Genomic DNA, 57,224 nt, shown 5'->3' with positions numbered 1-57,224 from the left:
TGATGAAGTCCATGCGGTTTTCCGCCGACCATGGCAGGGCGACGAGGACCTGGGTGACCTTCTCCTCGCGGATCAGCCGTTCCAGGTCATCGGAGTTGCCCAGCAACGGCAGGTTGACCATGGTTTTCGGCAAGCGGGCGATACGGTCATCGATGAAACCGATCACGCCGGAGCGGATGTCCTGGTGCTGGGACAGGTAGTCGGCCAGGCGTTGGCCGTTTTCGGTGGCGCCAAGAATCACCGCGTTCTGCAGGAAGATCCCACGCTGCATCAGCTGCTGGAACAGCGCCAGCAGGATCAGCCGTTCGACGCCGAACAGCGTCAGGCTGGCGATGAACCAGACCAGCAGCTGGGTGTTGTCCAGGTAGCTGAAAAGTTGCAGCCCATGGTGCATGAACAGCAGCAGGCAGAAGGCCGAGGACCAGGCGAAGAGGGTGATCTGGAAACGCAGCAGGTTGCTGAAGATCGCCTCGGCGTAGACGCCCAGCGCCTGGAAAATCAGCACGCAGATGACGCCGAAGAATACCAGGATGGTCAGGTAGCTCTCGGTGATATCCGGGGTTTGCTCGCGCAGGTAAACCAGCAACAGCAGACCAGGCAGGATGGCGGTCAGTCCGTGGACCAGGCGGATGCCGAACAGAAAGTACTCGACCATGCTCGGCCGGGTGAGAAACAGACTGTCGACTGGTTGCAAGCGCATTAAGACCCCCTTCCTTTTCTACCACCGCGAAATGGCAACGACGAAGCACTTCGGTAGGTAATTCCTTTGGCAACGCTTCAGGGTTTCCAGTGCTGCCCCTATCCCTGGTAGCTGACTTTCCTGTTGGATACGACTTCTGCCTGGCTGTCGTTTCTGCAAGGACAAGTCTTACTCTTCTAGTGGTTTTCAACGACGCGTTTGTACATTTTTTCCTCCTGTGTACAGGGCATAGGCTTGAGTAAAGCTCATGAAACCGTTCGTCGCTAATGGAATGACGCCATGTAGTCAAAAAAAATCGCCGAGGTCTTCGATTTATTGCGCAAGCCCGGTATAGAGCCTGCGCAGGCTCGGTAGCGAAATAAATTCGTGGAGTGGCAAGTCATTTTCAATGGGTTGCTGTCCACATTTTTCAGGCCGTCGACACAGGAGAAAACGCCGATGAGCGAGCGCAAGGCATTGCTGATTCTGCATGGCAAGCAGGCTCTCAACGAGGAAGTCAGGGCAGCGGTCGAGGACAGGCGCCGCGAAGGCTGGGAGCTGGCCGTGCGGCTGACCTGGGAGGCCGGTGATGCCCAGCGCCTGGTGGAGGAGGCGTTGCAGATGGGCTACCGGCAACTGATCGCCGGCGGTGGGGACGGCACCCTGCGTGATATCGCCGAGGCGCTGGCCGGGGCTGGAGGCCAGGCCAGCCTGGTGCTGATGCCGCTGGGGACCGCCAATGATTTTGCCCGTGCCGCTGGCGTACCGCTGGAGCCCGCCGGGGCCTTGCAACTGCTGGACGTACCGGCTCGGCCGATAGACCTCGGCGCAGTCGGCGGGCAGGTGTTCCTGAACATGGCAACCGGCGGTTTCGGCAGCCAGGTGACGGCCAATACGTCCGAGGATCTGAAGAAAGTGCTGGGTGGCGCGGCGTACCTGTTCACCGGGCTTTCACGCTTCGGCGAATTGCATGCGGCCTATGGCGAGTTGCAGGGGCCTGGCTTTCATTGGCAGGGCGACTTGCTGGCATTGGGCATCGGCAACGGTCGCCAGGCTGGCGGCGGGCACTTGCTGTGTCCGCAGGCGCTGGTCGATGACGGACTGCTCGACATCAGTATCCTGCCGGCTCCCCAGGAGGTGGTCGGCACCTTGCGGCAACTGATGAGCGACGGTTGGGGGCTGGACAACCTGTTTGTCCGGGCGCGTCTGCCTTGGGTCGAGATCAAGGTCGCCGAGGGCCTGTACCTGAATCTCGACGGCGAGCCCCTGCAGAGCGACAGTCTGCGTTTCGAAGCCCGCCCCGGTGCGCTACGCGTGCACTTGCCGGAGGATTCGCCGCTGCTCAGTCGTCCAGACTGATGATGCGCTCGCGCACGGCGAACAGCACCAGTCCGGCCACGTCGAAAATCTGCAGGCGCTTCATGATCTGGGCGCGGTGAGTCTCCACGGTCTTGATGCTCAAACCCAGGCCAGTGGCAATTTCCCGGGTGGATTTGCCGCGTACGATCAACCTGAGGATCTCCAGTTGGCGTCCGGTCAGGTTGTGGGTCTGGGCTTGCGTCGGCGACTGACGCTGGGCCTGGGTCAGCGCCTGGTTGATCACCGTATGGGCGATCGCCGGGCTGAGGTAGCGCTCGTTGTTGCGCAGGGCCTCCAGCGCCTGGGCGAGTTCGGTGGCGGTGGTGTCCTTGAGCAGGTAGCCATGCGCGCCGATTTCCAGGGCCTGCATGATCAGTTGCGGGTCGGTGTGCATCGACAGGATCAACACCTTGCTCTGAGGGCGCACCACCTGCAGTTGGCGCAGGGCATCCAGCCCGCCGGTATCGCGCATCGACAGGTCGAGCAGGATGATATCCGGATTCAGGCGCTCGACGGCTTCGAGCAGCTGTGCGCCATCGCTGGCTTCGCCAATCACGGCGTAGCCTGGAATCTCCAGCACCAGGGCGCGAACACCGGCCCGGATCAGTGAGTGGTCATCCACAAGAAGTAAGTTGCAGGTCATAGAACCTTATTCGTGCTGGCTCGTTCGAGGGCGCGGGGGGCCCAGGGAAGAAGGGCTTCGATTTGCGTACCTTTGCCGGGGCCGCTGGTGACTGTCAATCTGCCACCCAACTGCTCGGCGCGCTCGGCCATGCCGGCCATGCCGCGTTGACCCTGTTCTGCAGGATTGGCTGCCGGTGAAAACCCCTGGCCGTCATCGGCGATATGCAACGACAGGCCTTCCGGCAGGCGCTTGAGGCGTACCAGCAGGTTGCTGGCCCTGGCATGGCGCAGCACATTGGTGACCGCTTCCTGGGTCAGGCGAAAGGCGGTCACGGCCATTTCCTCGGACAATCCGGCCAATTGCTGATGGCACTCCAGGCTCCAGTGCAGTGGGGTGTTGCCAAGGGTCTTGAGCAGGTGCGCGCGCAAGCTGGCTTCCAGCCCTAGGCTGGTCAACTGGCGCGGATTGAGAATGGCCGAGACATCGCGGACCTTGGCCAGCGTTTCGTCCAGGGTATTGTTGAGTTCTGCGCAATGGTTGCGCAGGTCCTGTGGCAGGCGCCCCTGCAGCCACTGGGTCTGCAGCTTGGCCGCCGTCAGCAGTTGACCGATGTCGTCATGCAGTTCGCGGCTCAGGCGATGACGTTCGTTTTCCTGTACTTGCAACAGGCGATCGGCCAATTCCTGGGGTTGGAAATTGATCGAGGTCCTGGCGTCGCGGTACTGCAGCCAGATGCCCGCCAGCGCGGCCAGGTTCAGCAACAGCAATCCAAGCGACAGATTCGAACCCTTCAGGTAGAGCGACAGGCTGATGATGGCCGAAGCGATGCATAGCAGGACGGTCAGCCGGCGGGCTTTCTTTCGCGAGGGGAGCCAAGGCTTTATTGACTTGAGGCTGGCGTACATAGCGTGTGGAGCCAATGAGTGTCCGGTACGGAAGAGTCCGACCGTAACCGCTGACAGGACTCTGTTTGAAAAACGGTTACGGTGCAATGTTCTTATACAGCTTGATATAGCGTGTATGGCTAAGTGCTAGTATCTTTTGGGTCATTCCATGAATGACATGGAAATCATTTTGCCATCAAGTACATAAGCAGACGGCCAGCATAGTAGCACTTCGTTTAAGGTTGGTCGTCCCTATTGATATATGTCCGAATGGTCAGTTTTTTGCATGCGGGTTCCAGAAGTTGTTCTTTGCGCACTAAGGAGGCAAACAGCGAAAGTTGCTCGTTAGTTGTCTTGTCGGGGTTGACGGAGAGGGGCGCTGCGCATTTAACGAAGGCGGATGGCAAATGCCGATGCCCGGGCACCGCCGTTCAAGCGGAATGTCCGGGGAAACTGATCAGTCTGAAGCCTTTGGGTTCGGCAGGCAGGGTCGTCGAGCGGTCGGTCTGTGCCGCCAGGGCGGCAACCAGTTCGGCCTGCTCGCTGTCGTCGAGACTTAGCTGGCCGGTGTGGGGGTCGATCAATTCCAGCTGCCAGGCCAGTAGCGTCAGGCAGTCCTGCAGTGCTTGCAGGGCCGTGTCATGCAAGTTGAGCTGCTCGGGTGAATGGCTCAGGACATCATGAATGTGCCGGGAAAAATCAGCCATGCAACGCAGGCCGAGCACATCGGCGCGCGAGCCGTGCTTGTGCAGGGCGGCAATCAGGCAGTCGATGGCATCCCTGTCGTTGCGAATCAGCGCCAGGTGTTGGCAGCACTCGCGCATCTTCGCTTGCAGGGTCTCTGCTTCCACCAGGAATTCCGGCAGGTTGATCTGCCGCTCTTTACCGTTCAGCATGCTTTATCTCCATGAAACATCGGCAGGCGATAGAAGGTCGCGCTTGGCGAACGGCGGTAAATTAATGTCGGCTGACAGCGAGTGTCTGTAGTCTGTTTCCGATTGTTTCGATCTGCGCTGATCACACAGGAAAGCCAGGCAGCCGCCAGCGACGTTTGAAAACGCAACTCGCGACGATTGCAGAAATCGCTCAAAATGGCTGGTCCAGAGCGCTTTGTTCAGAGCTGCGAAGCGCCTTTCCTGGATTTTTGGCCACTGTCCCGCGATTGAAAGCAAAAGCCTGACTCCATTCATGTAATGAGAATGGCGTCACATTAATGGCTATTGGATATTGCGAATATCAGGTTGGGCCTGATTGTTACTAGGGGATTCCCCTATGCCGGGGAACAAAAGACAGATCCGATGGTCGCCTCGCGCGAGGTGCGTCGAGCCAGGACAGTGCGCTCAGTAAAGCATGATGTTAATGTGATATCAACTGTTTGACGTGGCATTTCCCATGGGGGTCAAGGTCTGGCGAGTCCTGCCGATAGCTCTCTCAATGAAGTTCTTTGTATCAACGCCCCAGGAGTGATTGATGGCCAGCATTCTCGACACGGTAGACCAACGCACGCAATTGGTGGGAGAGAATCGTCTGGAGATTCTCATGTTCCGCCTGGCGGGTCGCCAGCTGTTCGCAATCAACGTGTTCAAGGTGCAGGAAGTCCTGCAACTGCCCAAGCTGACGCTGATGCCCCAGCGCCATCCGTTTGTCTGCGGGGTGGTCAATCTGCGCGGCCAGACCTTGCCGGTGATCGACCTGTCCCAGGCGATCGGCATGCGCCCCCTGGTGCCCGGTCCTGACAGCACGATCATCGTTACCGAGTACAACCGCTCGGTGCAGGCGTTCCTGGTGGGTGGTGTGGACCGCATCGTCAACATGAACTGGGAAGCAATCATGCCGCCGCCGAGCAGTGCCGGGCGCCAGCATTATCTGACCGCCATCAGCAAGGTCGACGACCAGTTGGTGGAAATCATCGACGTGGAGAAGGTCCTCGCCGAAATCGTCCCGTACAACGCCAAGGTTTCCCGGGAAAAACTCGACGACCCGATCATGGAGCATGCCCGCGGACGCGAAGTGCTGCTGGTCGACGACTCCAAGGTGGCCCTGTCGCAGTTGCGCGACACCCTCGGCCAGTTGGGGGTGAAACTGCACATCGCCAGCGATGGCCTGCGGGCGCTGAACATGCTCAAGACCTGGGCCGACTCCGGCGCGGTGATGACCGAGAAGTTGCTGATGGTGTTCACCGATGCGGAGATGCCGGAGATGGACGGTTACCGCCTGACGACCGAGATCCGCAACGATCCGCGTCTGCGTGGCCTCTATGTAGTGTTGCACACCTCGTTGTCCGGCAGCTTCAACGAAGCGATGGTGAAGAAGGTCGGTTGCGACAACTTCCTCTCCAAGTTCCAGCCGGACAAGCTGGTGGACGTGGTTCGCCAGCGCCTGCTGCTGGATCAGCCGGGCGCCTGACCTGGCGTCGCGGGGGCAGGTGCAACGCCTGCCCTCGGTTGTAGCGGTCATTGCGTTGTCTTTGACTGCATCGGCGGCTCGTATATCGTGGCGTTTTCTCCCCGGAGCCGGTTCCCATGTTGCGTCTGAGCGCGCTGTATCGTTATCCACTCAAGTCGGCAAGAGGCGAAGGCCTGTCGCACGTTGTGCTCGACCAACTGGGCCTGGCGGGTGATCGACGCTGGATGGTGGTGGACGAAACCAGCGGACGTTTCCTGACCCAGCGTGCCGTGGCCGGCATGAGCCAGTTATCGGCCTTGTGGAATGACGCTGGTGGTCTGACCTTGAGCGGCCCAGGGCGTTCGCCGCTGGAGGTGGCTGTGCCTGGCGCCGACGAGTCGTTGCGTGGCGTAACCATCTGGAGCGATACCCTGCGCGTGCCTGATGCGGGTGATGAGGCCGCTGCCTGGTTGAGCGACTTCATCGGCAAGCCGGTGCGCCTGGTGCACGTGCCGCGCGAGCGGGCGCGGATCACTGAGGCCGGTTATGGCAATGATGATGACCGGGTGGCTTTCGCCGATGGTTTTCCACTGCTGCTGATCGGCCAGGCGTCGCTGGAGGATCTGTCCCGTCGCGTGGGACGTCCTCTGGAGATGCTGCGCTTTCGGCCGAACCTGGTCATTGAGGGCAGTGAGGCGTTTGCCGAGGACCAGTGGAAACGAATTCGAATTGGTGAAATCGAGTTTCGGCTGGTCAAGCCCTGTTCGCGGTGCATTCTCACGACCATCGATCCGCAGACCGGGCAACGGAGTGCCGACCGCGAGCCCTTGACCACGCTCAAGACCTATCGGGAGCAGGATGGCAATGTGCTGTTCGGGCAGAACCTGGTCAATGATGCGGTAGGGCGGTTGGAGGTTGGGATGCCGGTAACCATTCTGGAGTGACGGGCGGCTTTGGGTTTTGCGGATGTCCTGCTGGCCCATTCGCGGGCAAGCCCTGCTCCTGCAGAGTCATGTCGTACGCCGATCTTGTGCACGACACTCCCTTGTAGGAGCAAGGCTTGCCCGCGAATAGGCCTGCAAGTCCCGCTCACAATCCAGGGGTCACTGGTCGTCGAAAAAGCGCTCGTTCCAGTTCACCAGCGGCTGCGGTGCGTTGAGCTTCTGGCCGTAGATCACCGCATACGACAGGACGTTCTGCACGTACTGGCGGGTCTCGTCGAATGGAATGCTCTCCACCCAGACATCGAAACTCAGGTGGTTCGCACCCCTGAGCCATTGCCGTACCCGACCGGGGCCGGCGTTGTAGGCCGCAGTGGCCAGTACGCGGTTGCCATTGAACTGGCCATGCACCTGGCTCAGGTAGGCAGCGCCCAGTTGGACGTTCTTGTCCGGGTCCAGCACCTGCTGCGGCGAGGCCAGCGGGATGCTGAACTTGCGCGCGGTTTCCTTGGCGGTGCCCGGCATCAGCTGCATCAGGCCGGTGGCACCGGCGTTGGAGCGCGCATCATCCATGAACGCGCTTTCCTGGCGGGTAATCGCAAACGCCCAGCTCGGATGGATGCCGCGCAGCTTGGCTTCGCGCACCAGCGTGTCACGGTGAGCCATGGGGAAGCGGATATCCAGGTCATCCCAGTACTGCGCCTGGCTGATGGTGCGGATTGCCGGGAAGTACCACTTCAGGTCGTAGGCCAGCCTGGCCTGGGCGACCATTTCGTCACGGCTGAGGTGGCGGCTGGCGTGGTACCACTCGCGACGGCCATCGACCACCTGGCCACGGTCGTGCAGTTCCAGGGCACGACGTACGCCCGGCGTGTTGCGGACCTTGTTGATCAACTGCTGGCTGAGTACCAGCGGACGGTTGGTGAGCTGGTAGGCGGTCTGGGAGCGATCGGCGGCGAGGAAACCATAGAAGTCGCGCTCGCGGGCAACGGCCTTCAGCAGTACCTGCGCCTGGGGGTTCTGCGGTTGAGCCAGTTCGAGGCTACGGGCCTGCCAGTAGCGCCAGCGGTTGGTGCTGGCCAGGTCTTGGGGCAGACGGCGGGTCAGTTGATAAGCCTCTTCCCAGCGACCGAGACGCAGCAGCAGGCGCAGGCGCCATTCGGTAACGGTGTTGTCGCGCAGCTCCGGATCGTACTGGGTCATGATTTCCAGGGCGCGACCATCGTAGCGGCGGGCCAGGGTCAGGCCGATTTCGCGGGCGATGGAAACCTTCTCGTCACGGGAGAAGTGCATGCTGGTGGCATAACCGTCGAGCAGGGCCATCGCCTTGTCCGGGTCCTGGCGTGCCAGGCGCCGCAGGCCCAGGCCGACCACGTCGGACATGGCCTCGTCCGCCGGTACGAAACGCGCAGGCTGGCCTAGCATGTCGGGTTTCTGCGCCACGTCGATCATCAGTCGACCCTGCGCGCCGAGGGTACTCAGGCCCTTGACCAAGGCACTGGCCAGGCCGTAGTTGCGCGCCTCGGTGGCAAGCTTGACGCGCTGCCAGCGCTTTTGTTCGGTCAACTGGCCTTGCGCGGCCCAGCTGTCGAACAGGGCGTCACAGGCGCTGGGCTGGGTCTTGCCGGTCAGCCAGAGTTTTTCCGCAGTGGCGTAGCCTTCGGCGCGCAGGTTATGGCTGAGCTGGTACTGGCCGTTGAGGCAGTCCAGTTCGGTGAAGTTGAGTTTTGGGTCATAGTACTTGACGAAGGGTGCCCAGTCGCCGCGTTCGGCCAACCAGCGCAACCAGCGCAGCTTCATCCAGTTGGCCTGGGGCAGGTCGCCGTGCTCGGCCAGGAATTGCTCGATCTCGGCGTTGCTGGCGGTCTTCAAGCGGGCGGTCAGCTCGTCGTAGGCCAGGTAGGGTTCCAGCGGGTAACTCTGCAGGGCACTGCGGTTCTGGAAGTAGGGACCCGAATCGCCCTTGGCCAGGGCACGCTTGGCGTCATCGTAGAGTTGACGTTGCTGGGCGAGATCGACGGCCTGTGCAGCTTGAACGGCGCAGGTGGAAAGAAGCAGACACGATAAAAAGTTGAAAAGACGGCTGCGCATGAGACTTCCGGGCAAAAAAACAGACAAGCGCAGGCTACGGGGCCAGCACTGATTGTCGGGTAGCTTAGCCTTTTGCCGGCGGCGGGCGAAAGTTTTGCCGGCCCTGCGTACGCAACTTGATACCAAATGTCATCCGGCAGGCGACGACGCTCTACCGTTGGAGAAAATCGCGGCGGCCTCGCCGCTCAACATCGGGTAGAATGCGCGCCCGGTTTTTGGAGAAGCTCATGACCCTGCTCAAATTCAGCGATGTGTCCCTTGCATTCGGCGCCATGCCGTTGTTGGACAAGGTGTCCTGGCAGATCGCCCGTGGTGAGCGGGTGTGCATCATCGGTCGCAACGGCACAGGCAAGTCCAGCATGTTGAAGCTGGTCAAGGGCGATCAGAAGCCCGACGACGGCTCCGTCTGGCGTGCGCCCGCGCTCAAGATCGGCGAATTGCCGCAGGAACTGCCGGTGGCCGATGGGCGTACGGTGTTCGACGTGGTGGCCCAGGGCCTGGACGGTGTCGGCGAACTGCTCGCGCAATATCATCACCTGAGCCAGAACATCGTTACCGATGCCGACCTGGACAAGCTGATGCGCGTCCAGCATGACCTCGAGGCCCGCGATGGCTGGCGCTTGCAGACCCTGGTGGACAGCACCCTGAGCCGCCTGCAGTTGCCGGCCGACAAGACCCTGGCCGAACTCTCCGGTGGCTGGCGTCGCCGCGTGCTGCTGGCCCAGGCCCTGGTGGCCGAGCCGGACCTGCTGCTGCTCGACGAACCGACCAACCACCTGGATATCGGCGCGATCGCCTGGCTGGAAGAAGCCCTCAAGGACTTCCAGGGCGCGGTATTGTTCATCACCCACGACCGTTCTTTCCTGCAGAACCTGGCCACGCGCATCCTCGAACTGGACCGCGGCGGACTGATCGACTGGAACGGCGACTACGCCAGCTTCCTGGTGCACAAGGAAGCCGCACTGGCTGCCGAGGAAACCGCCAACGCGCTGTTCGACAAGCGCCTGGCCCAGGAAGAGGTGTGGATTCGCCAGGGCATCAAGGCCCGGCGTACCCGTAACGAAGGCCGCGTCCGTGCGCTGAAGGCCCTGCGCGTCGAGCGTAGCGAACGGCGCGAGCGTACCGGCAAGGCGAACATCCAGCTCGATACCGCCGAGAAGTCCGGCAAGCAGGTGATGGTCCTGGAGGATGTCAGCTTCGCTCATCCGGGTGGTCCGTTCCTGGTCAAGGATTTCTCGATGGTCCTGCAGCGCGGTGACCGCATCGGCCTGCTCGGTGCCAACGGTACCGGCAAGACCACCCTGCTGAAACTGATGCTTGGTGGCCTGGTACCGACCAGCGGCAAGGTCGAGGAGGGCACCCGCATCGAGGTCGCCTATTTCGACCAGTTGCGCCATCAGCTCGATCTGGAAAAGACCGTGGTCGACAACGTCGCCGAGGGTCGTGATTTCATCGAGATCGATGGTCAGAGCCGCCACGTGCTCAGCTACCTCGGCGATTTCCTGTTCAGCCCGCAGCGGGCGCGGACGCCGGTGAAGGCGCTGTCCGGTGGCGAGCGCGCGCGGTTGCTGCTGGCCAAGCTGTTCAGCAAGCCGGCAAACCTGCTGGTACTCGACGAACCGACCAACGACCTCGATGTGGAAACCCTCGAGCTGTTGGAAGAAGTCCTGTTGACCTTCCAGGGCACCGTGCTGATGGTCAGTCACGACCGGGCATTCCTCGACAACGTGGTAACCAGCACCCTGGTGTTCGAAGGCGGGGGCAAGGTTCGCGAATACGTTGGTGGTTACCAGGACTGGCTGCGCCAGGGCGGTTCGCCACGATTGCTCGGTGTGACCGAGAGCAAGTCGGGCAAGGCCGAGCTCGAGTCGGCGATTGTCAGCGCGCCACCTGTGCAAGCGGCGCCTGTGGCTGAAGCGCCCGCGGCAAAGAAAAAGCTCAGCTACAAGCTGCAGCGCGAGCTGGAAGCCTTGCCGGGCGAGATCGATGCCAAGGAGCAGCAGATCGCCGCGGTGCAGGCCGAAATGGCCGATTCGGGGTTCTATCAGCGACCGGTGGCTGAGACGACTGCGGTACTGGCCAGTTTGGAAACGCTGCAGGCCGAGCTGGATGCGATGGTCGAGCGCTGGGCCGAGCTGGACGCCTGATTGTTCCTGCGGCAATAAAAAGCCCGGCTTCATTCTGTGAAGCCGGGCTTTTTGCAGGATGGCTGGTGGTCGTAGGAGCAAGGCTTGCCCGCGAAGCTTTTGGCGGCCTTGAGGGCTCATTCGCGAGCACGCCCTGTTCCTGCGCAGGTTCCGTATCTGTCAGCTCTTGCTTTGCAGGCGCACGGCGAGGACGTCGCACGGAGCACCGTGCAGCACGTCGTTGGCCGTGGAGCCGAGCAGCAGGGCCAGGCCGTGGCGCCCGTGGCTGCCGACCACTACCAGGTCACAGCCCTGTTCCTTGGCCAGGTGATGGATTTCCTGGCGAGGCTGGCCGTAGGTCAGGTGGCAGGCGTCTTTCGACAGTTCCGGGTACTTGTTGATCAGTCGTTCCAGGCGCTCCTTGGCCTGGTCGAACTGTTGTTGCTGCAGTTGGGACAGGTCCATCGGCACATCGCCGCCAAAGGCCATGGCCATCGGTTCGACGATGTGTACCAGTGAAAGTCTGGCATTGTTGCTGACCGACAGTTCGCGGGCGCGGTGGATGACCGGGTCGCATTCTTCCGTCAGATCGACGGCAACCAGAACGTGGTTGTAGGGCATGGAGGCACCTCCTGAGGATCGCAATTGTTGTAAGTATGGCTCGTTTCAAGCTGATTGGTTCTGCACGGCTCCAATCGCTCATGAATAATCTTCGGAGAGTAGAGATATGACGGTCTGGATAGTGGTGTCAATCCTGGCGGTGGTTCTCAGTCCCCTGGCATGGCTGCGTCCGTCGCGGCGCCAGGGTGACCGGATGGCCCTGCGCATGGAGGCGCGCCGCATCGGCCTGGGCATGCAACTGGCGCCCCAGGAGTGGCCACACTGGCTGCCACAGGAACCGCCCAGCCCGTGCGCACAATACCATCGCCCGCGACGTGGCAAGGCGCCGCAATGCTGGAGCTATTGGCAGTGCGAGCCAGGGGTATGGGTCAATCAGTGGCGCGAAGTGCTCGCCGACGAGGCATTGCTGGTGCATTTCCGGACGTTGCCGGCCAATGTCTTCAAGGTCGAAGCGGATGCACAGATGATCGCGCTCTACTGGGGCGAGCGTGGCGAGGTCCAGGTGCTCCATGACATCGCTGCGGTGCTCAAGGCCCTGGCTTGAGGGTCATGGGTATTCCATCGGCCCGATCGTTGTTGCACCTTCCCTTCATAAAAAGTATCCCTATTTTCCACTAGGCTGTTTCTTGGAGTCTGGTAGGCCTGTTCCTGATTTTGTGCCTGACGTGGTGGCTTCGCTGATTATTGATTTTGTGAATGAAGCGCCATCAGGCCGGCTGCTGCAGCACCTGCGCGCCTGGAAAGTGACCGGAAAGTCGCATTTTTCGGGGTGTTTTCGGCAATTGACAATTGCCTCGAATTCCGTGAAGGTGTCCACACCCAAATCAAACGGGCGTATGAATTGAGCGTTTGTCTGACAGACGACTCTTACAGAATCCCGATTATCGCGTCGGCGGGTGTGCCTGGCGGCTTGGCGTAGCAGCGACGGTGACGTCAGCCGGGCCGGAAACCAGCGTTCGACGTGTACTGTTCAGCTTCCATATCGTGGAGATCAGTTGATGATTTACGAAGGTAAAGCCATCACGGTTAAGGCTCTTGAAAGTGGCATCGTCGAACTCAAGTTCGACCTCAAGGGTGAGTCCGTCAACAAGTTCAACCGTCTGACCCTGAACGAACTGCGTCAGGCGGTGGATACCATCAAGGCCGATGCCTCGGTCAAGGGTGTGATCGTCAGCAGTGGCAAGGACGTGTTCATCGTCGGCGCCGACATCACCGAATTTGTCGACAACTTCAAGTTGCCGGATGCCGAGCTCGTGGCGGGTAACCTCGAAGCCAACAGGATCTTCAGCGATTTCGAGGACCTGGCCGTTCCGACCGTCGCCGCGATCAACGGTATCGCCCTGGGTGGCGGCCTGGAAATGTGCCTGGCCGCGGATCTGCGGGTCATGTCCGCCAGTGCCAAGATCGGCCTGCCGGAAGTCAAGCTGGGCATCTATCCGGGCTTCGGCGGCACTGTCCGCCTGCCACGCCTGATCGGTGTGGACAACGCCATCGAGTGGATTGCCGCCGGTAAGGAAAATCGTGCCGAAGACGCCCTGAAGGTCGGCGCCGTCGATGCCGTGGTTGCTCCTGAGCAACTGCAGCAGGCCGCCTTGGACCTGGTCAAGCGCGCCATTTCCGGCGAGATCGACTACAAGGCCAAGCGCCAGCCGAAGCTGGACAAGCTCAAGCTCAACGCCATCGAGCAGATGATGGCGTTCGAAACCGCCAAGGGTTTCGTTGCCGGCCAGGCAGGTCCCAACTACCCGGCGCCGGTCGAAGCGATCAAGACCATCCAGAAGGCGGCCAACTTCGGTCGTGACAAGGCCCTGGAAATCGAAGCCGCCGGCTTCGTGAAACTGGCCAAGACCTCGGCTGCCGAAAGCCTGATCGGTCTGTTCCTGAATGACCAGGAACTGAAGAAAAAGGCCAAGGCCTACGACGAGATCGCCAAGGACGTGAAGCAGGCCGCCGTACTCGGCGCCGGCATCATGGGTGGCGGCATCGCCTATCAGTCGGCGTCCAAGGGCACGCCGATCCTGATGAAGGATATCAACGAACACGGTATCGAACAGGGCCTGGCCGAAGCCGCCAAGCTGCTGGTCGGTCGCGTCGACAAGGGCCGCATGACTGCGGCGAAGATGGCCGAAGTGCTCAATGGCATTCGCCCGACCCTGTCCTACGGTGACTTCGGCCACGTCGACCTGGTGGTCGAGGCCGTCGTCGAGAACCCGAAGGTCAAGCAGGCGGTGTTGGCTGAAGTGGAAGGCCAGGTCAAGGAAGATGCCATTCTGGCGTCGAACACCTCGACCATTTCCATCAGCCTGCTGGCCAAGGCCCTCAAGCGTCCGGAAAACTTTGTCGGCATGCACTTTTTCAACCCGGTGCACATGATGCCGCTGGTGGAAGTGATTCGTGGCGAGAAGTCCAGCGAGCAGGCGATTGCCACCACCGTGGCCTACGCCAAGAAGATGGGCAAGAACCCGATCGTGGTCAACGACTGCCCGGGCTTCCTGGTCAACCGCATTCTGTTCCCGTACTTCGGCGGTTTCGCCAAGCTGGTCAGCGCCGGTGTCGACTTCGTGCGCATCGACAAAATCATGGAGCGCTTCGGCTGGCCGATGGGCCCGGCCTACCTGATGGACGTGGTCGGTATCGACACCGGTCACCATGGTCGCGACGTGATGGCCGAAGGCTTCCCGGATCGCATGAAGGATGACCGCCGTTCGGCTGTCGACGCCTTGTACGAGGCCAAGCGCCTGGGCCAGAAGAACGGCAAGGGCTTCTACGCCTACGAGACCGACAAGCGCGGCAAGCAGAAGAAGGTCGCCGACCCATCCGTACTGGAAGTGCTCAAGCCGATCGTCTACGAGCAGCGTGAAGTGACCGACGAGGACATCATCAACTGGATGATGATCCCGCTGTGCCTGGAAACCGTGCGTTGCCTGGACGACGGTATTGTCGACACCGCCGCCGAAGCCGACATGGGCCTGGTCTACGGTATCGGTTTCCCTCCCTTCCGTGGCGGTGCGCTGCGCTACATCGATTCGATCGGTGTGGCCGAGTTCGTTGCCCTGGCTGACCAGTACGCCGATCTGGGCGCGCTGTACCACCCGACCGCGAAGCTGCGTGAAATGGCCAAGAACGGCCAGCGGTTCTTCGATTAAGCGCCCACACTAGAGCGAGAGTGAACTATATGAGCTTGAATCCTAGAGACGTCGTGATTGTCGACTTCGGTCGTACTCCGATGGGCCGCTCCAAGGGCGGCATGCACCGCAACACCCGTGCCGAGGACATGTCCGCGCACCTGATCAGCAAGCTGCTGGAGCGCAACGCCAAGGTCGACCCGAACGAAGTCGAGGACGTGATCTGGGGCTGCGTGAACCAGACCCTGGAGCAGGGCTGGAACATCGCGCGCATGGCCTCGCTGATGACCCAGATCCCGCACACTGCTGCCGGCCAGACCGTCAGCCGCCTGTGTGGTTCGTCGATGAGCGCGCTTCACACCGCAGCCCAGGCGATCATGACCGGCAATGGTGACGTTTTCGTCGTTGGCGGCGTCGAGCATATGGGCCATGTCGGCATGATGCACGGTGTCGACCCGAACCCGCACCTGTCGCTGTACGCGGCGAAAGCCTCGGGCATGATGGGCCTGACTGCCGAGATGCTCGGCAAGATGCACGGCATCACCCGTGAAGCGCAGGATGCCTTTGGCGTGCGTTCCCACCAGCTTGCCCACAAGGCGACTGTGGAAGGCAAGTTCAAGGACGAGATCATCCCGATGCAGGGTTATGACGAGGCTGGCTTCCTGAAGGTTTTCGACTACGACGAGACCATTCGCCCGGAAACCAACCTGGAAAGCCTGGCGGCACTGAAGCCGGCATTCAACCCGAAAGGTGGTACCGTGACCGCGGGTACGTCGTCGCAGATCACCGATGGTGCCTCGTGCATGATCGTGATGTCGGCGCAGCGTGCCCAGGATCTCGGTATCCAGCCGCTGGCGGTGATCCGCTCGATGGCGGTGGCCGGTGTCGATCCGGCGATCATGGGTTATGGTCCGGTACCGGCAACCCAGAAAGCCCTCAAGCGTGCCGGGTTGTCGATTGCCGACATCGACTTCTTCGAGCTCAACGAAGCCTTCGCCGCACAGGCCCTGCCAGTGTTGAAGGACCTGAAAGTGCTCGACAAGATGGACGAGAAGGTTAACCTGCACGGCGGTGCCATCGCCCTGGGCCACCCATTCGGTTGCTCTGGTGCACGGATTTCCGGCACTCTGCTGAACGTGATGAAGCAGAATGGCGGCACCTTCGGGGTTTCCACCATGTGCATCGGCCTCGGCCAGGGCATTGCTACCGTCTTCGAACGCGTCTAAGCGTTTCGGTGACGGAAACCGGGGCCTGGTGCCCCGGTTTTTGTTTTTCTGAAATTTTTTATTTTATTTTGTAAGAGGGCCGATACATGAACTTGCAACCAGGGCTCTATCAGCATTACAAGGGACCGCAGTACCGCGTTTTCAGCGTCGCACGGCATTCCGAGACCGAGGAGGAGGTGGTGTTCTACCAGGCCCTGTATGGCGAATACGGCTTCTGGGTACGCCCCTTGAGCATGTTCCTGGAGTCGGTCGAGGTTGACGGCGAACGTGTCCCACGCTTTGCTTTGGTGCAGGCCGAGCCAAGTATTTTTTCCAAGGCCTGAGGGGCGGTCGCGCAGAACCCTGCGCTTGACCTCATCTTGTTGCCACTATATATAGCGGTGCCGCGCCAGGCGCGGGCTGCGCTCTCACTTCTAGCATTCAGGAATTTTCCGATCCATGGGCAAATCGCTGGTCATTGTGGAATCCCCGGCTAAGGCCAAGACCATCAACAAGTATCTGGGAACCCAGTACGTGGTGAAGTCGAGTATCGGCCATATCCGAGACCTGCCCACCAGCGGTTCGGCCAGTGCCGCCAAGGAACCTGCCGCCAAGCGTGGCAAGGCCGCTGCCGGCGAGGCGCCGGCACTCTCGGCAAAGGAGAAGGCGCGCAAGCAGCTGGTCTCGCGCATGGGTGTCGACCCGGATCACGGCTGGAAGGCCCGCTACGAGATCCTTCCCGGCAAGGAGAAGGTGATCGAGGAGCTGCGCCGGCTCGCCAAGGATGCCGACACCATCTATCTCGCAACCGACTTGGATCGCGAGGGGGAAGCCATTGCCTGGCACCTGCGCGAAGCCATCGGTGGGGATGACAGCCGCTACAAGCGGGTGGTGTTCAACGAAATCACCAAGAAGGCGATCCAGGATGCCTTCTCAGCTCCTGGCGAGCTGGATATCGATCGGGTCAACGCCCAGCAGGCGCGCCGCTTCCTCGACCGCGTGGTCGGCTACATGGTTTCGCCGCTGTTGTGGGCGAAGATCGCCCGTGGCCTGTCCGCGGGTCGTGTGCAGTCGGTGGCGGTGAAGCTGGTGGTCGAGCGTGAGCGCGAGATTCGTGCGTTCAACCCGGAAGAATACTGGGAAGTCCACGCCGACCTCGGCACCGCCAAGGGCGCCAAGGTGCGCTTCGACGTCGCGCGGGAAAACGGCGAGGCCTTCAAACCGCTGAACGAAGCCCAGGCCATGGCGGCACTGGAAAAGCTCAAGGCCTCGACCTACACCATTGCCAAGCGTGAGGACAAGCCGACCAGCAGCAAGCCGTCGGCACCGTTCATCACCTCCACCCTGCAGCAGGCCGCGAGCAACCGCCTGGGCTTCGGTGTGAAGAAGACCATGATGATGGCCCAGCGCTTGTATGAAGCCGGCTACATCACCTACATGCGTACCGACTCCACCAACCTCTCGGCCGACGCCGTGGCGATGGCGCGGACCTACATCGAGGGCGAGTTCGGCGCGAAATACCTGCCGTCCGCACCTAACGTCTACAGCAGCAAGGAAGGCGCCCAGGAGGCGCACGAGGCGATCCGTCCTTCCGACGTCAACACCGACCCGAGCAAGCTGTCGGGCATGGAGCGTGACGCCGAGCGGCTGTACGAGCTTATCTGGCGCCAGTTCGTGGCCTGCCAGATGCTGCCGGCGCAATACCTGTCGACCACCGTCAGCGTTGCCGCTGGCGACTTCGAGTTGCGCGCCAAGGGCCGTATCCTCAAGTTCGACGGTTACACCCGCGTGCTGCCACAACTGAGCAAGCCGGGCGACGATGATGTCCTGCCGGACATGGGTCAGGGCGAAGTGCTTAAGCTGATCCAGCTCGACCCGAGCCAGCACTTCACCAAGCCGCCGGCGCGTTACTCCGAAGCCAGCCTGGTCAAGGAAATGGAAAAACGCGGTATTGGTCGCCCGTCGACCTATGCGGCGATCATTTCCACCATCCAGGACCGTGGCTATGTGGCGTTGCACAACCGCCGCTTCTACTCCGAGAAGATGGGTGACATCGTTACCGAGCGCCTGGCCGAAAGCTTCTCGAACCTGATGGACTATGGCTTCACCGCGGGCATGGAGGAGAACCTCGATGACGTGGCCCAGGGCGAGCGCGACTGGAAGAACGTGCTGGACGAGTTCTACGGCGACTTCAAGAAGAAGCTCGAAGTGGCCGAGGGCGCGGAAAACGGCATGCGTGCCAACCAGCCGGTGATGACCGACATTCCGTGCCAGACCTGTGGCCGGCCGATGCAGATCCGTACCGCCTCGACGGGCGTGTTCCTCGGTTGCTCGGGCTACAGCCTGCCGCCGAAAGAACGTTGCAAGGCCACCGTGAACCTGGTTCCGGGTGACGAGATCGCGGCGGACGACGAGGGTGAATCGGAGTCCCTGGTGCTGCGTGGCAAGCATCGCTGCCCGATCTGCAGCACGGCGATGGATGCCTATCTGCTGGATGAGAAGCGCAAGCTGCACATCTGTGGCAACAACCCGGATTGTGCCGGCTACGAGATCGAAGAAGGCAACTACCGGATCAAGGGTTATGAAGGCCCGAGCCTGGAGTGCGACAAGTGTGGCAGCGAGATGCAGCTCAAGACCGGCCGTTTTGGCAAGTTCTTCGGTTGCACCAATCCGGCCTGCAAGAACACCCGCAAGCTCCTGAAAAGCGGTGATGCGGCACCGCCGAAGATGGACCCGGTGAAGATGCCGGAGCTCAAGTGCGAGAAGGTCGACGACACCTACATTCTGCGCGATGGTGCTTCCGGCCTGTTCCTGGCGGCGAGCCAGTTCCCGAAAAACCGTGAGACCCGTGCGCCGTTGGTGCTCGAAATCGTTCCGCACAAGGACGAAATCGATCCCAAGTATCACTTCCTCTGTGCGGCACCGCAGAAGGACCCGGACGGCCGTCCGGCGGTTATCCGCTACAGCCGCAAGACCAAGGAGCAGTATGTGCAGACCGAGGTTGATGGCAAGCCGACTGGCTGGAAGGCGTTCTACGACAGCGGCAAGTGGAAGGTGGAAGACAAGCGCCAGGGTGCCTGATTCGGTTGCTCCCTTGGGCCATGGCCTTCTCAAGTCCAGGGCCTGATGCAATCCCAGGACTTGGTGCACATCCAGGGCCTGTGTAATCCAGGACTTGATGCAGATGCCTGGCCTGATGCAAATCCCTGTAGGAGCAGGGCTTGCCCGCGAATGGGCCCTCATGGGCGCCAAAAGCTTCGCGAGCAAGCTCTGCTCCTTCAAGGGGAGCGTGTGTGGTCTCTTTTTTGGAGTGCGCCTTCATGGCCAATGAACTCTATACCCGTACCAACCAGAAGATTTTCTACGCTGGCCTCGCTCTGGAAGCCCTTGGCAAGGCTGAGGAAAGCCGGGCGATGAACGCTCTGGCGCTGACCCAGGCTGAGCGTGAGGCTGCGGTTTTTCATCTGTATGGCGCCTTGCTCGGGCTGTGCCATGAGATCGCCGGTTTCTATCGCCTGCCCCAGGCCGGTGCCCCGCGTGCCGAGCTGTTGCTGACCCGTGAGGTGCTGGAGTCCATTGCCATTCCGGAAATGGCCGAATTGGTTGAGCTGGCCCACAGCCCGCAAACCTGGCTGGCGCGGTTGATCGCTGCCCACTCCGCGCTGTACCTGCCACCCCAGGCGCCCAGGAAGCCAAAGGGTGACGTGCTGCAGCCATTGATCGAGGCGGTCAGCCTGGATGAAGAGGTGGCCCCTGAATTGGGTCGTGAGGAGTTGGAGAGCTGGCGGCAGAACCTCAAGGCGCTGGCGATTCGCTTCCGTGACGGGCTCAGTGAGTGCTGAGTTCGTCGGGGCGGGTGTAGGTCCCGTCTGTCAGCTGTTCATCAGGCCGTCACGAAAGCTGTTGAGATCTTGAGCGAGTTGCCATGAATGACTGGTATAATGCCAGCCGCCTTTCGTGGAGAACAGACTGTCATGCCTACGTCCTTTCTAGAAATTGTCGAGCTGCCGGACGGCCGTATCGAGCTGCGCCGCGCCGAGGACGAAGGTTCTCTGGTGACCCTGAATTTCTCCGAGGATGCCAAGGCATTCCTGCAGGGCCAGCATGTCGAGGTGGCCAAGGCCATGTTGAGCGTTGGTGTGCAGATGGCAGGGCGTTTGGTGGAAGGCGAACTCGAAAAGGAAGAAGACGGTCCGCGGGTTCTTCACTGATCCCGATCGTGCCTGATCCAGGCGGCGTCTGTGTGAATAGTTGGTCCTGAGCGGCTTCCCTGTCCTGGAGAAGCCCTGTAGGGCAGGTGCAAGGAACCTGCCTGCGATTGCTGTCTCTCTTTGGTCCGGCTTCAACCCAAGCGAATATTCAGGCTTTGTGCATCGCCCTTGCGCGCGGCGTTGATCAATTGCTGGCGGGCGCTGCTGCCCAGGGGGTTCAGCCAGCTGACCACGGTATGGCTGCGACCCAGGCGCAGGGCTTCGCAGGCCAGTTGTTGGGCGCTTTGCGCGCTGCTGGGTTGCAGCAGCAGGATTCGCTCGCGGTTCAGTCCGGCTTCCCTCAGCCAGGCCTGGGTGACGCTGGCAGGCGGGGCAATCAGGGTCAGCCAGCGGGCGTCCTGGTCCTGGCTCAGTTCGCGCAGGATGGGGGCCAGCAGGCTCATGCAATTCCCGCCACGCAACGACAATTCGCTGAAGGCCTCGGGTTCGGTGCTCCAGGGTGTTTCGACCACCTCCTTCAGGACAGGAGCCAGTGGCTGCATCATGAAGGCTTCGAACAAGGGCAGTTGCGCATGTTGTGGAGTCTGGAATTGCATGACGCCTCCTTCAGCGGCGAATGACGCCGACGCTCAAACCTTCGATGACGAAGTCCTGTTCTTTCAGGTTGACTTCGATGGGGGCGAATTCGGGGTTTTCCGCCAGCAGCCAGACCTTGCTGCCCTCGCGCTTGAAGCGCTTGACGGTGACTTCCTCGCCAATACGGGCCACGACGATCTGGCCGTTACGGGCTTCGCGGCAGGTGTGCACCGCCAGCAGGTCGCCATCGAAAATGCCGACATCCTTCATGCTCATGCCGTGGACGCGCAGCAGATAATCGGCCCGCGGATGGAAGAAGGTGGGGTTGATATTGCAGGACTCCTCGACATGTTGCTCGGCGAGGATAGGGGCGCCGGCAGCGACACGACCGATGATCGGCAGGGTGGACTCGTCGACCTTGGCTTCGAAGCCGGGAATGCGAATGCCGCGGGAAGCTCCAGGCGTCATTTCGATCGCACCCTTGCGGGCCAGGGCCTTGAGGTGTTCTTCGGCCGCGTTCGGCGACTTGAAGCCCAGTTCCTGGGCGATCTCCGCACGGGTGGGCGGATAGCCGTTGTCATCGAGGCAGCGTTTGATAAAAGCCAGAATCTCAGCTTGGCGAGGCGTCAGTTTTAGCATTTCGATTGCTCTGTCTTTTTATACAGTGACTGGAATTATATACAGTGCAGGGCACTTGGCAATCCTCCTTTTCAAGGCGCCCGCCAGACGGTTGTCGAAAAGGGTGTCGATTTCCACCGCGAGGGCCGTGCTACAGGCAGCGGGTTCTATGATTTAATACCTGACTGCCTGGCCGGAACAGGACCGGCAGACTTGACATTCCACGGGCTGAAACGTATGTTTCAAACAAGTGTTTGTCAGGCGGAGTAGTCATGGCCCAGTCGGAAACCGTTGAACGCATTCTCGATGCTGCCGAGCAGTTGTTCGCGGAAAAAGGTTTCGCCGAGACCTCGTTGCGATTGATCACCAGCAAGGCAGGGGTCAACCTCGCGGCGGTGAACTACCATTTCGGCTCGAAAAAGGCCTTGATCCAGGCGGTATTCTCGCGATTCCTCGGGCCGTTCTGCGCCAGCCTCGATCGCGAGCTGGAGCGCCGCCAGGCAAGGCCCGAGGTCAAGCCGAGCCTGGAAGAACTGCTGGAAATCCTCGTCGAGCAGGCCCTGGTGGTCCAGCCGCGCAGCGGCAACGACCTGTCTATCTTCATGCGTCTGCTGGGCTTGGCCTTCAGCCAGAGCCAGGGACACCTGCGGCGTTATCTGGAAGACATGTACGGCAAGGTATTCCGTCGTTACATGCTGCTGGTCAACGAGGCGGCTCCGCGCATTCCTCCGATCGAACTGTTCTGGCGCGTGCACTTCATGCTCGGTGCGGCCGCGTTCAGCATGTCCGGGATCAAGGCCTTGCGGGCGATCGCCGAGACCGACTTCGGCGTCAACACCTCGATCGAAACCGTGATGCGCCTGATGGTGCCATTCCTCGCGGCGGGCATGCGTGCCGACAGTGGCGTGACCGACGAAACCATGGCCGCCGCGCAACTGCGTCCTCGCAACAAATCGGCGGCGCCTGTCGTCAAGGCGTGACGCATTCGGGTGGGCGTGCAGGTCTTGATCCGCTAAGCTTGCCGCCCATGTCCGATTCCCTTGAGTTTCATTCTTTCCCTCTTGCTGTTCGTCTGCCGGATGCGTTCCACGGCAGCGTGTTCGCGCGCCTGGTGGTTTTTCCGACGGCTCTTTTTCACAAGGATTCCCTATGAGTACTGCCCTGCAAGGCTCCCTGATGGTCGATATCGCCGGCACCTGGCTGACGGCCGAGGATCGCCAATTGTTGCGCCAGCCGCAGGTAGGCGGGCTGATCATCTTTGCGCGCAATATCGAGAGTCCGCGCCAGGTCCGTGAGCTGAGTGCGTCGATCCGCGCCATTCGTCCCGACCTGCTGCTTGCGGTCGACCAGGAAGGCGGGCGAGTACAGCGTTTACGCCAGGGCTTCGTACGCCTGCCGGCGATGCGGGCGATTGCCGACAACCCGAATGCCGAGCGCCTGGCCGAGCATTGCGGCTGGCTGATGGCGACCGAGGTGCTGGCGGTTGGGCTCGACCTGAGTTTTGCCCCGGTGCTCGACCTGGACTATCAGCGCAGTGCGGTGGTCGGCAGTCGCTCTTTCGAGGGTGATCCCGAGCGGGCGGCGCTGCTCGCCGGGGCGTTCATCCGTGGTATGAAGACGGCCGGGATGGCGGCCACCGGCAAGCATTTCCCCGGCCATGGCTGGGCCGAGGCAGATTCCCATGTGGCGATTCCGGTCGATGAGCGCAGCCTGGAGACCCTTCGTGCCCATGACCTGGTGCCGTTCGCCCGCCTGAGCCAGCAGTTGGCCGCGGTGATGCCGGCCCATGTGATTTATCCACAGGTCGATGCCCAGCCTGCCGGTTTCTCGCGGCGCTGGTTGCAGGAGATTCTGCGGGGCGAGTTGCAGTTCGACGGGGTGATCTTCAGTGATGACCTGTCCATGGCCGGGGCTCATGTGGTCGGTGATGCGGCGAGCCGGATCGAGGCGGCGTTGTCGGCCGGTTGCGACATGGGCCTGGTGTGCAATGACCGGGCGGCGGCTGAGCTGGCCCTGAGTGCAGCACAGCGGCTCAAGGTGACGCCGTCGGCGCGGATCTCTCGGATGCGCGGCCAGGGCTTTGCCCGCACTGATTATCGACAGGAGCCGCGGTGGCTGGAGGCGCTGGGAGCGCTGCGGGACGCGCAGCTTATTGACTGAGTTGCATTGTGTTCGAGGGCCTCTTCGCGGGCAAGCCCGGCTCCTACAGGATATGCGCCATATATCAGGCGGCACGTAGCCTGTAGGAGCCGGGCTTGCCCGCGAAGCGTTTAAGGCGGCTCAGCGCCCGGTTTTCTTGTCGGGCAGCGGCGCGAACAGCGCCTCGATGTCCTCATTCTGCAACTGCCAGTCCCCGGCCTGGCGTCCGTCGAGCACGCCAGCGGCCAGGTCGGACTTTTCCTGTTGCAGGTGCTGGATCTTTTCCTCGACCGTGCCGCGGGCGATCATCTTGTAGACGAACACCGGCTTTTCCTGGCCGATCCGGTACGCGCGGTCGGTCGCCTGGTTCTCCGCCGCCGGGTTCCACCACGGATCGTAGTGGATCACGGTGTCGGCCTCGGTGAGGTTCAGACCGACGCCGCCAGCCTTGAGGCTGATCAGGAAAATCTGCAGTTTCCCGCTCTGGAAGTCCTTCACCGGCGTGCGTCGATCGCGGGTCTGTCCGGTCAGCAAGCCGTAGGTGATGTGGCGCTTTTTCAGCTCCGCCTCGATCAGTGACAGCATCGAGGTGAATTGCGAAAACAGCAGGATCCGTCGACCCTCGGCGAACAGTTCCTCGAGCATTTCCATCAGGCTGTCGAGCTTGCCCGAAGCGCTGCCGCGGGTGGGCAGCGCCGCGTCGTTGACCAGGCGCAGGTCGCAGCAGACCTGGCGCAGCTTGAGCAGTGCTTCAAGGATGATGATCTGGCTGCGGGCCACGCCCTTGCGGGTGATCTCGTCGCGGACCTTCTTGTCCATGGCCAGGCGCATGGTCTCGTAGACGTCGCGCTGCGCCTCGTTGAGTTCGACCCAGTGGATGATTTCGGTCTTCGGCGGCAGTTCGGTTGCCACCTGCTCCTTGGTGCGGCGCAGCAGGAACGGTTTGATCCGGCCGTTCAGGTGCTGCAGGCGAACTTCACTGGCGTGTTTCTCGATGGGCACGCGGTAGTCGCGGTTGAAGCTCTTGGCATCCCCCAGCCAGCCCGGCAGCAGGAAGTGGAACAGTGACCATAGCTCGCCCAGGTGGTTTTCCAATGGTGTCCCGCTCAGGCACAGGCGTTGTCGTGCTTGAAGTTCGCGGGTCGCCTGGGCGGCCTTGCTGCCGGGGTTCTTGATGTATTGCGCTTCATCGAGCACCAGCACATGCAGCGGCTGGGCCTTGAGCTTGTCGATGTCCTTGGGCAGCAGGGCGTAGGTGGTGAGGATCAGGTCGTAGTCGCCCAGATGCTCGAAATGCTTCTTGCGGGCCGCGCCATACAGCGCCAGCACCTTCAGTTGCGGCGTGAAATGCGCCGCCTCGTCGAGCCAGTTGGGGATCAGGCTGGTGGGCATCACCACCATGCATGGGCGATCCAGGCGGCCGGCGTTCTTTTCGCTGAGGATGTGCGCCAGGGTCTGCAGGGTCTTGCCCAGACCCATGTCGTCGGCCAGGATGCCGCCGACCTCCAGTTGCCGTAGCGATTGCATCCAGCTCAGGCCTTCGTGCTGGTACGGGCGCAGGGTGGCATTGAGGCCTTCGGGCATGCTCGCGCTGTATTCACGGATGTCGCGCAGGCGCTCGGCCAGGCTGCGGATCTGTGCACCGCCTTCCCACAGTAGCGGCAACCCGTCGAGGGGATTGAGCCGGGTGGCATCGGCATTGCTCAGGCGTAGCGTGGTGCTGCCGGGCTCCTCCAGGTAGAACTCGCCGAGGGTGGTCAGTACCGGCTTGAGTCGTCCGTAGGGCAGCGCCACCTGGAGAGGGCCGTGGCTGCCGCTGGGGGAGGCGGGGATGTTCACCAGGATCAGTTCGTCGTCCCGGCGCCGCGCCAGTCGCTCGGGGTTGAGCAGTTCAGTGTGCGAGCGCATCAGGTTGAGCAGGATCGGCAGCAGGCTCAGGCGCTCGCCGTTGACGATGATGCCCAGCTCAAGGTCGAACCAGTCGCGCTCCGGTGCCTCATCGACGGTGGCGTACCAGTCGTCGACGGTGCTCAGGTCGAAGCCGAAGTCTTCGTCGATCTGCAACTCCCAGCCCAGCTCGCGCAGGCCTGGCAGCTCGTTGAGGGTGAAGTTCAGCCAGGCGCTGTCATTGACCATCTCGTACAGTTCGCCGGCGCTTTCCGGTAATGCCTTGCTTTGTCGGGTGGCGATCTTGAAACCAAGCAGGCGCAGTTGTTCGCGACAGGCCTTTTCCGCCTCGGCCTGGCGCTTGATACGCAGGGTCTGCTGTTCCTGGCGCAGGATCACGTCGGCATTTTTCTGGCCGCTGGCGTACTCGCCGAGGTAATTGAAGGACAGCGCCGCACGGTGCTGGATATAGCGCTGCATGCGCCCGTTGCGCGGTTCGAAGGCGCTGAACTCGACACTGGCCAGCCACAGTCTCGGCACCGGCTGGACGTCGTCTACCAGTTGCTGGGGTGGTGGCGGCGGACGCGCATCGAGTACCGCCTGGAGTTTCTCCAGCAGCTCGGCGTCTTTCTCGGCGGCCGGATAGGCCAGGGTTTCCTGGACTTTCAGCAGTACTGCGGCGGTGTGCTTGCAGTTGCTGCGGACCGGGCAGGTGCAAGTGGCATCGATGATCAGCAGGGTGCCCTTGGCCGATTCGCGAAGGTGGATGGTCTGGCGGTAGACATTGCCGCCGGAGCCCTCGCAACTGGCGGTGATGGTGCTGTCACCGGCTTCGACGATCCTCACCCGGTTCTCGATCGCGTAGCGTCGACCGCGTTCCAGGCTCTGCTCCTTGAAGCGGCTGGCCCATGACGGTGCGAGCGGCTTCGTCATGACGGGCGTCAGGGGCGAGGGCATTGCGTTTTCACTGGTCCAGGTTCTGCGACGGGGCTTCGCGTTTCGAGGCGTTCAGCGACGTCACCTTGAGCAGCAGGGCGAGGTGGCCGCTGTCGAGGAAGTTGAGCTGGCCGTTCTTGGTCTGGCTGGTCTGGTTCAGGCGCTCGCTGGCATTGACCACGCCGTTGTTGTCGAAGCCGTTGACCCAGAACTGCGCCTGCACTTCGGTGAAGCGCTTGAGGGTCAGGCTCAGGGTGCCCTCCACCGGGAACTGGCCGAACTGCTCGTTCCCGGCGGTGATCGAGACCACGCTCGGCTGGTCGCTGAGATTCTGTTGCCAGGCCTTGTGCAGCAGCACCTCGTAGTTGCCGCTGGCATTGAGCTTGGCGACCATGTCGTTGAGGCTGGGCGTGCGCTCGTCGCTGGACGTGACGGCTTTCGCGCCCTTAGCCCAGTCTTCCGGCGCCGGCTGGCTCTGGAAGGGTTGCTCGAGGTTCTGGCGCACCAGGATCATTTCGACCTGGTACGGCTCGTCGGCGAAGGCGGCCGGAGCGAGCAGGGCCAACAGCACGGCCAGCGATGGGATCAGGCGCATACGGCGTCCTTATCAGGCAGATTTCGGGGTGAGGCGCTCCAATAGCGCCTCCAGTGTATTAAAGCGTTCTTCCGCACGTTCCATCGGCACCATGAACTTGAAGATCGTGGCGCCTTCGAATTTGTAGCGGTTGGGTTGCCCCTGGATCAGCTTGATCAGCACCAGCGGGTCGACCGGCGTCTGCGCAGTGAACTCGATACGCCCGCCCTGCGGGCCGCCATCGATCTTGTTGATCCCCAGGTGCTCGGCTTGCAGCTTGAGCTGGGTCAGGCGAACCAGATTCTTGGTCGGCTCGGGCAGCAGGCCGAAGCGGTCGATCATCTCCACTTGCAGGTCCTTGAGGCCCTCTTCGTCGGTCGCCGAGGCGATGCGCTTGTAGAGGATCAGGCGCGCGTGTACATCCGGCAGGTAATCGTCGGGGATCAGCGCCGGCAGGCGCAGGTTGATTTCCGGCCCGCCACCCAGCGGCTGGTCGAGGTTCGGCTGTTCACCCTTGCGGATGGCCTTGACCGCGCGTTCGAGCATTTCCATGTACAGCGTGAAGCCGACGGCCTGGATCTGCCCGCTCTGGCCGTCGCCCAGCAGTTCGCCGGCGCCACGGATTTCCAGGTCGTTGGTGGCGAGGACAAAGCCGGCCCCCAGGTCCTGGGTATTGGCGATCGCTTCCAGGCGTTTTTCCGCATCGGCGGTGATCTGCTGGCGACCTGGTGTCAGCAGGTAGGCATAGGCCTGGTGGTGACTGCGTCCGACCCGGCCGCGCAACTGGTGCAACTGCGCCAGGCCGAATTTATCGGCCCGTTCGATGATGATGGTGTTGGCGCTTGGCACGTCGATGCCGGTCTCGATGATGGTCGAGGCGATCAGCACGTTGAAGCGCTTGTGGTAGAAGTCGCTCATCACCTGTTCGAGTTCGCGCTCGCGCATCTGTCCGTGGCCGATGCCGATCCGCGCTTCCGGTACCAGTTCGGCGAGATCGGCGGCGCACTTCTCGATGGTCTTCACGTCGTTGTGCAGGTAGTAGACCTGGCCACCACGCAGCAGCTCACGCAGCAGCGCTTCCTTGACCGTGCTCTTGTTCTGCTCCATGACGAAGGTGCGCACCGACAGCCGGCGCGCCGGCGGCGTGGCGATGATCGACAGGTCGCGCATGCCCGACACGGCCATGTTCAGCGTGCGCGGAATCGGCGTGGCGGTCAGGGTGAGGATGTCGACTTCGCTGCGCAGGGCCTTGAGCTGTTCCTTCTGGCGGACGCCGAAACGGTGTTCCTCGTCGATGATCACCAGGCCCAGGTTCTTGATCTTCACATCGTCCTGCAGCAGCTTGTGGGTGCCAATGACGATATCGATCTTGCCTTCGGCGAGGTCGGCCACGGCGGCGCTGACCTCCTTGGCGGACTTGAAGCGGCTCATCACCTCGACGGTCACCGGCCAGTCGGCAAAGCGATCGCGGAAACTGTTGTAGTGCTGCTGGGCGAGCAGGGTGGTCGGCACCAGGATCGCTACCTGGCGACCGCCGTGCACGGCGATGAAGGCGGCGCGCATGGCCACTTCGGTCTTGCCGAAACCGACGTCGCCGCAGACCAGGCGGTCCATCGGCTTGGCCGCCAGCATGTCGGCACGCACGGCCTCGATGGCGGTCTGCTGGTCCGGGGTCTCCTCGAACGGGAAGCCGGCGCTGAAGGTCGCGTAGTCGGCTTTCGGGTCGCTGAACGCATAACCCTCGCGGGCGGCGCGGCGGGCATAGATGTCGAGCAACTCTGCGGCGACGTCGCGGACCTGTTCGGCGGCCTTGCGCTTGGCTTTTTGCCAGGTTTCCGAGCCCAGGCGGTGAAGCGGGGCGAGGGCGTCGTCACTACCTGTGTAGCGGGCGATCAGGTGCAGGTTGGCCACCGGCACATAGAGCTTGGCGCCCTCGGCATATTCGAGAGTAAGAAACTCGGCGGCCTGGTTTTCGATTTCCAGGGTCGCCAGGCCCAGGTAGCGGCCGACACCGTGGTCGATGTGCACTACCGGCGCGCCTTCGCGCAGCTCGGTGAGGTTCTTGATGACGGCATCGTTGTTGGCGTCGGCACGTTTTTCCCGACGCCGACGCTGCATCACGCGTTGGCCGAACAGCGGGCTCTCGGCAATCAGCGCCAGGGCCGGGTCATCAAGGACCAGGCCGTCGTCCAGTGGAGCGATGGTGATTGCCAGGCGTTCCTTGCCGGCGGCGAATTCCGGCCAGCTGTCGACGGTCTTCGGTCGTAGCTTGAGGCGTTCGAGCAGTTCCAGCAGAACTTCCCGGCGGCCGGCGGATTCGGCGGTGAACAGCACGCGGCCGGGGAACTGGTCGAGGAACCCGGAGAGGGCCGCGAGTGGCTGGTTGGCCTTGGCCTCGATCGCCAGGTTCGGCAATTCGCGGGCGGCGAAGCGCTCGCGGCCGGCGCCGGTTTCCACATCCTGCTGGCTGGCGATGACCCGCGGCCAGCTTTTCAGGCGGGCGAAGCAGTCTTCCACCGGCAGGAACAGTTCGGCTGGCGGCAGCAGCGGGCGGGTCGGGTCGATGCGGCGCTCTTCATAGCGGTTGCGCACATCGTTCCAGAAGTTCTCCGCCGCCTGTTCGATGCCTGGCAGCGAGAACACCTGGGTGTCCTGGGGCAGGTAGTCGAACAGCGTCGAGGTTTCCTCGAAGAACAGCGGCAGGTAGTACTCGATACCGGCCGGCGTGATGCCGCTGTTGAGGTCCTGGAAGATCGAGCAGCGGCGGAAGTCGACGTCGAAGCGTTCGCGGAAACGCGCCTTGAAGCGGATCAGCGCCTCCTTCTGCAACGGGAATTCCTTGGCCGGCAGCAGCCGCACCGAGTCGACCTTGTCGATGGAGCGCTGGTTTTCCGGGTCGAAGGTGCGCAGCGTCTCGATCTCGTCATCGAACAGGTCGATGCGGTACGGCAGCTTGCTGCCCATCGGGAACAGATCGACCAGCGCGCCGCGGACGGCGAATTCACCGTGCTCGTACACCGTATCGACGCAACGGTAGCCGGCCGCTTCCAGGCGGGTGCGCATCTGCTCCACGTCGAGCTTCTGGCCGACATCCAGCACCAGGCTGCTGCCCAGCAGGAATCTGGTCGGTGCCAGGCGGTGCAGGGCGGTGGTGATCGGCACCACCAGCACGCCATGCTCCAGCTCCGGCAGCCGGTAGAGGCTGGCGATCCGCTGGGAGATGATGTCCTGGTGCGGCGAGAACAGGTCGTAGGGCAGGGTTTCCCAGTCCGGGAAATGCAGCACCGGCAAATCCGGGGCGAAGAAACTCAGCTCCTGTTCCAGCCGTTCGGCACTCTGGCTGTCGGCGGTCAGTAGCAGGGTGAAGCGCCTGGCGGCGCTGGCAGCCTCGGCAATGGCCAGGCTCAGGGCGGCACCGGGGAGGTTGCCCCAGTGTTGTTTGCCTGTCGCGGCAGGCAGTAGCGGTAGACGCAGAACGGGCACGGAAGGTTGAGCTCCAAGCGTTGCGACAAAGTCGTCAATTGTAACGGCCTCGGGTGCCGCCTGTCAGTTGCAGACTGTCTCTATTGCATGATGGGGGAAATGTAGTGGCTATGACAAAAAAAGGCGGATTTTCTGGAATATGTAGTGCGCTAATGCGCTGGTGTTTCGGAGGGTTACACACAAGTCACTCCGCTTGCCCCAAAATGGGGCGCTCTGAAAGCCGCGTATTTACTGGTCTGCGCCGAGGTGCTGATTTTTTTACCGGCATTTTGTGTGATAAAGGGTGACAGCCGTGCATTGCTCGCGGCGTCACTCGGCGGCATAATGTAGCCCCTTTTTTAAGCCCCTACATGTGGAAGGTTCCCGTGACTCAGAAGCCCGACCAGTGTCTTGGTGAGTGGATTGATCGTGAAGCACTTGCAGAAGCGATGATTCCGCTGATCGGTCAGCTCTACCGCAACAATAATGTGGTGAGCTCGATCTATGGCCGCAGCCTGATCAACCAGTCTGTCATCGCGATTCTCAAGGCTCACCGCTTTGCTCGTCATCGTCAGAGCGACGATGCCGAACTGTCCGTCCACGAGACTTTCCCGCTGCTCAAGGCAATGAGCGAGCTCAAGCTGGGTGCCGCTTCGGTGGACCTGGGCAAGCTGGCGGTGAAATTCAAGGAACAAGGCAATGGCCGTACTGCCGAGCAGTTCGTCCGTGAAGAACTGGCCGACGTGGTTGGCCAGCAGAACGCTGCCGCTCGCAAGGGTACCGACGTGGTGCTGTACGGCTTCGGTCGTATCGGTCGCCTGCTGGCCCGTATCCTGATCGAGAAGACCGGTGGCGGCGACGGCCTGCGCCTGCGCGCCATCGTCGTGCGCAAGGGTGCCACCAACGACCTGACCAAGCGCGCCAGCCTGCTGCGCCGTGACTCGGTACATGGTTCGTTCAACGGCACCATTACCATCGACGAAGAAAACAACACCATCACCGCCAACGGCAACCTGATCCAGGTTATCTACGCGAAGAACCCGACCGAGGTGGACTACACCCAGTACGGCATCAAGGACGCCCTGCTGGTGGACAACACCGGTGTATGGCGTGATGCCGAGGGCCTGGGCCAGCACCTGGCCTGCCCGGGTGTCGATCGCGTTGTCCTGACCGCTCCAGGCAAGGGCAAGCTGAAGAACATCGTGCACGGTATCAACCATGCCGAGATCACTGCCGAAGACAAGATCGTTTCGGCGGCGTCCTGCACCACCAACGCCATCGTTCCTGTGCTGAAGGCGGTCAACGACAAGTTCGGTATCGTCAACGGTCACGTTGAAACCGTTCACTCGTACACCAACGACCAGAACCTGATCGACAACTTCCACAAGGGCGATCGCCGTGGCCGTAGCGCTGCGCTGAACATGGTCATCACCGAAACCGGCGCTGCCACTGCTGCTGCCAAGGCCTTGCCTGAGCTGGCCGGCAAGCTGACCGGTAACGCGATCCGCGTGCCGACGCCTAACGTGTCGATGGCGATCCTGAACCTGAACCTGGGCACTGCCACCACTCGCGAAGAGATGAACGAGTACCTGCGCTACATGGCGCTGCACTCGGATCTGCACAAGCAGATCGACTTCGTGAACTCGCAGGAAGTGGTTTCCACCGACTTCGTCGGTTCGCGCCACGCCGGTGTAGTTGACGCTGAAGCGACCATCTGCAATGACAACCGCGTTGTCCTGTACGTCTGGTACGACAACGAATTCGGTTACAGCTGCCAGGTGGTTCGCGTGATGGAAGACATGGCCGGGGTCAACCCGCCAGCGTTCCCGCGCTAAGCGACTGCAAATGAAAACGCCCCGACTTGTCGGGGCGTTTTTGTTTGTGCCGAAGTTGGACCTGGTTCCGGGTCTGACCGTCCGTTGTGGCAAGCCCGCTCGCCACAACGGGTCCTTCCCTATGTTATGCCGCTGACTGCGCTGTGCGCAGCGCATGCTTGTTGCCACGGAACAGCACCAGGGTCGCAATCAGTCCCATTACCGCCGCACCGCTGAGCCAGATGCCTGGCGCCGCCTTGTTGTCCAGTACGTGGATCAGGTAGGTGCAGGCTGCCGGGGTGAAGCCGCCAAAGGTCGCGGTTGCCAGGCTGTAAGCCAGAGAGAAACCGGTGGTGCGCACTTCGACCGGCATGATCTCGGTCAGGGCGACCACCATCGCACCGTTATACGAGCCGTAGAGGAACGACAGCCACAGTTCGGCGATCAGCAGGCGGCTGAAGCTCGGGTCGGCGACCAGCCAGGACAGCACCGGATAGGCGGTCAGGATCGCCAGGATGGTCGCCGCCAGCAGCAGCGGCTTGCGGCCGATCTTGTCGGAAACGGCACCCATCACCGGCAGCCAGAAGAAGTTCGACAGGCCGATGCACACGGTCACCAGCAGCGCGTCGAAGTCCGACAGGTGCAACTCGGCCTTGCCGAAGGTCGGGGTATAGGCGGTGATCAGGTAGAAGGACACGGTGGTCATCACCACCATGGCCATGCCTGCCAACACCAGGCCGAAGTTCTGACCGATCGAGCGCATCACTTCCGACAGGGTCGGGCGATGTTTACGCGCCTGGAACTCGGGAGTTTCCTCCAGCGAACGACGGATGATGAAGATCGCCGGAACGATCATGCAGCCGACCAGGAACGGTACGCGCCAGCCCCATTCACCCATTTCTTCCGGGCTCAGCCAGTGGTTCAGGCCCACACCCAGCAAGCCGGCGAAGACCACCGCGGCCTGTTGACTGGCTGACTGCCAGCTGACGAAGAAGCCCTTGCGGCCCGGTGTCGAGATCTCGGCCAGGTAGACCGAGACGCCGCCCAGTTCCACGCCGGCGGAGAAACCCTGCAGCAGGCGGCCGGCCAGTACCAGCAATGGCGCGGCGACGCCGAGGGTCGAATAGCCCGGTACACAGGCAATCAGTACCGTCCCCGCGGCCATCAGGGCCAGGGTGATGATCAGGCCTTGACGGCGACCATGACGGTCGATGTAGGCACCGAGGAAGATCGCCCCCAGTGGGCGCATCAGGAAACCGGCACCGAAGGTGGCCAGCGAAAGCATCAGGGAAGCGAATGCGCTGTCGGCAGGAAAGAAGGTTTTAGCGATGGCCGTGGCGTAGAAGCCGTAGACCATGAAGTCGAACATCTCAAGGAAGTTACCACTGACAACGCGAAAGATCGCCTTGCCCTTGCCCGTATTCGAGGCCATTTTTATTCACTCACTTTGGCTGTCTTATAAGCAATCCTTCGTCTTTGCTCGTCCTTACTGACTCTTTCAGGCATACGCACGCTGGCAGAACAGTTTTGTAACGATATGTGTATTAGGGTTCTCGGGCAACAAAAAAGCAAGCTTGCTGGCTAAATGGCATAAACCTCGGACTAGAGCGCTCCGCTTCGGATTTGTCACAAGCGTGGCCTCGATTGCCGAAAGGCTGGTAATGATCTGGCGCATAATGCGCAACCCTGAATGCTGCCCATTGCGAATCCATGTCATTTCTTCAGCCTTTGCCGATTGTCTTGCGAATTCGCCGTTCATGGCTCACTGGGTTCGCGCTGGTGCTGCTGTCCGGCTGTCATGGGCAGGACGGGCTGGAGCGTTTTGGCGGCCCGACCATGGGTAGCACCTACTCGATCCAATATGTACGGCGTGCTGGCGGGCCGGCGCCCACTGTGGTCAAGGGTGAGGTCGAGGCGATCCTGGCGCAGGTCGACCGGCAAATGTCGACTTACCGCAGTGACTCGGACATTGCCCGCTTCAATGATTTGCCAGCCAACGGTTGCCGGGCCATGCCGGCTTCGATTCTCGAACTGGTGCGCACCGGTGAGGCGCTTTCCCAGGCCAGTGACGGTGCCTACGACCTGACGGTCGAGCCGCTGATGAATCTCTGGGGCTTCGGCCCGCAGGGGCGTGACGAAAAGGTGCCGGATGCCTTACAGCTGGCAGCGGTACGCCAGCGGGTCGGCCATGCCCACTTGCATATCGATGGCGACCGTCTGTGCAAGGATGCCGCGGTGGAGGTCGACTTCGACAGTATCGCCGCAGGCTACACTGTGGAGCGGGTTGCGGCGCGGCTCGCCGAGATGGGTATCGACAGTTTTCTCGTCGAAGTCACGGGTGAGCTCAAGGCGGTGGGCCACAAGCCCGATGGCAGCCCCTGGCGGGTCGCCCTGGAGGAACCACGGGATGATCGGCAGGTGGTACAGCGGATCGTCGAAATCGACGGCAATGGGGTGTCCACATCGGGAGACTATCGCAACTATTTCGAACGGGATGGCAAGCGTTATTCCCACACCTTCGATGCTCGCGTCGGTGTCCCCGTCACCCATGACCTGGCGGCGGTCACGGTCATTCATCCATCGACGTTGATGGCCGATGGCTTGTCGACGCTGTTGCTGATCCTCGGGCCGGACCGGGGCTGGGACTATGCGGAAAAACATGATGTCGCCGCATTTTTTGTGATTCGTGCCGATAAAGCTTTCGTCACACGAACGAGTCCGGCGTTTGACAGAATATTGAAGGCGAATACGCATTAACATGTAGTGCAGGCAAAGCTGGCTTACGACGCGACCAAGGGTTAATGTGCGCGGCGTTCACGCATCTATAGACTGCACACCGAGATTTGATCCTTCACGTCGCTGCCGCGATGTGATTTAGCCGCAGGTGCCAGAGGGGTGCCTCGGCCTGTTCTGAGGAGTACGCATGGCTGTCTACAACTACGACGTAGTGGTACTGGGTTCCGGCCCCGCTGGAGAAGGTGCGGCAATGAACGCCGCCAAGGCAGGGCGCAAGGTCGCGATGGTCGACAGCCGCCGTCAGGTCGGTGGCAACTGCACCCATCTGGGGACCATTCCGTCCAAGGCCCTGCGTCACTCGGTGCGGCAGATCATGCAGTTCAACACCAACCCGATGTTCCGGGCCATCGGCGAGCCGCGCTGGTTCTCCTTCCCGGACGTACTCAAGAGCGCCGAGAAGGTGATTGCCAAGCAGGTCGCCTCGCGCACCGGCTACTACGCGCGTAACCGAGTCGACCTGTTCTTCGGTACCGGCAGCTTCGCCGACGAGCAGACCGTCGAAGTGGTCTGCCCGAACGGCGTGGTCGAGAAACTGGTGGCCAAGCACATCATCATCGCCACCGGCTCGCGCCCTTATCGTCCGGCCGATATCGATTTCCACCACCCGCGTATCTACGATAGCGACACCATCCTCAGCCTGGGCCATACCCCGCGCAAGCTGATCATCTATGGTGCCGGGGTGATCGGTTGCGAATATGCGTCGATCTTCAGTGGCCTGGGCGTGCTGGTCGAACTGGTGGACAACCGCGACCAGTTGCTGAGCTTCCTCGACTCCGAGATTTCCCAGGCGTTGAGCTACCACTTCAGCAACAACAACATCACCGTGCGCCACAACGAAGAGTATGAGCGAGTCGAAGGCCTGGACAACGGGGTGATCCTGCACCTCAAGTCCGGCAAGAAGATCAAGGCTGACGCCTTGCTCTGGTGCAACGGCCGTACCGGCAATACCGACAAGCTGGGCATGGAGAACATCGGCGTCAAGGTCAACGGCCGCGGCCAGATCGAAGTCGACGAGAACTACCGTACCTGCCAGCCGAACATCTATGGTGCGGGTGACGTGATCGGCTGGCCGAGCCTGGCCAGTGCTGCACATGACCAGGGTCGCTCGGCAGCGGGCAGCATCGTCGACAACGGCAGCTGGCGCTATGTCAACGACGTACCGACCGGGATCTACACCATCCCGGAGATCAGCTCGATCGGCAAGAACGAGCATGAGCTGACCAAGGCCAAGGTGCCGTACGAAGTGGGCAAGGCGTTCTTCAAGAGCATGGCTCGCGCACAGATCGCCGGCGAGCCGCAAGGCATGCTGAAGATCCTGTTCCACCGCGAAACCCTGGAAGTGCTCGGCGTGCACTGCTTCGGCTACCAGGCTTCGGAAATTGTCCACATCGGCCAGGCGATCATGAACCAGCCGGGTGAGAACAACACCCTGAAGTACTTCGTCAACACCACCTTCAACTACCCGACCATGGCCGAAGCCTATCGGGTAGCTGCCTACGACGGCCTGAACCGGCTTTTTTGAGCGGCTCCGGCCGGTGGCCTGAGCCGGCCGGGGAGACCGATTTCAGCCTTTCCCAAGTGTGGCCGTGGCCAAACCGGGAAAGTCTGTAATCAGGCTGTCGACGCCGAAGTCGGCGAGCCTGCGCATCAGCGCGGGCTCGTTGACCGTCCACACCGAGACGTGCAGGCCCTGGCGCTGGGCTCTTGCCAGGCGTTCCGGGGTGCAGAGTGTCCAATTCAGCGCCAGAATCTCGCAGCCATAGCTCTGGGCGACCTTCATCGGGTCGAGCCAGGCGTATTCGGCTACCAGTCCGCGTGACAGGTCCGGTGTCAGCTCCAGGGCGGCCTTGAGCACTTCACGGGAGCTGGAGGTGACAGTGACCTTGTCCAGCAGGCCAAAGCGCTGGGCCATTTCGCGAATCGCCAATACCGTGGTTGCGGCGCGGGTGCGCGAGGCGCTCTTGACCTCCAGTTGCCAGTGCTCGAAATCGCATTGTTCGAACAGCTCTTCCAGGCGCGGGATCGGGCATGGATTGATCCAGCCCGGGCCGCCCTTGCGCGCGTCGTAGGTCACCAGCTCGGCGGCGGTGTGTTCGACCACCTTGCCGCGACGGTCGGTGGTGCGCTTGAGGGTCGGATCATGGATGACCATCAGTTCGCCATCCATGGACAGGTGCAAGTCCAGCTCGCAGCGGCGTACGCCGTGCTTGAGGCATTCCTGGAAACTGGTCAGGGTGTTTTCCGGCGCTTCGCCCTTGGCGCCACGATGGCCATAAATCAGAGTCACGACTGCTCCTTGAAGGAAAAATGATCCGGTAGATAATCGGTGGGGCACACGATGGAGTCCGAGGCTCAATTGGCCTCGGGGTCGCTCTGCTCGCGGGCCAGGCGTCGTTGCAGTGCCTGTTTCTGCAGGATATAGCGCGCCAGCAACTGGCGTTGGGCATCGGTCAATGTTTCGAATTCGGTGCCTATTTCAAAGGTGCCAACGCTTTGCGGTTCGCAGTGGGTGACCTTGGCCCGCAGCAACAGGCCCTGGGCCTGGGGCATCAACACCAGCTTGAGCGCCAGTTCGGTGCCTGCCGGGTAGGCGGTGTGGTGGCTGAACTCGATGCCGCCTTCGGAGAGGATCACCGATTGCGGTTCGCCGAACTCGCCGAGAATGGTCATGGCCATCACCTGGCTCAGCAGGTCGATGCGTTTGTTCTGGGACTTCAGGTAGGCGGACAGTGCGCGGTCGCGCTCGCTGACCTGGCGCAGCAGGTGCTGCGACTCGAACTCGCTCAGGTGCAGTTCACTCAGCAGGTTGAAGAGTGGCGAATCATCCTGCAACACATCCTTGCCCGCCGCGTCCGCGGCAGACAGGGGGCGGATTTCCAGTGCGATCGTGTCCTCGATACGGTAGTATTCGCGGCGATCTTCTTCATCTAATGTCGACATGGCGAACCCAAGGCAGAGGCAATGGTCTGAGTGTAAAGCTGCTGACCCTACCTCGCCACATGGACGTCCTCTTTTCCTCCAAACCAGCCCCCGACATGTTCAGACCACTCTTCGTATTTATCGGTACGCGTTACACCCGTGCAAAGCGTCGCAACCATTTTGTCTCCTTCATTTCCCTGACTTCGATCATCGGCCTCGCCCTCGGTGTGGTGGTGATGATCGTGGTGTTGTCGGTGATGAACGGTTTCGACCGTGAAATGCGCGATCGCGTGCTGGGCATGGTGCCCCACGCCACCATCGAATCGGGCGAGCCGATCAGCGACTGGCAGGCCCTGGCGGACAAGGTCCGGCAGAACCCGCAGGTCGCCGCCGTGGCACCTTTCACCCAGATGCAGGGGCTGCTGACCAACAACGGCCAGGTGCAGAAGGTGCTGCTCAACGCCATCGACCCGGCGCAGGAGCGCAAGGTGTCGATCATCGATCGTTTCATGCAGCAGGGTCAGCTCGATGCGCTGGCGCCGGGCAGCTTCGGTATCGTCATCGGCGACAAGGCTGCCACCAAGCTGGGTGTCGGCCTTGGCGACAAGCTGACTTTCGTCGCGCCGGAAGTCTCGGTGACGCCGGCGGGCATGTTCCCGCGGATGAAGCGCTTCACCGTGGTCGGCATCTTCCATGTCGGCGCCGGCGAGCTGGACGGCTACCTGGGCCTGACCAATCTCGACGACCTGGCGCGCCTGCATCGCTGGAAACCCGATCAGGTGCAGGGCCTGCGGCTGAAGTTCGACGACCTGTTCCAGGCGCCGCGCGTGGCCTGGGAGATCGCCCAGCAGTTGGGTGACAACCGCTACTACGCCCGTGACTGGACCCGGACCCACGGCAATCTGTACCAGGCGATCAAGATGGAAAAGGCCATGATCGGCCTGCTGTTGCTGCTGATCGTTGCCGTTGCCGCGTTCAACATCATCTCGACGCTGGTGATGGTGGTGAACGACAAGAAGGGCGACATCGCGATCCTGCGCACCCTGGGCGCCACCCCTGGACAGATCATGGCGATCTTCATGGTCCAGGGCAGTGTGATCGGCGTGGTCGGCACCCTGATCGGCGCCGCGGTGGGGATCTTCGCCGCGCTGAATGTCAGCGCGGCGATCTCCGCCCTTGAAGGGTTGATCGGCCACAAATTTCTCAATGCCGACGTGTATTTCATCGACTACCTGCCGTCCCAGCTGATGGCCGAGGATGTGCTGATGGTCTGCGGCGCGGCATTGGTCCTGAGTTTCCTCGCCACCCTGTATCCAGCCTGGCGTGCGGCGCGCACCCAGCCTGCGGAGGCGCTACGTTATGAGTGAGTTGGGCATGAGTGATAAAGCAGTGCTGAGTTGCCGCAACCTGGGCAAGTCCTACGAGGAGGGCCCGGAGTCGGTGGTGGTGCTGTCCGGCCTGCAGCTTGAGCTGCACGCGGGTGAGCGGGTGGCGATCGTCGGCAGTTCCGGTTCGGGCAAGAGTACCTTGCTCAACCTGCTGGGTGGACTCGATACGCCGTCCAAGGGCAGCGTCTGGCTGGCTGGCGAGGAGTTGTCGGCGCTGGGGGAAAAGGCCCGTGGGCTGCTGCGCAACCGCGCCCTGGGTTTCGTCTACCAGTTCCACCACCTGCTGCCGGAGTTCACCGCCCTGGAGAACGTCTGCATGCCATTGCTGATCGGTCGCACGGCGATTCCCGAAGCCCGTCAACGCGCCACGGCATTGCTGGAGCGGGTTGGGCTGGGGCATCGCCTGGAGCACAAGCCGGCCGAGCTGTCCGGTGGTGAGCGCCAACGCGTGGCTATCGCCCGGGCGCTGGTGAACAAGCCGGGCCTGGTGATGCTCGACGAGCCGACCGGCAACCTCGACCACCATACCGCCCAGGGCATCCAGGACCTGATGCTGGAACTCAGCACTTCGATGCAGACTGCATTCCTGGTGGTGACCCATGACATGAACCTGGCCCGCCAGATGGACCGTGTCCTGCACCTCACGGACGGCAAGCTGGTCGCTATCTGATTCACCCTGGCCGGCGCCCGTGGAAACGCGCGGCTGCCGGCTCGATTATTTTCTACGGTGGCCTGCGAATGTTCAGACCGTTATCGATTTTCATCGGCACGCGCTATACCCGCGCCAAACGCCGCAACCGTTTTGTCTCGTTCATCTCGATGACCTCGATGATTGGCCTCGCCCTCGGCGTGCTGGCAATGATCGTGGTGCTGTCGGTGATGAACGGCTTCCAGCGGGAAATGCAGTCGCGCATCCTGGGCATGGTGCCCCATGCGACCATCGTCGGGGTCAAGCCCATCGACGACTGGCAACCAGTGGCCGCCGCCGCGCTGAAGAACCCCGAGGTCACTGCGGCCGTGCCATTCACTGAAATGGACGGCATGCTGTCGTACAAGGGTTCGATGCAGCCGATCCAGATCAGCGGTATCGATCCGGCCCAGGAAGGCAAGGTGTCGATCGTTGCCCAGCATATCGTCCAGGGCAAGCTGGAAGACCTGAAACCGGGTGAGTTCGGTGTGGTGATCGGGGAGATTACCGCTCGGCGTTTCCGCCTGAACGTCGGTGACAAACTGACCCTGATCGTTCCGGAAGTCAGCACCGATCCGGGTGGCATCACCCCGCGCATGCAGCGCCTGAACGTGGTGGGCGTGTTCAAGGTCGGCGCCGAGCTGGATGGCTCGATGGCGTTGATCCACATGGCCGACGCCGCGCAGATCCAGCACTGGCAGCCGAACCAGGTGCAGAGCGTGCGCCTGGCGGTCAAGGACCTCTATGCCGCGCCACAGGTGTCCACGACCATCGCTGGCGGTCTGGGCGATGGCTACAGGGCCGATGACTGGACGCACACCCAGGGCAGCCTGTTCAGCGCGATGAAGATGGAAAAGACCATGATCGGCCTGTTGCTGCTGATGATCGTCGCGGTAGCGGCGTTCAACATCATCGCGACGCTGATCATGGTGGTGAACGACAAGGGTGCGGACATCGCCATCCTGCGCACCATCGGCGCCACGCCGCGGCAGATCATGGCGATCTTCATGGTGCAGGGGACGGTGATCGGTATCGTCGGCACCCTGATCGGTGGGGTGCTCGGGGTGATCGCAGCGCTGAACGTCAGCGAACTGGTGTGCTGGATCGAGCGGATCAGCGGGCAGCACATCTTCAGCTCCGACGTGTACTTCGTCAGCAACTTGCCCTCGCAGTTGCAGGGCGGGGACGTGGTGCTGATCTGCTCGGCCGGGTTCATCATGAGCTTCCTGGCGACGCTTTATCCGGCTTACCGGGCAGCGAAGACCGAGCCGGCGCAGGCCTTGCGCTACTCGTAATTCGGGGCCGCCTGTGGTGAGCGGGCTTGCCCGCTCACCACAGGTTGGTATGTCAGCGGGCGACAGGCAACTCGATCACGAACCGCGTCCAGCCTTCCTCCGATTCACAATGAATTCGCCCGCCATGGGCCCGGACGATCGACTGGGTAATCGCCAGTCCCAGGCCGGCATGCTCGCTGCTCCCTTCATGGCGGGCCGAATCCACCCGGTAGAAGCGATCGAACAATCGCGGCAGCACTTGCGCTGCGATTCCTTCGCCGCTGTTCTGCACGCTGACCCGCAGCCCCGCCGCCAGCGCCTCCAGGCTGACCAGTATCTCACCCCCCGCCGGGGTAAAGCGCAGCGCATTGTCCAGCAGGTTGGACAGCGCGCGACGCAGCATGCTGCGATCGCCCAGGATCCTTGCCGTGCCGCTGCGGGTCAGGTGCACCTGGTTGTCCTCCGCCAGCGGCGCAAAAAACTCCAGCAACACATCCGCCTCGTCAGCCAGCTCCAACTGCTCGAATCTGGGGTTGAGCAGGCCGTGGTCGGCCTTGGCCAGGTACAGCATGTCGTTGACCAGCTGTGCCATCCATTGCAGCTCTTCGAGGTTGCTGTGCAGCGCCTCGCGATAATCCTCGAGCGGGCGAGGGCGGGTCAGGGTGACCTGGGTATGGGTCAGCAGGTTCGACAGCGGCGTGCGCAGTTCATGGGCGATATCCGCGGAAAACGCCGAGAGCCGCTGGAACGAGTCCTCCAGGCGCCCAAGCATGGCGTTGAAGGCCTGTCCCAGTTCGGCCAGTTCCGCCGGCATCTGCCCGGTGTCCAGGCGTGGGGTCAGCGAGCTGGCGGAGACGCTGCTCGCCACCTCGCTCATGCGTCGCAGGGGGCGCAGGCCACTGCGGGCGGCCCAGGCGCCGAGCAGCGCGGTGGCCAGGGCTGACAGGCCAACGGTCAGCCAGATCAGTTGCTGCATGCGCTGCAGGAAGTGCTGGTGGTGGGTGATGTCGAGAATCAGCGTCAGCTCTGCAGAGCCAGGCTGGCCAGGGTTCAGTGGTGCATTGAGGATGCGGTAGGCAGTGGCGCCATTCTGCAGGCTGGCGAGCCCAGGCTGGTTGGGCAGTGCGATGGGCAGGACGCTGGCGCTGTCGAACCAGGGTTGGCCGTCGCTGCCGTGGATTCTCAGCGCCAGGTCGGGTCGCAGGTTGATTTCGCCCTGCAGGCGTTCGCGCAGCGGCTGGAAATCGGCCAGGTTGTCCACCCGGCCCAATGAGCTGCGCAACTCTGCCAGGCGGCCGTCCAGCAGTTGCTGGTCGAGTTCGATGAAATGCGACTCGCTGGCCCGGCTGAACAGCACGCCGGCCACCAGCGACACCGTCGCGGTGCAGGCGGCAAACAACAGCGCCAGGCGCCCCGCCAGGGACAGGCGGCGCATCACAGGGCCCGCTCTTCGAGTACGTAGCCCATGCCGCGAACGGTGTGGATCAGCTTGTGCGGGTGGTTATCGTCGATTTTCAGGCGCAGGCGACGGATGGCCACCTCGATGACATTGGTGTCGCTGTCGAAATTCATGTCCCAGACCTGGGAGGCGATCAGTGACTTGGGCAGCACTTCGCCCTGGCGGCGCAGGAGCATTTCCAGCAGGGCGAACTCCTTGGCGGTCAGGTCGATGCGCTGGCCGGCCCGTTCGACCCGACGGCGGATCAGGTCCAGGCGCAGGTCGGCGACCTGCAGGCTGGTGTCCTGGCTGTTGCCGCCGCCGCGGCGCAGCAGGCTGCGAACCCGGGCCAGCAGTTCGGAAAAGGCGAAGGGCTTGATCAGGTAGTCGTCGGCACCCAGCTCAAGGCCGTGGACCCGGTCCTCCACCGCGTCGCGGGCGGTCAGGAACAGCACCGGGATCTCCATGCCGGCGGCGCGGACCGCCTGGAGGATCTGCCAACCATCGCGGCCGGGCAGCATGACGTCGAGGATCAGCAGGTCGTAGTCGCCGGTTAGCGCCAAGTGCTGGCCGCTGGTGCCGTCTGCCACCAGCTCGCAGCTGAAGCCGGCCTCGTTGAGGCCCTGGCGCAGGTATTGGCCGGTTTTCGCTTGGTCTTCGACGATCAGCAGTTTCATGGATGGCTCATGGTAGATGGAGCGGTAGCGTTATACAGGTCGCCCGGCTGGCCGGGCCCAAGCTGACAAAGTTGTAATCTTCCCGTCAGGCTGGCGGCAGCGGCGCGGTTCTACAGTCTTGCATAGAGTGAAACCTATTCTGTTGGAGTTTGATCATGTTTGTGCGCAATAGCCTTGCCTTTGCCGGCTTGCTGCTGGGTTCCGTGGCCTGGGCCTCACCGGCCGGGCATTATGACTTCGGCCAGCCGGCACCGGCTGCGAAGGCAACCCGCACGATCGAAGTGACCATGACCGATATCGCCTTCGATGCCAAGGCGCTTGAGGTCAAGGCTGGCGAGACGGTGCGTTTCGTGCTGGTCAACAAGGGCCAGTTGCTCCATGAGTTCAACCTGGGCGAGGCGGCGATGCATGCCGAGCACCAGCAGGAAATGCTCCAGATGCAGCAAAATGGCATGTTGACGCCAACCGGCATGAAGATGCCGGCGATGGATCATTCCAAGATGGCGGGAGGCGGAATGGACCACGGCATGATGAAGCACGACGATCCCAACAGCGTGTTGGTGGAGCCGGGCAAGACCGCCGAGCTGACCTGGACCTTCAGCAAGGCTGGCACGCTCGAGTTCGCCTGCAATATCCCTGGCCACTACCAGGCGGGCATGGTCGGCCAGCTGAAAATTGACCGCTGAGGCAGGTCGCAGGCCTCTGCACGCTGAAAGCCGGACGCAAACCCGATAGAATTGTCGGGTTCATTCTTTCAGGTTTTCGTTATGCATCCCGCAGCCGAACATTCGCCGCTGGGCAAGTCCAGTGAATACATCGCCACGTACACGCCCTCCTTGCTGTTCCCGATTCCGCGTGCCGCGAAATGGGCTGAGCTGGGGCTGAGCGCCGATACCTTGCCCTACCAGGGTGTCGATTTCTGGAACTGCTTCGAACTGTCCTGGCTGCTGCCGTCCGGCAAGCCGGTGGTGGCCATTGGTGAGTTCAGCATTCCGGCCGATTCGCCGAATATCATCGAGTCGAAGTCGTTCAAGCTGTATCTCAACTCGTTGAACCAGACGCCGTTCGCCGATATCCCAAGCCTGGAGACCGTGCTGCGCGCCGATTTGTCGGCGGCTGCGGGCAAGCCGGTGGGCGTGCGCATCCGGCCTCTGAACGAGGTGCAGGCCGAAGGTGTGGTGGCCTTGCCTGGCGTGTGCATCGATGATCTGGATATCAGCGTCAGCGACTATGCCCATCCGCGGCCTGAGCTGTTGCGTTGTGATTCGTCGCGAGTGGTTGAGGAGAGCGTGCATAGCCATTTGCTCAAGTCCAACTGCCCGGTGACCAGCCAGCCGGATTGGGGCAGCGTGGTGGTCGAGTACCGTGGCGCGGCGCTGGATCATGCCAGCCTGCTGGCGTACCTGGTGAGCTTCCGTCAGCACTCGGACTTCCATGAGCAGTGCGTGGAGCGGATCTTCCTCGATCTGCAGCGGTTGCTGAAACCGGAGAAACTGACGGTGTATGCGCGCTATGTCCGCCGTGGTGGCCTGGATATCAACCCTTACCGCAGCACCGAAGCGGTGGAGTTCCAGAACCAGCGGCTGGTTCGTCAGTAGGAAGGCTATTTGGCTTGGGCGCTTGCTGGTTTTGGGCTTCCGGGCTTTTGTGGGGAGAGGGCTTTTGTGGCGAGCGGGCTTGCCCGCGCTCGGCTGCAGGGCAGCCGTAGAGCCATAATCCCCAATATTACTGACAGTCCGCGTCCATCGGTTTTTGGGGGTGCTTCGCACCCCAGCGCGGGCAAGCCCGCTCGCCACACCGTGCCGGGTGGGGCCTGATGACCGGCAAGCTACAATACCGGATAAGTCGCAGTCCGGTAGACGCTGCGCCACCAAGCTCCCGACAGCAGAAACGAAAAAGCCCCGACTAGTCGGGGCTTTTTCTATTGCGGTGTCGCTTAGGCTTGAACGACCGGGATCTTCGCGTTAGCCGCAGCGTCGCGGAACTCGGCGATCTGGTCGAAGCTCAGGTAGCGATAGATGTCGGCAGCCATGCTGTCGATGTTCTTCGCGTACTCCATGTATTCCTCGACAGTCGGCAGCTTGCCGAGAATCGAAGAGACTGCCGCCAGCTCGGCCGAAGCCAGGTAGACGTTGGTGGAGTCACCCAGGCGGTTCGGGAAGTTGCGGGTCGAAGTGGACACCACGGTCGAACCGGTCTGTACGCGTGCCTGGTTACCCATGCACAGCGAGCAACCTGGCATTTCCATGCGCGCACCGGCCTTGCCGTAGATGCCGTAGTAGCCTTCTTCGGTCAGTTGGTGTGCGTCCATCTTGGTTGGCGGAGCCAGCCACAGACGGGTCGGGATGCCGCCCTTGACCTTGTCCAGCAGCTTGCCGGCAGCGCGGAAGTGACCGATGTTGGTCATGCACGAACCGATGAACACTTCGTCGATCTTGTCACCGGCAACGGTGGACAGCAGACGGGCGTCGTCCGGGTCGTTCGGCGCGCAGAGCACAGGCTCCTTGACGTCGGCCAGGTCGATCTCGATGACTGCGGCGTACTCGGCGTCCTTGTCTGCTTCCAGCAGGTCCGGCTTGGCCAGCCAGGCTTCCATCGCCTGGGCACGACGCTCCATGGTACGGGCATCGCCGTAGCCTTCGCCGATCATCCAGCGCAGCAGGGTGATGTTCGACTTCAGGTATTCGGCGATCGCTTCTTCCGGCAGCTTGATGGTGCAACCGGCAGCGGAACGCTCGGCCGAGGCGTCGGACAGCTCGAAGGCTTGCTCGACGGTCAGTTCGTTCAGGCCTTCGATCTCCAGGATGCGGCCGGAGAAGATGTTCTTTTTGCCTTTCTTCTCTACGGTCAGCAGGCCCTGCTGGATCGCGTAGTAAGGGATGGCGTGAACCAGGTCGCGCAGGGTGATGCCAGGCTGCAGCTTGCCCTTGAAGCGAACCAGTACCGACTCGGGCATGTCCAGCGGCATGACACCGGTGGCCGCAGCGAAGGCGACCAGGCCGGAACCGGCCGGGAAGGAGATACCGATCGGGAAACGGGTGTGGGAGTCGCCACCGGTGCCGACGGTGTCCGGCAGCAGCATGCGGTTCAGCCAGCTGTGGATGATGCCGTCGCCTGGACGCAGGGACACGCCGCCACGGGTCATGATGAAGTCGGGCAGGGTGTGGTGGGTCTTGACGTCGATCGGCTTCGGATAAGCCGCGGTGTGGCAGAAGGACTGCATCACCAGGTCGGCGGAGAAGCCCAGGCACGCCAGGTCCTTCAGTTCGTCACGGGTCATCGGACCGGTGGTGTCCTGGGAGCCGACGGTGGTCATCTTCGGTTCGCAGTAGGTGCCAGGACGGATGCCCTCGACGCCGCATGCCTTGCCGACCATCTTCTGCGCCAGGGTGAAACCCTTGGTGCTGGCAGCCGGAGCGTCAGGTGTCTTGAACAGGTCTGATGGTGCCAGGCCCAGCTCGGTACGAGCCTTGCCGGTCAGGCCGCGGCCGACGATCAGCGGGATACGGCCGCCGGCGCGGACTTCGTCCAGCAGCACTTCGGTTTTCAGTTCGAAGTTGGTGACCAGCTCGTCGCTGCCGTGGCGGCGTACTTCGCCCTTGAACGGATAGACGTCGATGACGTCACCCATCGCCAGGTTGGTGCAGTCGAATTCGATCGGCAGGGCGCCGGCGTCTTCCATGGTGTTGTAGAAGATCGGGGCGATCTTGGTGCCGAAGCAGAAACCACCGGCGCGCTTGTTTGGAACGTACGGGATGTCGTCGCCGAAGAACCACAGCACCGAGTTGGTGGCGGATTTACGCGAGGAACCGGTACCGACCACGTCACCGACGTAGGCAACCGGGAAGCCCTTGGCCTTGACCGCTTCGATCTGTGTCAGTGGGCCGACCGAACCTGGCTGGGAAGGCTCGATACCGTCACGGGCCATTTTCAGCATGGCCAGGGCGTGCAGCGGGATGTCAGGGCGCGACCAGGCGTCCGGGGCAGGGGACAGGTCGTCGGTGTTGGTTTCGCCAGGGACCTTGAACACGGTCAGGGTGTACTTTTCGGCGATGGCTGGACGGGCGGTGAACCACTCGCCGGCGGCCCAGGACTCCAGGACGGCCTTGGCGTGGGTATTGCCAGCCTTGGCTTTCTCGGCCACGTCGTGGAAAGCGTCGAACATCAGCAGGGTGTACTTGAGTTGCTCGGCGGCAACCGGCGCCAGTTCGGCGTCATCGAGCAGGGCTACCAGGGTCTCGATGTTGTAGCCGCCCTGCATGGTGCCGAGCAGTTCGGTGGCGCGCTTGCGGTCGATCAGCGGGGACTGGGCTTCGCCCTTGGCCACGGCAGAGAGGAAACCGGCCTTGACGTAGGCGGCTTCGTCCACCCCTGGCGGAACACGGTTGGTGATCAAGTCAACGAGGAAAGCTTCTTCGCCAGCCGGGGGATTCTTCAGCAGCTCGACCAGGCCTGCGGTTTGTTCGGCGTTAAGCGGCTGGGGCACGATACCCAGGGCTGCGCGCTCTTCGATATGTTTGCGGTAGGCTTCAAGCACAGTTATTACCCTCATCAGTGGTCCCAAATGGGTGTCCGGGACGCTCATCCAGAAATGCACGGTACTCATGCGCTGCGGGGCTTTTTGGGCCGCTTAGCCAGAGTTTCCGCGATTTCCAACAGAAGCTGTTTTCAAAGTTTTACGCCTTCGGAACGGAGCAGATGAGGGTCGGCGCGAGAACTTCCGGGCGGAAATTCCCGAGCCAACGTCGTTCTTCAGGGTGAGGGTGGGGAACCACCCGGTGGATGAAGCGTCCTGGGACTGGCTTCACCCTAAACTGTGCTCGTGACGCTTTGAAAACAGCTTCCAACGGACATTGGCGCCTAAAAAGGCAGAACAATTCTACGGCATATTCTGAAGAAAGGTAAGGTAAGCCCTACAGGTTCGGGGGTGACCCTTCTTAGACAAAGGGCTAACATGCGGGCCTGTTTTGCTTCTGCGCGTTTCTCCTGCCCATGCCCAATCAGACTATCAAGACCCCCTGCGTCGGCCTCTGCTCCACTGTTTACGGTGATCTGGTGTGTCGTGGCTGCAAGCGCTTCCACCATGAAGTGATCCACTGGAACGGCTACGACGAGGAACAGAAGCGTGCGGTGTGGTTGCGCCTGGAGCAGCTGCTGGTGCAGGTCATGGTGGCCAAGCTGGAGGTGTTCGACCCGGTGAAACTGCACCAGCAACTGGAGAGCCGCAAGATCCGCTTCGTGCCCCATCAGTCGGAATATTGCTGGGCTTATCAATTGATTGCGCGTGGCGCGCGGGTGATCAACCAGTTGGATGCCTATGGCATGGTGCTGCTGCCGGAGTTTCGCGACTGGGCGCTACCGGAGCTGCGCGATGCCATTGATCGGGAATTTTTCCTCTTGTCCGAAGCACACTACGAGCGCTACATCGCCCCGGGCTTTCTCAAGGAAGCGTTGGGTAGCTGAGATGGTTGTCACCTGTGCCGGCCTCTTCGCGCCGAACCGCTGCGAAGAGGCCCTCAAATGCCCTGCGAGCCTCAGCCCCTGGCCAGTTCCTCCAGGTGGTCGGTGATCTCCTGGGTCTTGAGTACCAGCACATCGCTTTCCAGTGAATCCAGCACCACCTCGGCGGTATTGCCGATCAATGCTCCGGAAATCCCGGTACGCGCTACCGTGCCGATCACCGTGACGACTGCGTCCAGTTTGTGCGCCATGTGCGGGATCAGCACATCCGCCGGTCCTTCGGCGATATGCAGGTGTTCGTCATCGACATCGAACTCTGCCTGGAACGCCCGGCACTGCTCGCGATAACGCGCCTCGATGGTTTCCCGCAGTTGGTACACCGGATCAGCAGCCGAGAGCATCGGCGAGGGGTGGGCGCTGATCACGTGCAGTCGGCCCTTGGCCAGGCTGGCAATGTCATAGCCATGGTCGACAATACTTGCATGCAGGTGTCGGTGGCCCTCGTCCGAGTTGCCGACGTCCACGGCGGCGAGAATCACCCCGCCGGCCCAAGGTGTTTCGGTCTTGACCATCAGCACCGCGCAGGGGCAGAAGCGCAGCAGTTTCCAGTCCGATGGCGTCAGCAGGGCCTTTTTCAGTGGGCTGTCTGGACGGTGTTGCTTGATTACCAGGCCGCAGCCCTCGGCCTGTTGCACGCCGATGATCGTGTCGTGCAGGGTCTTGTCCCACGCCTGTTCCGCCGTGGCACTGTAGCCGTCGTCGTGCAGCTGGCTCTTGAGCAGTGAGAGCAGGGCGCTATGGTCGTGCCGGGGGTCGCACATCAGCAGGTGCAAGTGTGCATCCGTGACCTTGGCAATCAATTTGGCCCGATTGAGCGCCAGGCTGTGGGCGTGATCGGGGTCGAGTATCACCAGAATGCTGCGGATGGTTTGCATGGTCAGCTTGCTCCCAGAGGTCCGAAGTCGGCATGACCTAACTATAGTTGCCCTGCGTTCGCCCTGAACTTGATGCATATCAAGGCAGATGGCTGGTGGTCCGCCGCTGGACCCGTATAATCGGCGCCCTTGAGTTGCCCGACCCCTTTGTGAGCCCCATGTTGCCGATTCTTTCGTTGTTCGACCCCATTCGCTGCGCATTGCCGGGAGCGTCCCTGTGAACCTGCCGGAAATTCACGAGTTTCTCGGCTGCCGCACGCCGGATGCCTGGGTGCAGGCAGCGCTGGCCGACCAGGAAACCCTGTTGATCGACCACAAGAACTGCGAGTTCAAGGCCGCGAGCACGGCCCTGAGCCTGATCGCCAAGTATCACTCCCATGTCGACCTGATCAACATGATGTCGCGCCTGGCGCGGGAGGAGTTGGTGCATCACGAGCAGGTGATGCGCCTGATGAAGCGCCGTCGCATCGATTTGCGTCAACTTTCCGCCGGCCGTTACGCGTCGGGCTTGCGCAAGGTGGTGCGTAACCATGAGCCGGTAAAGTTGGTGGATACGCTGGTGGTCGGGGCGTTCATCGAGGCTCGCAGTTGCGAGCGCTTCGAAGCCCTGGTGCCGCATCTGGACGAAGAACTGGGCAAGTTCTACTTCGGCCTGCTCAAGAGCGAGGCGCGGCACTTTCAGGGTTATCTGAAATTGGCCTACCAATATGGCGACGCCGCGGACATCGCCAAGGTCATCGACAGGGTTCGGGCGGCCGAACAGGAGCTGATCGAATCACCGGACGTCGAGTTCCGGTTCCACAGCGGCGTCCCGGCCGCTTAACCGCGCATCAGTTTTTCCAGCGCAGCATCGGCCAGGAACGACGAGCGGCTCTTGATCCGGTGGTCGCGTACGTAGCGGTCGATGCGCTGGATCACGAAACCGGGAAGGGTGACATTGACCTTCTCGGTCTTGCCCAGGTAGGGCGAGATATCGATTTCCAGCATGCCCCAGCCCATTTCGGCGAAGTCGGGGTTCTGCCTGTGGGCAAGCACTGGCGATGGCATCGGCACCAGTTCGCCGCCAGCGGCAATTTCCTCGAGCCGGATATGGGCGATCTCGATAGCCGCGTCATGGGCTTGCTCGAAGGTATCGCCGGCGGTCACGGCACCCGGGATGTCCGGAATCTGGATGCTGATGGCGGTGTGTTCATCACCCCATTCAATAGCAATGGGATATTGCATGATCTCCTCCTGGGGGAGCCGGTTCAAGCCGAGCCCGCCCGTGTCCTTGTGGTCACACATGATTCCCTGATCGATCCTGTCCAGGAAGCCTAGCCTCTCTCCCATCAGATAGCGCTGTTAAAGGTGTGTCTAGAGTTATCTATCGAAAAGTGCTGCCCCTCGTCTCCCGACAGTTGAGATGAAGGGCGGGATGGTCGTTCAGCTCGCTTTCATCTAAGCCGGTTGCTGTCTATTTCCATACGCTACTGGCTCATACCTTCCATCGGCTCTTTGAAAAGCTTGCTAACAATTTCTTTGACATTAACTGCCTAGGCAGTAATATCCATACCATTCTCTGCCTAGGCAGCTTTCTGGTGACCCTATGAAGCATTTCCTTCCGGAAGACTTTCACAACTGCCATCTCGGCCTACTGCTGGGGCGTGCGGCGTTGCTCAAGGACCGGATCATCGATACCCACATGGTGCCTTATGGCATTACCGCGGCGCAGTTCAAGGTGCTGATCATCATGGCCCAGTTTGGCGTCGACTCGCCGGCCGAGCTGTGCCGCCACCTGTCGCTCGATAGCGGTTCGATGACGCGGATGCTCGACCGCCTGGAACAGAAGGATCTGCTGGTGCGCCAGCGCTCGGAGGGTGATCGGCGCCAGGTGCGCCTGGTGCTGACCGGGCAGGGCCAGGCCCTTGCCGATCGCCTGCCGGAAATTGGTGCCGACGCCATGAACGAATTGGCTGGCGCGATCACCCGTGACGAGCTGCAAACCCTGGAAGACATTCTCAAGAAGATTTTGCTGGCAGCCGGGGACTCGATCACCCTGCTGCGGGTAGGTGAAAAAAATGAACGGTAAAACCTTGCGCAGCGGTTTCAGTCTGGTGTTCCTGGCGATGGCCCTGGTGGGCTGTGCCAGCTACCAGGGGCTGACGACCTCTGGAGTGAGCCTCGATGCGAAGGACCTCAAAACCGAGCAGTCGCTCAAGGGGATCGATCTGTCGACGGCGGCCTGGCCGTCGAGCGACTGGTGGAAAAGCCTCGGTGACTTGCAGCTCGATGGGCTGATCCAGGAAGCCTTGCGTGACAGTCCCGACATGCAGGTCGCCAGTGCGCGGACCCACCAGGCTACCGCCGCGGCCTATGCCGCCGACGCCGCGCGCATGCCGACTCTCGACGCCAGCGGCGGCGTGACTCGCTCCCGCCTGCCCAGGGACCAGGACCCGAAGGGGCAGGGTGGGGCCTACGACACGGTGCGCAAGCTGGGCCTGGACTTCAACTACACCTTCGACCTCTGGGGTGGCCAGCGTGATGCCTGGGAGGCCGCTCTCGGCCAGGCGCGGGCCGCCGAAGTCGACCAGCAGGCGGCACGCCTGACCCTGGCCGGCGATGTGGCGCGGGCCTATAGCAACCTGGGCGAGGCCTATATCGTCCATGACCTGGCCAACGATGATCTCAAGCGCACCCGGCAGATGCTCGAATTGGGCCAGCGCCGCCTGGGCGCAGGGATCGACAGCCATTACCAGTACCAGCAGACCGAAAGCCTGGCCGCCAGCTCCGAAGAGCAGGTGATCGATGCGCGCAAGAAACTGCAGAGCGCCAAGGTCGCGCTGGCGGTACTCCTGGGCAAGGGGCCGGACCGGGGGAATGAACTGGCCCGGCCGAAAATCCTCCAGCCCGCAGTCGTCGCGCTGCCATCGAGCCTGCCGGCCGAGCTGCTGGGCCGGCGTCCCGACCTGGTGGCTGCACGCTGGCGGGTCGAGGCCGCGAGCAAGGATATCGCCGCCGGCAAGACGCGTTTCTACCCGAACCTCAACCTGAGTGCCGCTGCCGGGACCGAGTCCCTGTTGGGCGACGCGCTGTTCGGTTCGGCCAGCCGTTTCTTCAGTGTCGGGCCGACCGTTTCGCTGCCGATTTTCGACGGCGGCCGCCTGCGTGCCGGGCTCGATGCCAAGGACGCCGATTACGACTTGGCGGTGGCGCAGTACAACAAGAGCCTGGTCAAGGCACTGGGGGATGTCAGTGACACGATCCAGCAATTGCGCGAGATCGGCCGGCAGATCGCCGTGCAGCAGCACGCCGCAGATATCGCCCAGCAGTCCTACGACACGGTGGTCCAGCGCTATGGCGCGGGTATCGGCAACTACCTGGACGTGCTGACCATCGAGCAGACCCTGTTGCAGGCCCAGCGCCAATTGGCGGAACTGAATGCCCAGCAGATCGATCTTTCCATTCAGTTGATGCAGGCCCTTGGCGGTGGATTCCACGCCGAGAACGTCGCCTTGGGCAGCCAAGGCCCGGCCGCACAGACTCACTAATTCAAGGTAATTGTCATGGCTACCCCTGCCCAAGAAAATTCGGTTGAAAACAATCCTGGTGCTGCCAATTCCGGCAAACGCAAGGTCATGCTGCTCGTGCTCGCCCTGGTGGTCGTGGTCGGTGGCCTGGCAGTCTGGGGTTGGCACGAACTCTACGGTCGCTGGAGCGAGAGCACCGACGACGCCTACGTCAACGGCAACGTCGTGGAAATCACGCCTCTGGTGACCGGTACGGTGGTTAGCATCGGCGCCGATGACGGTGACCTGGTGCATGAGGGCCAGGTGCTGGTGAACTTCGACCCGAGCGATGCCGAAATCGGCCTGCAGAGCGCCGAGGCCAACCTGGCCAAGACCGTGCGTCAGGTCCGTGGCCTGTACAGCAACGTCGATGGCATGAAGGCCCAGGTTGCGGCGCAGAAAGCGGCGGTGCAGAAAGCCCAGGAAAACTTCACCCGCCGCAAGAATCTTGCGGCCAGCGGCGCCATCTCCCAGGAGGAGCTGTCCCACGCCCGTGACGACCTGACCTCGGCCCAGAGCGCCCTGAGCAACGCTCAGCAGCAGCTCAACAGTAGTAATGCGCTGGTCGACGACACGGTGGTCTCCAACCATCCGGATGTGAAAGCCGCTGCTGCCCAGTTGCGCCAGGCTTACCTGGCTCATGCTCGCAGCACCCTGGTCGCCCCTGTGACCGGTTATGTGGCCAAGCGCACCGTGCAGCTGGGCCAGCGTGTGCAGCCGGGTGCTGCGCTGATGGCGGTGATCCCGCTCGACCAGCTGTGGATCGACGCCAACTTCAAGGAAACCCAGTTGCGCCAGATGCGTATCGGCCAGGCGGTGGACATCGAGTCTGACCTGTACGGCAGCGACGTGAAGTACAGCGGCACCATCGACAGCCTCGGTGCCGGTACCGGCAGCGCCTTTGCCCTGCTGCCAGCGCAGAACGCCACCGGCAACTGGATCAAGATCGTCCAGCGGGTGCCGGTGCGCGTGCACATCAATGCCGAGGACCTGGTCAAGCATCCGCTGCGGGTCGGGCTGTCGACCCAGGTCGAGGTCGACCTGCATGACCAGAGCGGCCCGGTACTGGCCCAGCAGCCGCCACAGAAAGCCTCGTTCACCACCAGCGTCTACCAGCAGCAACTGGCCGATGCCGATGCGGTGATCACTCGCCTGATTCACGAAAACAGTGCAACGCCGACCAAGACGGCGCAGCGCTGAGTCGCCAATCCCCCGCTGCGACCCTGGTCGTCGCAGCGCCTGCCTAGTTCCAAAGGATTCGCGATGAGTTCGAACGCGTCATTTACCCCGCCGAGCCTGTTGCTCAGCACCATCGGCCTGTCGCTGGCGACCTTCATGCAGGTGCTCGACACCACCATCGCCAACGTTGCACTGCCGACCATCTCCGGCAACCTCGGGGTGAGTTCGGAACAGGGTACCTGGGTCATTACCTCCTTCGCCGTGAGCAATGCCATTGCCTTGCCGTTGACCGGCTGGTTGAGCCGGCGCTTCGGTGAGGTAAAACTGTTCATCTGGGCCACGCTGCTGTTCGTGCTGGCCTCGTTTCTCTGCGGTATTTCCACCTCGATGCCTGAGCTGGTGGGCTTCCGGGTGCTCCAGGGCCTGGTGGCCGGGCCGCTGTATCCGATGACCCAGACGCTACTGATCGCCGTGTATCCGCCGGCGCGACGAGGCATGGCCCTGGCGTTGCTGGCGATGGTCACGGTGGTCGCGCCGATTGCCGGGCCGATCCTCGGGGGCTGGATCACCGACAGCTACAGCTGGCCGTGGATCTTCTTCATCAACGTGCCGATCGGCATTTTCGCCGCTGCCGTGGTGCGCCAGCAGCTCAAGGCCCGGCCAGTGGTGATCAGTCGGCAGCCGATGGACTATATCGGCCTGCTGACCCTGATCATCGGGGTGGGTGCGTTGCAGGTGATCCTCGACAAGGGCAACGACCTGGACTGGTTCGAATCGAATTTCATCATCATCGGTGCAGTGATTTCGGCAATCGCCCTGGCGGTGTTCGTCATCTGGGAAATGACCGATGAGCATCCGGTGGTGAACCTGCGATTGTTTGCCTATCGCAACTTCCGCATCGGTACCATCGTGCTGGTGCTCGGTTATGCCGGGTTCTTCGGGATCAACCTGATCCTGCCGCAGTGGCTGCAGACCCAGATGGGCTATACCGCGACCTGGGCGGGCCTGGCGGTGGCGCCGATCGGTATCCTGCCGGTGCTGATGTCGCCCTTCGTCGGCAAGTACGCCAACCGGGTCGACCTGCGCCTGCTGGCGGGCCTGGCGTTCCTGGCGATCGGCCTGAGCTGCTTCATGCGCGCCGGGTTCACCAATGAGGTGGACTTCGAGCATGTGGCGCTGGTGCAACTGTTCATGGGGATCGGTGTGGCGCTGTTCTTCATGCCTACCCTGAGCATCCTGATGTCGGACCTGCCGCCGCAGCAGATCGCCGACGGCGCGGGCCTGGCGACCTTCCTGCGTACGCTGGGCGGTAGTTTCGCTGCCTCGTTGACCACCTGGATCTGGATTCGCCGGGCGGACCAGCATCACGCCTACCTGAGCGAGAGCATCACCCCGTTCGATCCGGCGACGCGCGAGGCGCTGAACAATCTCGGTGGGGCGGGGAGCCAGGCCTACAGCCAGCTGGACCAGATCCTCAGCAGTCAGGCGTACATGCTGTCGACCGTGGACTATTTCACGCTGCTGGGCTGGGGGTTCATGGGGTTGATGCTGTTGGTGTGGCTGGCCAAGCCGCCGTTTGCGGCGAAAGCCGGGCCGGCGTCAGCGGGGCATTGATCCGAGTCAAGCCCATTCGCGGGCAAGCCCGGCTCCTACAGAGCTGCGTCGTTCTTACACACGGTAGAACCCTGTAGGAGCCGGGCTTGCCCGCGAAGCTTTTAATGGAGCAGGGGCAGCGCCGGCGGAGGCGGAAACTCGAATTCGCCCAGCTGGAATCCCTGTTCATCCACCTGCAACGCCCAACCCTGGCGATCCCAGTCGCCCAGCACGATACGCTTCGCCGCCTGGCTGCCCAGTTGCAGCTTGTGGATCGCCGGCCTGTGGGTATGGCCGTGGATCAGGGTGCGCACGCCGTATTGCTGCATGATCCGCGGGATTTCTTCCGGGGTCACGTCAACGATGTCGTTGGCCTTCATCCGGGTTTGCGCCCGACTTTCGCTGCGCAGCTTGCGCGCCAGTTTGTGCCGGGTACTCAACGGCAGGTGCCGCAGGACGAACAAGGTGATGGGGTTGCGCAGATAGCGACGCAGGCGCATGTAGGCCTCGTCGCGAGTGCACAGGCTGTCGCCGTGCATCAACAGCACCGGTTCGCCATTCATCTGCACCACGCTCGGGTCTTTCAACAGCGTGGCTCCGGCGGCCTTGCAGAAGGCCTTGCCGAGCAGGAAGTCGCGGTTGCCGTGCATCAGGAAAATCGGGGTGCCACCATCACTGACCTCACGCAGCGCCGTGCAGATCGAGCGCTGGAACGGGGTCATGGCGTCGTCGCCAATCCAGGCCTCGAAGAAGTCGCCCAGGATGTACAACGCTTGTGCCGAACGGGCTCGCCCGGCGAGGAAATCCAGAAACGCCCGGGTGATATCCGGGCGCTCCTCTTCCAGATGCAAGTCTGAAATCAGCAGTATCACTCAATGATCTCGGCTTTCTCGATGATCACGTCTTCTGCCGGTACGTCCTGGTGGCCTGCCTTCATGGTGGTGGCAACGCCCTTGATGCTGTCGACCACTTCGGTGCCGGCGATGACTTTGCCGAATACCGCGTAGCCCCAGCCCTGTACGGTCTTGGCGCTGTGGTTGAGGAAGCTGTTGTCGGTGACGTTGATGAAGAACT

General features: G+C 62.0%; 49 protein-coding genes (2 of these 49 only partly in view). 27 read left to right on the top strand and 22 right to left on the bottom strand.

Annotation, left to right across the window (positions count from 1 at the left end):
* Positions 1-700, bottom strand: the start of a protein-coding gene (locus AC6I6U_RS26365; RefSeq protein WP_497878921.1) for an undecaprenyl-phosphate glucose phosphotransferase. It extends 737 nt beyond the left edge of the window; 700 of the gene's 1,437 nt are visible here — the first part of the coding sequence; it begins with the start codon at positions 698-700; its stop codon lies off the left edge, out of view.
* A 438-nt stretch (positions 701-1,138) separates the two neighbouring features.
* Between AC6I6U_RS26365 and yegS the strand changes: the two genes are divergently transcribed.
* A complete protein-coding gene (gene yegS, locus AC6I6U_RS26360) occupies positions 1,139-2,038 on the top strand; it encodes a lipid kinase YegS (RefSeq protein WP_497878920.1) in 900 nt (299 codons plus the stop codon).
* On the opposite strand, the gene AC6I6U_RS26355 is transcribed toward yegS, so the two are convergent.
* The 3 genes from AC6I6U_RS26355 to AC6I6U_RS26345 form a co-directional block, all read right to left on the bottom strand.
* A complete protein-coding gene (locus AC6I6U_RS26355; RefSeq protein ID WP_497878919.1) occupies positions 2,022-2,681 on the bottom strand; it encodes a response regulator in 660 nt (219 codons plus the stop codon). The two genes, yegS and AC6I6U_RS26355, sit on opposite strands and share 17 nt — an antisense overlap.
* Positions 2,678-3,568: a sensor histidine kinase gene (locus AC6I6U_RS26350; protein ID WP_497883108.1), complete on the bottom strand. Its 891-nt coding sequence runs from the start codon at positions 3,566-3,568 to the stop codon at positions 2,678-2,680. The genes AC6I6U_RS26355 and AC6I6U_RS26350 overlap by 4 nt, the downstream gene beginning before the upstream one ends.
* A 410-nt stretch (positions 3,569-3,978) precedes the next feature.
* Positions 3,979-4,443, bottom strand: a complete 465-nt coding sequence (locus tag AC6I6U_RS26345) for a hypothetical protein (RefSeq protein ID WP_497878918.1) — start codon at positions 4,441-4,443, stop codon at positions 3,979-3,981.
* Positions 4,444-5,017: 574 nt separating this feature from the next.
* Between AC6I6U_RS26345 and AC6I6U_RS26340 the strand changes: the two genes are divergently transcribed.
* Together AC6I6U_RS26340 and AC6I6U_RS26335 are read left to right on the top strand one after the other, a co-directional pair.
* The gene (locus tag AC6I6U_RS26340; protein ID WP_497878917.1) at positions 5,018-5,953 is read left to right on the top strand and encodes a chemotaxis protein CheV; all 936 of its coding nucleotides are present in this window, start codon (positions 5,018-5,020) and stop codon (positions 5,951-5,953) included.
* A 116-nt stretch (positions 5,954-6,069) separates the two neighbouring features.
* A complete protein-coding gene (locus tag AC6I6U_RS26335; RefSeq protein WP_497878916.1) occupies positions 6,070-6,876 on the top strand; it encodes an MOSC domain-containing protein in 807 nt (268 codons plus the stop codon).
* Between the two features lie 159 nt (positions 6,877-7,035).
* Here the strand turns inward: AC6I6U_RS26335 and AC6I6U_RS26330 are convergent, their stop codons facing one another.
* Positions 7,036-8,964: a transglycosylase SLT domain-containing protein gene (locus tag AC6I6U_RS26330; protein ID WP_497878915.1), complete on the bottom strand. Its 1,929-nt coding sequence runs from the start codon at positions 8,962-8,964 to the stop codon at positions 7,036-7,038.
* 227 nt (positions 8,965-9,191) lie between these two features.
* On the opposite strand from AC6I6U_RS26330, the gene AC6I6U_RS26325 reads away from it, so the two are divergent.
* Positions 9,192-11,111: an ATP-binding cassette domain-containing protein gene (locus tag AC6I6U_RS26325; RefSeq protein WP_497878914.1), complete on the top strand. Its 1,920-nt coding sequence runs from the start codon at positions 9,192-9,194 to the stop codon at positions 11,109-11,111.
* A gap of 159 nt (positions 11,112-11,270) precedes the next feature.
* Here AC6I6U_RS26325 and AC6I6U_RS26320 read toward each other — a convergent pair whose 3' ends face one another.
* Positions 11,271-11,711, bottom strand: a complete 441-nt coding sequence (locus tag AC6I6U_RS26320; protein ID WP_497878913.1) for a universal stress protein — start codon at positions 11,709-11,711, stop codon at positions 11,271-11,273.
* A 106-nt stretch (positions 11,712-11,817) separates the two neighbouring features.
* Between AC6I6U_RS26320 and AC6I6U_RS26315 the strand changes: the two genes are divergently transcribed.
* The 7 genes from AC6I6U_RS26315 (at position 11,818) to AC6I6U_RS26285 (ending at position 20,252) form a co-directional block, all read left to right on the top strand.
* Positions 11,818-12,255, top strand: a complete 438-nt coding sequence (locus AC6I6U_RS26315; protein WP_497878912.1) for a hypothetical protein — start codon at positions 11,818-11,820, stop codon at positions 12,253-12,255.
* Between the two features lie 454 nt (positions 12,256-12,709).
* On the top strand, positions 12,710-14,857 hold the full coding sequence (fadB, locus tag AC6I6U_RS26310; RefSeq protein WP_497878911.1) for a fatty acid oxidation complex subunit alpha FadB: 2,148 nt from the start codon (positions 12,710-12,712) through the stop codon (positions 14,855-14,857).
* 29 nt (positions 14,858-14,886) lie between these two features.
* A complete protein-coding gene (fadA, locus tag AC6I6U_RS26305; protein ID WP_497878910.1) occupies positions 14,887-16,062 on the top strand; it encodes an acetyl-CoA C-acyltransferase FadA in 1,176 nt (391 codons plus the stop codon).
* A gap of 86 nt (positions 16,063-16,148) precedes the next feature.
* Positions 16,149-16,385 (top strand): DUF1653 domain-containing protein, encoded by a 237-nt coding sequence (locus tag AC6I6U_RS26300; protein ID WP_497878909.1) that lies wholly within the window; start codon positions 16,149-16,151, stop codon positions 16,383-16,385.
* A 115-nt stretch (positions 16,386-16,500) separates the two neighbouring features.
* The gene (gene topA / locus AC6I6U_RS26295; RefSeq protein WP_497878908.1) at positions 16,501-19,122 is read left to right on the top strand and encodes a type I DNA topoisomerase; all 2,622 of its coding nucleotides are present in this window, start codon (positions 16,501-16,503) and stop codon (positions 19,120-19,122) included.
* A gap of 239 nt (positions 19,123-19,361) precedes the next feature.
* Positions 19,362-19,883: a DUF6586 family protein gene (locus tag AC6I6U_RS26290; protein ID WP_497878907.1), complete on the top strand. Its 522-nt coding sequence runs from the start codon at positions 19,362-19,364 to the stop codon at positions 19,881-19,883.
* Between the two features lie 132 nt (positions 19,884-20,015).
* Entirely contained in the window at positions 20,016-20,252 is a 237-nt protein-coding gene (locus AC6I6U_RS26285; RefSeq protein ID WP_497878906.1) for a hypothetical protein, read from the top strand.
* A 131-nt stretch (positions 20,253-20,383) separates the two neighbouring features.
* On the opposite strand, the gene sulA is transcribed toward AC6I6U_RS26285, so the two are convergent.
* Together sulA and lexA are read right to left on the bottom strand one after the other, a co-directional pair.
* Positions 20,384-20,848: an SOS-induced cell division inhibitor SulA gene (sulA, locus tag AC6I6U_RS26280; protein WP_497878905.1), complete on the bottom strand. Its 465-nt coding sequence runs from the start codon at positions 20,846-20,848 to the stop codon at positions 20,384-20,386.
* A gap of 10 nt (positions 20,849-20,858) precedes the next feature.
* Positions 20,859-21,467 (bottom strand): transcriptional repressor LexA, encoded by a 609-nt coding sequence (gene lexA, locus AC6I6U_RS26275; protein ID WP_026145583.1) that lies wholly within the window; start codon positions 21,465-21,467, stop codon positions 20,859-20,861.
* 251 nt (positions 21,468-21,718) lie between these two features.
* On the opposite strand from lexA, the gene AC6I6U_RS26270 reads away from it, so the two are divergent.
* Positions 21,719-22,426, top strand: a complete 708-nt coding sequence (locus AC6I6U_RS26270; RefSeq protein WP_497878904.1) for a TetR/AcrR family transcriptional regulator — start codon at positions 21,719-21,721, stop codon at positions 22,424-22,426.
* Between the two features lie 181 nt (positions 22,427-22,607).
* Positions 22,608-23,606 (top strand): beta-N-acetylhexosaminidase, encoded by a 999-nt coding sequence (nagZ, locus tag AC6I6U_RS26265; RefSeq protein ID WP_497883107.1) that lies wholly within the window; start codon positions 22,608-22,610, stop codon positions 23,604-23,606.
* Between the two features lie 120 nt (positions 23,607-23,726).
* Here the strand turns inward: nagZ and AC6I6U_RS26260 are convergent, their stop codons facing one another.
* Genes AC6I6U_RS26260 through mfd form a run of 3 tightly spaced genes read right to left on the bottom strand, consistent with a single transcriptional unit; the run spans position 23,727 to position 30,465 of the window.
* On the bottom strand, positions 23,727-26,405 hold the full coding sequence (locus AC6I6U_RS26260) for an SNF2-related protein (protein WP_497878903.1): 2,679 nt from the start codon (positions 26,403-26,405) through the stop codon (positions 23,727-23,729).
* A gap of 31 nt (positions 26,406-26,436) precedes the next feature.
* Positions 26,437-27,003: a CsiV family protein gene (locus AC6I6U_RS26255; protein WP_497878902.1), complete on the bottom strand. Its 567-nt coding sequence runs from the start codon at positions 27,001-27,003 to the stop codon at positions 26,437-26,439.
* A gap of 12 nt (positions 27,004-27,015) precedes the next feature.
* A complete protein-coding gene (gene mfd / locus AC6I6U_RS26250; protein ID WP_497878901.1) occupies positions 27,016-30,465 on the bottom strand; it encodes a transcription-repair coupling factor in 3,450 nt (1,149 codons plus the stop codon).
* Positions 30,466-30,815: 350 nt separating this feature from the next.
* Between mfd and AC6I6U_RS26245 the strand changes: the two genes are divergently transcribed.
* Positions 30,816-32,279: a glyceraldehyde-3-phosphate dehydrogenase gene (locus AC6I6U_RS26245; RefSeq protein WP_497878900.1), complete on the top strand. Its 1,464-nt coding sequence runs from the start codon at positions 30,816-30,818 to the stop codon at positions 32,277-32,279.
* A gap of 124 nt (positions 32,280-32,403) precedes the next feature.
* Here AC6I6U_RS26245 and AC6I6U_RS26240 read toward each other — a convergent pair whose 3' ends face one another.
* Complete coding sequence (locus AC6I6U_RS26240; RefSeq protein WP_497878899.1) at positions 32,404-33,690, bottom strand: MFS transporter; 1,287 nt, start codon at positions 33,688-33,690, stop codon at positions 32,404-32,406.
* 66 nt (positions 33,691-33,756) lie between these two features.
* Positions 33,757-34,017, bottom strand: coding sequence for a hypothetical protein (locus AC6I6U_RS26235; protein ID WP_497878898.1), 261 nt, complete (start codon positions 34,015-34,017; stop codon positions 33,757-33,759).
* A 20-nt stretch (positions 34,018-34,037) separates the two neighbouring features.
* On the opposite strand from AC6I6U_RS26235, the gene AC6I6U_RS26230 reads away from it, so the two are divergent.
* Together AC6I6U_RS26230 and sthA are read left to right on the top strand one after the other, a co-directional pair.
* The gene (locus AC6I6U_RS26230; protein ID WP_497878897.1) at positions 34,038-35,015 is read left to right on the top strand and encodes an FAD:protein FMN transferase; all 978 of its coding nucleotides are present in this window, start codon (positions 34,038-34,040) and stop codon (positions 35,013-35,015) included.
* A 166-nt stretch (positions 35,016-35,181) separates the two neighbouring features.
* The gene (gene sthA, locus AC6I6U_RS26225) at positions 35,182-36,576 is read left to right on the top strand and encodes a Si-specific NAD(P)(+) transhydrogenase (RefSeq protein WP_186681770.1); all 1,395 of its coding nucleotides are present in this window, start codon (positions 35,182-35,184) and stop codon (positions 36,574-36,576) included.
* 42 nt (positions 36,577-36,618) lie between these two features.
* Here sthA and AC6I6U_RS26220 read toward each other — a convergent pair whose 3' ends face one another.
* Both AC6I6U_RS26220 and AC6I6U_RS26215 read right to left on the bottom strand, forming a co-directional pair.
* The gene (locus tag AC6I6U_RS26220) at positions 36,619-37,341 is read right to left on the bottom strand and encodes a glycerophosphodiester phosphodiesterase (protein WP_497878896.1); all 723 of its coding nucleotides are present in this window, start codon (positions 37,339-37,341) and stop codon (positions 36,619-36,621) included.
* A 65-nt stretch (positions 37,342-37,406) separates the two neighbouring features.
* Positions 37,407-37,994, bottom strand: a complete 588-nt coding sequence (locus AC6I6U_RS26215) for a PilZ domain-containing protein (protein ID WP_497878895.1) — start codon at positions 37,992-37,994, stop codon at positions 37,407-37,409.
* Between the two features lie 95 nt (positions 37,995-38,089).
* On the opposite strand from AC6I6U_RS26215, the gene AC6I6U_RS26210 reads away from it, so the two are divergent.
* The 3 genes from AC6I6U_RS26210 (at position 38,090) to AC6I6U_RS26200 (ending at position 41,344) form a co-directional block, all read left to right on the top strand.
* Positions 38,090-39,340 (top strand): lipoprotein-releasing ABC transporter permease subunit, encoded by a 1,251-nt coding sequence (locus AC6I6U_RS26210; protein ID WP_497878894.1) that lies wholly within the window; start codon positions 38,090-38,092, stop codon positions 39,338-39,340.
* Between the two features lie 7 nt (positions 39,341-39,347).
* The gene (lolD, locus tag AC6I6U_RS26205) at positions 39,348-40,031 is read left to right on the top strand and encodes a lipoprotein-releasing ABC transporter ATP-binding protein LolD (protein ID WP_497878893.1); all 684 of its coding nucleotides are present in this window, start codon (positions 39,348-39,350) and stop codon (positions 40,029-40,031) included.
* A 68-nt stretch (positions 40,032-40,099) separates the two neighbouring features.
* Positions 40,100-41,344, top strand: coding sequence for a lipoprotein-releasing ABC transporter permease subunit (locus tag AC6I6U_RS26200; protein ID WP_497878892.1), 1,245 nt, complete (start codon positions 40,100-40,102; stop codon positions 41,342-41,344).
* Between the two features lie 52 nt (positions 41,345-41,396).
* On the opposite strand, the gene AC6I6U_RS26195 is transcribed toward AC6I6U_RS26200, so the two are convergent.
* Together AC6I6U_RS26195 and AC6I6U_RS26190 are read right to left on the bottom strand one after the other, a co-directional pair.
* Positions 41,397-42,758: a heavy metal sensor histidine kinase gene (locus AC6I6U_RS26195; RefSeq protein WP_497878891.1), complete on the bottom strand. Its 1,362-nt coding sequence runs from the start codon at positions 42,756-42,758 to the stop codon at positions 41,397-41,399.
* Positions 42,758-43,438: a heavy metal response regulator transcription factor gene (locus tag AC6I6U_RS26190; RefSeq protein ID WP_497878890.1), complete on the bottom strand. Its 681-nt coding sequence runs from the start codon at positions 43,436-43,438 to the stop codon at positions 42,758-42,760. The genes AC6I6U_RS26195 and AC6I6U_RS26190 overlap by 1 nt, the downstream gene beginning before the upstream one ends.
* Positions 43,439-43,593: 155 nt before the next feature.
* Between AC6I6U_RS26190 and copI the strand changes: the two genes are divergently transcribed.
* Positions 43,594-44,124, top strand: coding sequence for a copper-resistant cuproprotein CopI (copI, locus tag AC6I6U_RS26185; protein WP_497878889.1), 531 nt, complete (start codon positions 43,594-43,596; stop codon positions 44,122-44,124).
* A gap of 81 nt (positions 44,125-44,205) precedes the next feature.
* A complete protein-coding gene (gene queF, locus AC6I6U_RS26180; RefSeq protein ID WP_497878888.1) occupies positions 44,206-45,036 on the top strand; it encodes an NADPH-dependent 7-cyano-7-deazaguanine reductase QueF in 831 nt (276 codons plus the stop codon).
* A 338-nt stretch (positions 45,037-45,374) separates the two neighbouring features.
* Here queF and acnB read toward each other — a convergent pair whose 3' ends face one another.
* A complete protein-coding gene (acnB, locus tag AC6I6U_RS26175; RefSeq protein WP_497883106.1) occupies positions 45,375-47,975 on the bottom strand; it encodes a bifunctional aconitate hydratase 2/2-methylisocitrate dehydratase in 2,601 nt (866 codons plus the stop codon).
* Between the two features lie 455 nt (positions 47,976-48,430).
* Between acnB and AC6I6U_RS26170 the strand changes: the two genes are divergently transcribed.
* Positions 48,431-48,901, top strand: coding sequence for a DUF1289 domain-containing protein (locus tag AC6I6U_RS26170; RefSeq protein WP_497878887.1), 471 nt, complete (start codon positions 48,431-48,433; stop codon positions 48,899-48,901).
* A 71-nt stretch (positions 48,902-48,972) separates the two neighbouring features.
* Here the strand turns inward: AC6I6U_RS26170 and uspL are convergent, their stop codons facing one another.
* Entirely contained in the window at positions 48,973-49,833 is an 861-nt protein-coding gene (gene uspL / locus AC6I6U_RS26165; protein ID WP_497878886.1) for a universal stress protein UspL, read from the bottom strand.
* Between the two features lie 217 nt (positions 49,834-50,050).
* Between uspL and AC6I6U_RS26160 the strand changes: the two genes are divergently transcribed.
* The gene (locus tag AC6I6U_RS26160; protein ID WP_497878885.1) at positions 50,051-50,656 is read left to right on the top strand and encodes a MiaE family protein; all 606 of its coding nucleotides are present in this window, start codon (positions 50,051-50,053) and stop codon (positions 50,654-50,656) included.
* Here AC6I6U_RS26160 and AC6I6U_RS26155 read toward each other — a convergent pair.
* On the bottom strand, positions 50,653-51,057 hold the full coding sequence (locus AC6I6U_RS26155; RefSeq protein WP_497878884.1) for a type II toxin-antitoxin system HicB family antitoxin: 405 nt from the start codon (positions 51,055-51,057) through the stop codon (positions 50,653-50,655). The two genes, AC6I6U_RS26160 and AC6I6U_RS26155, sit on opposite strands and share 4 nt — an antisense overlap.
* A gap of 361 nt (positions 51,058-51,418) precedes the next feature.
* On the opposite strand from AC6I6U_RS26155, the gene AC6I6U_RS26150 reads away from it, so the two are divergent.
* From AC6I6U_RS26150 to AC6I6U_RS26135, 4 genes are all read left to right on the top strand, one after another.
* Positions 51,419-51,901: a MarR family winged helix-turn-helix transcriptional regulator gene (locus AC6I6U_RS26150; protein WP_497878883.1), complete on the top strand. Its 483-nt coding sequence runs from the start codon at positions 51,419-51,421 to the stop codon at positions 51,899-51,901.
* Positions 51,891-53,360: an efflux transporter outer membrane subunit gene (locus tag AC6I6U_RS26145; protein WP_497878882.1), complete on the top strand. Its 1,470-nt coding sequence runs from the start codon at positions 51,891-51,893 to the stop codon at positions 53,358-53,360. The genes AC6I6U_RS26150 and AC6I6U_RS26145 overlap by 11 nt, the downstream gene beginning before the upstream one ends.
* A 15-nt stretch (positions 53,361-53,375) precedes the next feature.
* Positions 53,376-54,578: an HlyD family secretion protein gene (locus tag AC6I6U_RS26140; RefSeq protein ID WP_497878881.1), complete on the top strand. Its 1,203-nt coding sequence runs from the start codon at positions 53,376-53,378 to the stop codon at positions 54,576-54,578.
* Positions 54,579-54,641: 63 nt separating this feature from the next.
* Positions 54,642-56,171, top strand: a complete 1,530-nt coding sequence (locus tag AC6I6U_RS26135; protein ID WP_497878880.1) for a DHA2 family efflux MFS transporter permease subunit — start codon at positions 54,642-54,644, stop codon at positions 56,169-56,171.
* A 101-nt stretch (positions 56,172-56,272) separates the two neighbouring features.
* Here the strand turns inward: AC6I6U_RS26135 and lpxH are convergent, their stop codons facing one another.
* The gene (gene lpxH / locus AC6I6U_RS26130) at positions 56,273-57,022 is read right to left on the bottom strand and encodes a UDP-2,3-diacylglucosamine diphosphatase (protein WP_497878879.1); all 750 of its coding nucleotides are present in this window, start codon (positions 57,020-57,022) and stop codon (positions 56,273-56,275) included.
* Positions 57,019-57,224, bottom strand: the final stretch of a protein-coding gene (locus AC6I6U_RS26125) for a peptidylprolyl isomerase (protein WP_497878878.1). 298 nt of this gene lie beyond the right edge of the window; only the last 206 of its 504 coding nucleotides appear in the window; its start codon lies beyond the right edge, outside the window; the stop codon is at positions 57,019-57,021. The genes lpxH and AC6I6U_RS26125 overlap by 4 nt, the downstream gene beginning before the upstream one ends.

It is taken from the genome of Pseudomonas sp. UTLPPB19802 (assembly GCF_059730225.1).
Note: the sequence above shows the minus strand (reverse complement) of the source record. Positions and strands in the feature narration are given on the sequence as shown.

Coding starts and splice junctions, on each gene's coding strand:
- yegS (WP_497878920.1), top strand. CDS start 1,139: ATGAGCGAGCGCAAGGCATTGCTGATTCTGCATGGCAAGCAGGCTCTC.
- AC6I6U_RS26355 (WP_497878919.1), bottom strand. CDS start 2,681: ATGACCTGCAACTTACTTCTTGTGGATGACCACTCACTGATCCGGGCC.
- AC6I6U_RS26350 (WP_497883108.1), bottom strand. CDS start 3,568: ATGTACGCCAGCCTCAAGTCAATAAAGCCTTGGCTCCCCTCGCGAAAG.
- AC6I6U_RS26345 (WP_497878918.1), bottom strand. CDS start 4,443: ATGCTGAACGGTAAAGAGCGGCAGATCAACCTGCCGGAATTCCTGGTG.
- AC6I6U_RS26340 (WP_497878917.1), top strand. CDS start 5,018: ATGGCCAGCATTCTCGACACGGTAGACCAACGCACGCAATTGGTGGGA.
- AC6I6U_RS26335 (WP_497878916.1), top strand. CDS start 6,070: ATGTTGCGTCTGAGCGCGCTGTATCGTTATCCACTCAAGTCGGCAAGA.
- AC6I6U_RS26330 (WP_497878915.1), bottom strand. CDS start 8,964: ATGCGCAGCCGTCTTTTCAACTTTTTATCGTGTCTGCTTCTTTCCACC.
- AC6I6U_RS26325 (WP_497878914.1), top strand. CDS start 9,192: ATGACCCTGCTCAAATTCAGCGATGTGTCCCTTGCATTCGGCGCCATG.
- AC6I6U_RS26320 (WP_497878913.1), bottom strand. CDS start 11,711: ATGCCCTACAACCACGTTCTGGTTGCCGTCGATCTGACGGAAGAATGC.
- AC6I6U_RS26315 (WP_497878912.1), top strand. CDS start 11,818: ATGACGGTCTGGATAGTGGTGTCAATCCTGGCGGTGGTTCTCAGTCCC.
- fadB (WP_497878911.1), top strand. CDS start 12,710: ATGATTTACGAAGGTAAAGCCATCACGGTTAAGGCTCTTGAAAGTGGC.
- fadA (WP_497878910.1), top strand. CDS start 14,887: ATGAGCTTGAATCCTAGAGACGTCGTGATTGTCGACTTCGGTCGTACT.
- AC6I6U_RS26300 (WP_497878909.1), top strand. CDS start 16,149: ATGAACTTGCAACCAGGGCTCTATCAGCATTACAAGGGACCGCAGTAC.
- topA (WP_497878908.1), top strand. CDS start 16,501: ATGGGCAAATCGCTGGTCATTGTGGAATCCCCGGCTAAGGCCAAGACC.
- AC6I6U_RS26290 (WP_497878907.1), top strand. CDS start 19,362: ATGGCCAATGAACTCTATACCCGTACCAACCAGAAGATTTTCTACGCT.
- AC6I6U_RS26285 (WP_497878906.1), top strand. CDS start 20,016: ATGCCTACGTCCTTTCTAGAAATTGTCGAGCTGCCGGACGGCCGTATC.
- sulA (WP_497878905.1), bottom strand. CDS start 20,848: ATGCAATTCCAGACTCCACAACATGCGCAACTGCCCTTGTTCGAAGCC.
- lexA (WP_026145583.1), bottom strand. CDS start 21,467: ATGCTAAAACTGACGCCTCGCCAAGCTGAGATTCTGGCTTTTATCAAA.
- AC6I6U_RS26270 (WP_497878904.1), top strand. CDS start 21,719: ATGGCCCAGTCGGAAACCGTTGAACGCATTCTCGATGCTGCCGAGCAG.
- AC6I6U_RS26260 (WP_497878903.1), bottom strand. CDS start 26,405: ATGACGAAGCCGCTCGCACCGTCATGGGCCAGCCGCTTCAAGGAGCAG.
- AC6I6U_RS26255 (WP_497878902.1), bottom strand. CDS start 27,003: ATGCGCCTGATCCCATCGCTGGCCGTGCTGTTGGCCCTGCTCGCTCCG.
- AC6I6U_RS26245 (WP_497878900.1), top strand. CDS start 30,816: ATGTGGAAGGTTCCCGTGACTCAGAAGCCCGACCAGTGTCTTGGTGAG.
- AC6I6U_RS26240 (WP_497878899.1), bottom strand. CDS start 33,690: ATGGCCTCGAATACGGGCAAGGGCAAGGCGATCTTTCGCGTTGTCAGT.
- AC6I6U_RS26235 (WP_497878898.1), bottom strand. CDS start 34,017: ATGAACGGCGAATTCGCAAGACAATCGGCAAAGGCTGAAGAAATGACA.
- sthA (WP_186681770.1), top strand. CDS start 35,182: ATGGCTGTCTACAACTACGACGTAGTGGTACTGGGTTCCGGCCCCGCT.
- AC6I6U_RS26215 (WP_497878895.1), bottom strand. CDS start 37,994: ATGTCGACATTAGATGAAGAAGATCGCCGCGAATACTACCGTATCGAG.
- AC6I6U_RS26210 (WP_497878894.1), top strand. CDS start 38,090: ATGTTCAGACCACTCTTCGTATTTATCGGTACGCGTTACACCCGTGCA.
- lolD (WP_497878893.1), top strand. CDS start 39,348: ATGAGTGATAAAGCAGTGCTGAGTTGCCGCAACCTGGGCAAGTCCTAC.
- AC6I6U_RS26200 (WP_497878892.1), top strand. CDS start 40,100: ATGTTCAGACCGTTATCGATTTTCATCGGCACGCGCTATACCCGCGCC.
- AC6I6U_RS26195 (WP_497878891.1), bottom strand. CDS start 42,758: ATGCGCCGCCTGTCCCTGGCGGGGCGCCTGGCGCTGTTGTTTGCCGCC.
- AC6I6U_RS26190 (WP_497878890.1), bottom strand. CDS start 43,438: ATGAAACTGCTGATCGTCGAAGACCAAGCGAAAACCGGCCAATACCTG.
- copI (WP_497878889.1), top strand. CDS start 43,594: ATGTTTGTGCGCAATAGCCTTGCCTTTGCCGGCTTGCTGCTGGGTTCC.
- queF (WP_497878888.1), top strand. CDS start 44,206: ATGCATCCCGCAGCCGAACATTCGCCGCTGGGCAAGTCCAGTGAATAC.
- AC6I6U_RS26170 (WP_497878887.1), top strand. CDS start 48,431: ATGCCCAATCAGACTATCAAGACCCCCTGCGTCGGCCTCTGCTCCACT.
- uspL (WP_497878886.1), bottom strand. CDS start 49,833: ATGCAAACCATCCGCAGCATTCTGGTGATACTCGACCCCGATCACGCC.
- AC6I6U_RS26155 (WP_497878884.1), bottom strand. CDS start 51,057: ATGCAATATCCCATTGCTATTGAATGGGGTGATGAACACACCGCCATC.
- AC6I6U_RS26150 (WP_497878883.1), top strand. CDS start 51,419: ATGAAGCATTTCCTTCCGGAAGACTTTCACAACTGCCATCTCGGCCTA.
- AC6I6U_RS26145 (WP_497878882.1), top strand. CDS start 51,891: ATGAACGGTAAAACCTTGCGCAGCGGTTTCAGTCTGGTGTTCCTGGCG.
- AC6I6U_RS26140 (WP_497878881.1), top strand. CDS start 53,376: ATGGCTACCCCTGCCCAAGAAAATTCGGTTGAAAACAATCCTGGTGCT.
- AC6I6U_RS26135 (WP_497878880.1), top strand. CDS start 54,642: ATGAGTTCGAACGCGTCATTTACCCCGCCGAGCCTGTTGCTCAGCACC.